The organism is Thioalkalivibrio sp. ALE10 (assembly GCF_000381385.1).
GTDB lineage: Bacteria > Pseudomonadota > Gammaproteobacteria > Ectothiorhodospirales > Ectothiorhodospiraceae > Thioalkalivibrio.
This window is the reverse complement of the sequence record NZ_KB906456.1, coordinates 113404-158312: the sequence shown is the minus strand read 5'-3', so window position 1 is coordinate 158312 and position 44909 is coordinate 113404. Positions and strand designations below refer to the sequence as shown.

The window sequence follows — 44909 nt, the reverse complement described above, 5'->3', positions numbered from 1 at the left end:
CGGCGATGCGCTGCAGCGTGCGCGCGAGCTGTCGGTGCAGGCGGCGAACGACACCAATTCGGCCTCGGACCGTCAGGCGATCAACGACGAGGTCCAGCAGCTGATGGACGAGGTCAGCCGTGTGGCGAACTCGGCCGAGTTCAATGGAGGCGCGGTTCTGGACGGCACGGTGGAGGATCTGTTCTTCCAGGTGGGTGCGAACCAGGGGCAGACCATTGCCGTGGACGGCGTGGATGCCCGGACCTCGGAGCTGGGGACCACCGAAGTGGAGGGAGCCAACGGGCTTTCACAGGAAGAGATTGGGCAGATCGACACGGATGTGGCATTCAATAACATTCAGATCGAAGGGGATGAGTTCTCTGATATCGATGTGGATCTGAGTGAGGCGGACAACCTTGAGGATGTGGTGCGGCTGGTGAACGCCGAGATTGCCAGCGAAGCGGCGGAAGGTGATACCAATGCGGCAGCGGTCGCGGATGCCAACCTGCAGGCCGCGTTGCGGGTCGATAACGCGGGCAACACGACGGTGGCTATCACTTCGCAGCTGGGCACGGAGGGCCTGCAGGTGACCGGGGGACAAGTGACCCTGGAGGGTGGAAGCACGGTTGACCTCTTTACGGCAGATGCTGGAACTGGTACGGCGATCGGGTCCGATGATGTGACGTTGAACGACATCGATGTGACCACGCGCGAGACGGCGACCCAGGCCATGGGTGCGCTGGATGGAGCGCTGACTGAGGTGAACTCGCTGCGTGCGGAGCTGGGTGCGGTGCAGACGCGTTTCGAGAGCACGATCTCGAACCTGGAGATCGGTTCGGAGAACCTGTCGGATGCGCGTTCGCGGATCCGGGATGCGGACTTTGCCGCGGAGACGGCGGACCTGACCCGGGCGCAGGTGCTGCAGCAGGCGGGGACCTCGGTTCTGTCGCAGGCGAATGCGGTCCCGCAGAACGTGCTGGGTCTGCTGCAGTAAGGCTTCGGCTTCCTCCGGGCCCGTGCTGCGGGCCATCCCGGGGCCCGTCCCGAGTGATCGGGGCGGGCCTTTTTGCGTTTTGGGGTGATCTCGGGGGCCGGTGGTCCGGGCGGGTGCGTTTTCGCGCGCGAGCGCGCTCCCACGGGGTGGCGGGGTTCGGGATATGGGATCCGGCTGTGTGATGGATTGCGGGGATTTTTCGGCGGCGGCAGGTAATTGCCGCCGGGATCGGCCAGAATCCGGGTAAAGGGATTTGCGGCGCGACATGGTGCGGCGCAGCGGGGCGGAAAAAATTTCCTCCGGGGCTAAAGTTCCTTGCCGGTCGGCCGTTATCGGCTGCAGGAGCGGAAGTGTTTCCGCACGGTTGGCCCCCGTCATGGGGCTGTCATGGCAAGAGGAAAAGACCATGTCTCAAGTCATCAACACCAACATCCTGTCGCTGAATGCGCAGCGGAACCTGAATGCTTCGCAGAATGCGCTTTCGCAGTCGCTGGAGCGCCTGTCATCGGGCCTTCGCATCAACAGTGCGAAGGACGACGCGGCGGGTCTGGCGATCTCCGAGCGTTTCACCAGCCAGATCAATGGCCTGAACCAGGCGGTGCGCAATTCGAACGACGGCATCTCGTTCGCGCAGACCGCGGAGGGCGCGCTGAACACCATTGGCGACGCGCTGCAACGTGCACGCGAGCTGTCGGTACAGGCCGCTAACGACACCAACTCGCCCTCCGACCGTCAGGCGCTGAACGACGAGGTGCAGCAGTTGATGGATGAGGTCAGCCGCGTGGCGAACTCGGCCGAGTTCAATGGCGGCCGGATCCTGGATGGCACGGTGGAGGACCTGTTCTTCCAGGTAGGGGCCAACCAGGGCCAGAGCATCGCGGTGAGCGGTGTGGATGCCCGGACCTCCGAGCTGGGGACCACCGAGGTGGTGGGAGCCAACGGGCTTTCACAGGAAGAGATTGGGCAGATCGACACGGATGTGGCATTCGCTGACATTCGGATTGAAGGAGATGATTTCAGCGATATCGATGTGGATCTGAGTGAGGCGGACAACCTTGAGGATGTGGTGCGGCTGGTGAACGCCGAGATTGCCAGCGAAGCGGCGGAAGGTGATACCAATGCGGCAGCGGTCGCGGATGCCAACCTGCAGGCCGCGTTGCGGGTCGATAACGCGGGCAACACGACGGTGGCCATTACCTCGCAGCTGGGGACGGAAGGCCTGGAGGTGTCCGGGGGGCAGGTGACACTGGAAGATTCCACTGAGATTGCGCTCTTTTCCGCCGCACCAGGAAATGGTCAGCAGACCTCCAATGAGGTCACCCTGAACGACATCGACGTGACGACGCGCGAGACCGCGACGCAGGCGATGGGCGCGCTGGATGGTGCGCTGACCGAGGTGAACTCGCTGCGTGCGGAGCTGGGTGCGGTGCAGACGCGCTTCGAGAGCACCATTTCCAACCTGGAAATCAGCGCGGAAAACCTGTCGGATGCGCGTTCGCGGATCCGGGATGCGGACTTTGCCGCGGAGACGGCGGAATTGACTCGGGCGCAGGTGCTGCAGCAGGCGGGGATCGCCGTGCTGTCGCAGGCCAATGCGGTGCCGCAGAACGTGCTGGGGCTTCTGCAGTAAACTCTCACTGACCACGACGCTGGAAGGATCCGGGCATGGGGCCGGATCCTTCCACGGAGGGCTGCCATATGACGGATATGATCAACAACAGCATGCCGGGCGCCGGGGGCTACACGCCGAATACCCGCTCCGGGGAATCCGGGGGCTGGCGTGCTGACGGGCGCGGTTCGGAAGCTCCGGGGGGTGGCGCTGTCGAGCGGAAGGGAGCTGCCGCCCCGGCGAGCGAGAGCGGGCCGGAACGGCAGGGGTCTTCCGGTAGCGAGAGGCGGGAGGTCGCTGAACCGGTGGAGGCCTCCGACCTCGAGCCGGTGGTCGAATCGATCAACGCCTATCTGCAGAACAGTCAGCGAACCCTGGAGTTCAGTGTGGATGATTCCACCGGGCGCACTGTCATCACGGTGATGGATGGCGAAAGCGACGAGATCATCCGCCAGATCCCGCCGGAGCAGATGCTGGTCCTGGCGGAGCATTTCGAGAACGAACGGGCGCTTGGCGGCACGGGATTTGTCGACAAGGCCTGAGCGGTGCGGGCCGGGCGGCATCGTTCTTGCTGCGTCGAAGGCGTTATTGCGCTGGCCCGGTCCTTGTGAGGGCCTTGCAGGAGCGCGCTTGCGCGCGAATGTGGATGTGGGGGCCACATGGCGCCATTTTCGCGGCCAAGGCCGCTCCTACAGTGATTCTTCACCCTTGAGGATGATCCCGCGGGGGCAGGCTTGGGTCCATAATGATTCATCCGCTCAAGTTTTCGGCAGAAGGGCCGTTAACCTGATCAGAAACGACGGAATACCCGTGCAGCGGGCAGGAAGGTAACGATCATGGCCATCAGTTCTCTCGGTGTCGGTTCCGGGCTGGATCTCAATCAGATCGTGGGCGATCTGGTGAACTCGCAGCGTGCGCCGCGCGAGGCCCGGCTGAACGAGCGCGAGGAACGCATCGAGGCGGAGATCTCGGCCTACGGTTCGCTCAGCAGCAGCATGGATGGCATCGGTTCGGCGCTGTCGAACCTGGCGGATTTCGAGCCCGAACAGTCGGTCTCGGTGAGCAACGAGGGTGTAGCCTCGGCGGTGCTCACCGGGGATGCGCCCAACGGTGACTTTGAAATGGACGTGCAGCGGCTGGCGAGAGCCGAGACCGTGGCCTCGCAGTCCGGTGATTTCGATGACGGAGATGACAAAGTCGGTGCCGGCACCTTCAGCTTCTCGGTGGGTGACGAAGATCCGGTCTCGCTGGATATCGGGGACAAAGACACGCTCAACGATCTGCGCGATGCGATTAATGACGCGGATGCCGGGGTGCGTGCATCCATCGTCAATGATGGCAATGGTGCGCGGCTGACCATGACCTCCGAAAACACGGGCGCGGAAAACACCATCAACGCCGAGGTGGTGGCGGAGGAAGAGAATGGTGAGCCAAGCGGTCTGGAACGTCTGGCCGATTTGGGAACGACCGTAGAGGCGCAGGATGCGTTGGTGACGATCAACGGTATGGATGTCACCAGCTCTTCCAACACCCTGGAGGACGCCATCGAGGGCATGGCCATCGACCTTGAGGGGGTCGGGGAGACCTTGGTGTCGGTGAGCGAGGACCGGGACGGGCTGCGGAACGGGCTGGAGTCATTCGTCGAGGCCTATAACACCATGGTGTCCGAAACCAACGAGATGACCGCCTATGACCCCGAGGAAGATGAGGCCGCGGTGCTCACCGGTGACAGCACGGTGCGCTCGGCCCGCAGCCGCATGAGCAATGCGCTGATGGAGCGTTCTCAGGTCGAGGGCATCAACAATCAGAGCCTCGCCGATCTGGGGATTACCAGTCAGCGCGACGGGACGCTGGCGTTCGACACCCAGCGTTTCGATGAGGTGAGGCGTAGCGAAGGATTCGAGGACGTGAAGGCTGCAGTGCGCGATATCGCCGGCGGCATGGAAGAGACCCTGCAGGGGATTACCGGGCCCGAAGGCCTGTTCCAGGTCCGCCAGGACGGGTTGCAGAACGAGCAGTCGCGGGTGGATGACCAGCGTGAACGGCTGGATGACCGGATCGAACGGCTGGAGGCCCGACTGGTGCGCCAGTTCTCCAGCATGGATACGGCCGTGGCCCAGATGCAGCAGACAGGGGATTACCTGCAGCAGCAGCTGGCCGGTATGGGACAGTAACAGAACGATCCATCGATGATTGGCAGGCGGTGCCGCAAAGGCGCCGTCCGGTTTCCGAACGGAGGCGAGCATGTACGGCATGAATACGAGAAAGAACGTCGATTCCTACCGCCAGGCGGGCATGCTGTCCGAGGTGCAGGTCGCGGATCCGCACCGTCTGGTGCAGATGCTGTTCGAGGGGGCGCTGGAGCGCATCGCGGTGGCCAAGGGCGCGATGAAGGCCGGCAATATCGCCTACAAGGGCGAGCGCATCGGCAAGGCGATTGACATCATCGACTCCCTGCGCTCGATGCTGGATGACAAGCACAATCCGGAGCTGGCCGAGCGTCTGGCCGCGCTGTATTCCTACATGATGCGCCGCCTGACCGAGGCCAACCTGCACAACGATCCGGAACGGCTGGACGAGGTGTCGAAGCTGCTGCGCGAGATCAAGGCAGGCTGGGACGAGATCCCGCCGGAATACCGCAACGCGTCCGCATCTCGCGCCAGCTGACCGTCTTGGACCCTCGTTCGCTGGCGAGTGCGCTGGATGATGTCCTGGGCCGCCTGCAGGCGGCCCGGGATGCCGAGGACTGGGAATCCCTGCCCGCGCTCGACGAGGAAGCGCGGGCGCTGATCCAGCGTGCCACGGTGAGCAGCGGAGACCGCCCTCCGGCGGGCGCCGAGACCGACGTGCGCGCGGCGCTGGAGCGGTTGTCCGAGTTCTATGCGGCCACGGTGCCGGGGCTGGCCGAACGGCGCTCCGAGACCGCGCGCGAGATCAAGGGCCTGCGTCAGGGCCAGCGGGCGGTGGGGGCGTATCAGAACACCCGCCGGGGCTGACCCGGCGCACCTCGTAGACGTTATCCAGTGAATGCAGGCGGTCGAACAGGCCGCTCAGCTCGCCCAGATCCGTGACCTCCGCCTCCAGCTCCATGCGCACGCTGCGATCTGCCGGATCGGTCTGCGTGTTGACCCGCAGCAGATTGATCCCGCTCTGCGAGAACACCCCGCCGACCTCGGCGAACAGGCCGGCGCGGTCCTGCGCTTCCAGCTCCAGCGACACGATTTCGGTTTCGGGTTCATCGCCCCAGCTGACCGGTATCAGGCGTGCGCGCTTGTCCTCCGGCAGGTGGAGGATGTTGGGGCAGTCGTCGCGGTGCACGGAGACCCCGGCGCCGCGGGTGATGAAGCCGATGATCGGGTCCCCGGGCTGCGGGTCGCAGCACTGCGCGCGGGTGGTGAGCAGGCCGCCGACCCCGCGGATGCGGATGTCCTCGGCATTGTGATCCGCGGCGTCGCCATCGCGGCGGCCCTCGCGGCGACGGGGGCTCGGCGCGGCGGGCGCCTCCTCGCGGGTCTTGTCGCGTTCTCGGCGCTCGCGGATCATCTGCGCCAGGCGTCCGGCGATCTGCCCGGTGGTGATGTCGCCGGCGCCCAGCGCGATCATCAGCTCGTCGAACCCGGGGTATTTCATCTGCCGCGCCAGCTCGTCGCGGTCGAGATCGGGGATGCGTTCGTGCAGTCCGAGCCGCTGGCATTCGCGGTCGAACAGCTGCTTGCCGGTGGCCAGGTGCTCGTCCTGATGCTGCTGGCGGAACCAGGTGCGCACCTTGGCCCGCGCCCGCGAGGTGTTGAGATAGCCGAGGTTGGGGTTGAGCCAGTCGCGGCTGGGGCCGCCCTCGCGGGCGGTAAGTACCTCGACGCGTTCGCCGGAGCGCAGGCGGTAGGTGAGCGGGACGATGCGCCCGTCGACCTTGGCGCCGCGGCAGCGGTGGCCCACCTCGGTGTGCACGGCGTAGGCGAAATCCAGCGGCGTGGCGCCCTGGGCGAGGTCCAGCACGTCGCCCTGCGGGGTCAGTACGAACACGCGCTGGTGCAGCGGCTCGCTCTGGATCTCGTCGAGCAGGTTCTGGTCGGAGCCGTCGTTCTCCAGTAGCTGGCGCAGCGAGGTGATGGCCTGGTTCAGGGCGCGATCCTCGCGTCCGCCTTCCTTGTAGCGCCAGTGGGCGGCGACCCCGAGTTCGGCGAACTCGTCCATCTCGCGGGTGCGGATCTGCACTTCCACGACTTTGCCCTCCGGTCCCACCACCGCGGTGTGCAGGGACTGGTAGCCGTTGTCCTTGGGGTTGGCGATGTAGTCGTCGAACTCGCCGGGCAGGTGGCGCCAGTGGTTGTGCACCACGCCCAGCACGGTGTAGCAGGTCGCCAGCCGGTCCACGATCACGCGCGTGGCGCGCAGGTCGTACAGCTCGGACAGCGAGGTGTTTTTGCGCTGCATCTTCTTCCAGATGCTGTAGATGTGCTTGGGCCGGCCGAACACCCGGGCCTCGATCCCCGCATCGGCCAGGTGCTTTTCCAGCATCCGGGTGAAGCGGGCGACGTATTCCTCGCGCTCGGTGCGGTTCTCCTCCAGCCCGCGCGCGATATCGCGGTAGGTCTCCGGTTCGAGGATGCGCAGCGAGAGATCTTCCATCTCCCACTTGAGCTGGCCCACGCCCAGCCGGTTGGCCAGCGGGGCGATCACGTCCAGGGTCTCCTGTGCCAGCGCGCGGGCACTGGCGTCGGGTTCCTTGACCACCAGGCGCAGGTGCTGCACGCGGAACGCCAGCTTGATCAGCACCGCGCGCACGTCGTCGACCATGGCCATCAGCATGCGTCGCAGGCGCTCGGCCTGTTCGGGCCGGCCGGCCGGGGTCTCGAAGCGGCGGCGGACCAGTGCGGAGACGTTCTCGGTGAGCTGCGCGACGCGTTCGCCGTAGTCCCGGCGCAGGGCCTTCGCGTCGGCGTGCCCGGCGAGAAAGACCGGGACCAGCAGGGTGGCGATCAGGGTCTGACGGTCGACGTTGAGGTGGCGCAGGATCTCGGCGACATCCAGCGCATGCGCCTCCAGACCGGCGGCGTCCACCGACTCCAGCGCGCGGTCCAGTGCGGAGGCCAGGGCGCCATCCGGGGCGTCGCCGCCGGCCAGGCGGCGCAAAAGCTGGTCGCGATCCAGGCCGAGGAGTTCGGTGTTGGTCAGCAGGGAATGGCGCATCGCGAGGACCGTGTGGGGCGCGGGGATGGGACGCGCCCATTGTACCCGAGTTGCGGAGGGCGACGGGGATGTTCAGGATCATGGGCATGGCCAATGTGATCCGGTTCCTGATCCTGCTCGCGACGGGTTACGCCGTGCTGGTGGCGACCGTCTATCTGACCCAGGACCGCCTGATTTACATGCCCTCGCGCGACGTGACCTCCACGCCCGCGGATGCCGGGCTGGACTTCGAGGAGGTGTGGCTGGAGCCGGAGGCGGACGTGCGCCTGCATGGCTGGTATCTGCCGGGTCCGGAGGAGGATGCCCCGGTGTTGCTGTTTTTCCATGGCAATGCGGGCAACATCGGGCATCGCCTGCATTCGCTGCAGCGGTTCCACGAGGTGGGGCTCGCAGTGCTGATCATCGATTATCGCGGCTACGGCCGTTCCTCGGGCCGGCCGGATGCGCCGGGGCTGCACGCCGACGCCGAGGCCGCCTGGGACTATCTGCGCGAGGAACGCGGCTACGCGACGGAGGACATCGTGGTGTTCGGCCGCTCGCTGGGGGCGGCGGTGGCGGCGCGCCTGGCGGCGGAGCGCGAACCCGGTGCGGTGATCCTGGAGTCCGCGTTCACTTCGGCGGCGGATCTGGGGGCGGAGATCTACCCGTTCCTGCCGGTACGCTGGCTGATCCGCCATCCGTATCCGGTCCTCGAACATGTCCGGCGCCTGGAAGCCCCGCTGCTGCTGGTGCATGCGCGCGAGGACGAGATCGTGCCCTTCGAGCATGCGCGCCGCCTGCAGGCGGCGGCCCCGGGCACCCCGCCGATCCTGGGCCTGTGCGGCGGCCACAACGACGGCTTCCTGCGGTCCGGGTCGCTTTACACCCGCGGGTTGCAGGATTTCCTCGCCGCGGCCGGCCTGCTGCGTGGCGGAACGCCCTGAGGTCGCGCCGGGTCCATCACGATTCACCACTACTTGCTGCACGGGAGAAAGCCATGAAAGCACTGCTGATCGATGCCGAAAAACAGTCCATCGAACCGATCGAGATCGGCGGACGGGAAGACCTGCCCGGACTGATCGGATACGAAACCCTCGAGGCGGATACGATCGGCCCCGAAGGCGACACCCTGTTCTTCGACGAGGAATGTTTCCTGCGCGGAACCGCCGGTCGCTTCCAGATTGACAGCATCATTCCGGTGTCCGGCCGGGGCGTGGTGGTCGGTTCCTCCGATGGCGGCACGACTCTGCAGGATGTCGTCTCCGACGTGGACAGCCTCAGCGCGCGTCTGAAGTACCTGTAGACCGTTCCCGGGTCTCCACCTGCACCTCGCCGTGCAGGGTGCGGTGTACCGGACAGCGATCGGCGATCTGCAGCATGCGTTCGCGCTGTTTCGCATCCAGGTCGCCCTCGATGGTGATCTCGCGGGTGATGCGGTCGACCGGGCCGTTCTCGCCCTTGAGTTTCTCGTGCTGCAGATGCACCCGGACGCGTTCCAGCGGCAGCTGCTTGTGCGCGGCGTACATGCGCAGGGTCATGCTGGTGCAGGCCCCCAGCGACGCCAGCAGTAGCTCGTAGGGGTTCGGGCCGGTGCCATCGCCGCCGACGTCCGGCGGTTCGTCGGCCAGGAAGTGATGCGGGCCGATGCGGACGTCCTGCTGGTACTGGCCGTCGCCGGTCTCCTCGACCGTCACTGCGGTCCCGTCGCCGGGCGCGTCCGCGTCCGCCGAATCCCCTCGTTCTTCGCCGATATAGCGTGTGCCCCAGGCGGCGACCAGTCCGGCCACGTATTCGGCGTCGGCCGGATTGAGCAGGGTGTGGTCGGCATCGTCCAGTGACACGAAGCTCTTTGGATGGCGCGCCGTCTCGAAGATGCGCCGCGCCGCGTCCACCGACACCACCGTGTCGCCCGGAGCGTGCAGGATCATCAGCGGCCGGTCGAGGTCGCGGATGCGTTCGGCCTGGGTCTGGCTGCGCAGGTCCTCGACGAACTCCCGCCGGATACGGAACGGGCGGCCGGCGAGGTTCACCGTCGCCTCGCCTTCGGTCTCGATGGTCTCTAGCGCCTCGCCGAAGTGGTCCAGCACGCTGTCGGCCTCGAACGGGGCGGCGATGGTGGCGACCGCGCGGCATTCTGGAATCCGACCGGCGACGCCCAGTACCGCCGCGCCGCCCAGGCTGTGGCCAACCAGCAGGGCGGGGGCGGCATCCCGGCCACGCAGATAGTCGGCCGCAGCCAGCAGGTCCTCCAGATTGGAGGAGAAGCCGCTGTTGGCGAAATCGCCCTCGCTGTCGCCGAGTCCCGTGAAGTCGAAACGCAGCGTCGCGATGCCGGTTTCAGCCAGCCCGCGGGCGATACGGTTGGCGGCGCGGTTGTCCTTGCCGCAGGTAAAGCAGTGGGCGAACAGTGCCCAGGCCCGGACGGGGCCGGTGGGGCGATCGATGCGCCCGGCCAGCATCTGGCCCCGGTGGCCAGGAAATTCGACGCGTTCTCGGCGCATGCAGCGGACTCCTGTGTTCGTGCCGGGATTCGGCCGGATGTCGGCCGGATCCCGGAAAACAAAAAACCCGCCGGAAGGCGCTCCCGGCGGGTGGCCCGGCCCGCTCCGGAAGACGGAGCGGGCAGTGGAGCAGGCCGGTCCTACGCCTTGCCGGCTGCTTCGGCTTCGGCCAGCCGGATCAGCTTCAGCTCGTGGAACAGCCCCATCAGCAGGCTGACCGACATGACCAGAAGCACGATCATGAACGGCAGACCCGTACTGACCGCGCCGGCCTGGAGGGCCGACAGGGCGGCGGCTCCGCCGACGGCCAGCAGCACGGCGGCGATCAGGCCCTCGACGGTGGCCCAGAACAGGCGCTGCGACTGCGGGGCGTCGGTCTTGCCGCCGGAGGTGATGCTGTCGATGACCAGCGAACCGGAGTCCGAGGAGGTCACGAAGAACACCAGCACCAGCACCACGGCCAGGAACGAGGTGAGCGCGGCCAGCGGCAGGTTCTGCAGCATCTGGAACAGCGCCAGCGAGGAGTCGGTGATGCCCTCGTCGGCCAGCGCGCCGATGCCGTCGCGCACCTGATCGATGCCGGTGCCGCCGAACACGCTCATCCAGATGACGGTGACCAGCGTGGGTACGATCAGCACGGCGGTGACGAACTGGCGCACCGTACGCCCGCGCGAGACGCGCGCGATGAACATGCCGACGAACGGCGACCAGGAGATCCACCACGCCCAGAAGAAGATGGTCCAGCTGTGGTAGAAGGTCTCGTCCTCGCGCCCGACCGGGTTGCTCAGCGGGATGATGTACTGGGCATAGGCCGAGAGCGTGGTGCCGGTGTTGGCGAGGAAGGCGATGAAGCCGCCGAAGATCATCACGAACAGCATGAGCAGCCCGGCGACGATCAGGTTGAGGTTGCTCAGCACCTTCACCCCGCCGTCGATGCCGCGCATGACCGAGAGCAGGGCGATCACGGTGATGCCGATGATCACCGCCAGCTGCGTGCCCAGTCCGCCGTCGATGCCGTCGAACAGGAAGTCCAGGCCGGAGGCCGCCTGCTGCGCCCCCAGACCCAGCGAGGTGGCGAGACCGAACAGCGTGGCGAGCACCGCCAGGGTGTCGATCACGTGGCCGAACGGGCCCCAGACGCGCTCGCCCAGGATCGGGTAGAACGCCGAACGGATGGTCAGCGGCAGCCCCTTGTTGTAGGCGAAGAAGGCCAGCGCGAGGCCGACGATGGCATAGACCGCCCAGGGATGCAGACCCCAGTGATACATGGTGGCGCCCAGCGCGGCTTGCTTGGAGGCCTCGGTGCCGCCTTCGATCCCCAGCGGGGTGCCGAACCATTCGGTGAAGTAACCCACCGGTTCCGCCACGGCCCAGAACATCAGGCCGATGCCCATGCCCGCGGCGAACAGCATGGAGAACCAGGACAGCACGCCGAAATCGGGTTTGGCGTCCTGGCCGCCGATACGGATGCGGCCGATCGGGAGGAGGATCAGGGCGAGGGCGAAGAGGACGAACAGGTTGCCGGCCGAGAGGAACAGCCAGTCGAAGGTTTCCTGGATCCAGGTCTGGGTGGCGCCGAGGCTGTCATTCGCCTGTTCCGGGAAGACCAGGGCGCCGATCACGAACAGCAGGATCAGTGCGGCACTGACCACGAAAACCGGGTTGTGGAGATCCAGTCCGAGAGGGTTGATGTTCTGCTCACCGATCTCGTGATCGGTGTCGTAGGCCTTTTCCAGCTCTTCTTTTTGTTTTTGCAGGTCGTCGTTGTCGCTCACCCCGATACCTCCCTTGTTTGGTGATAGTGAGATGATTGCACGTCCGGGGCGGAAGCCTCAATGCGTGCGCTGTTTTCAGTCCGCCCGGCCATGACCGAAGGTGCGTGCCACGTAGTCGATGTCCTTGTCGCCGCGCCCGGAAAGGTTCACCAGTACGGTGCTGCCCGGGTGCTCGCGCGCGTGCTCCACCGCCCAGGCGACTGCATGGGCGCTCTCCAGGGCGGGGATGATGCCTTCGGTCCGCGACAGGCGGTAAAAGGCATCCAGAGTCTCGTCATCGCCGATTGCGTGATAGGCGGCCCGCCCGGTGGTCTTCAGATACGAGTGTTCGGGGCCGACGCCGGGGTAGTCCAGTCCCGAGGCGATCGAATGTACCGGGGCCGGGTTGCCCTCGTCGTCGGTCAGCAGCATGCACTTGAAGCCGTGCAGCATCCCCGGTTTGCCGAAGGTCATGGTGGCGGAATGCTGTCCCGGTTCGCTGCCGCGACCCAGCGGCTCCACACCGTTGAGCTGCACCTCGGGATCCTCGATGAAACCGGCGAACATGCCCATCGCGTTGGAGCCGCCGCCGACGCAGGCGACCACCTGCTCCGGCAGCTGGCCGTCGGTCAGCTCCTGGTACTGTTCGCGCGCCTCGATCCCCACCACCGACTGGAAGTTGCGCACCATCATCGGGAACGGGTGCGGGCCGACCACCGAGCCGATCGCGAACAGGGCCTCGTCGGCCTGCGAGAGATACGACTGGAACGCGGAGTCCACCGCTTCCTTGAGGCTGCGCCCGCCGAAAGATACCGGGACGACCTCCGCCCCCATCAGCTTCATGCGGGTGACGTTGGGCGCTTCCTTTTCGATGTCGATCTCGCCCATGTGGATCTCGCATTCCATGCCGAAGCAGGCCGCCGCAGTGGCCAGGGCCACGCCGTGCTGGCCGGCGCCGGTCTCCGCGATCAGCTTCTTCTTGCCCATGTGGCGCGCGAGAAGGGCCTCGCCCATGCAGTGATTGAGCTTGTGTGCCCCGGAGTGGTTGAGGTCCTCGCGCTTGAGGTAGATATGCGCGCCGGCCTCGCGGCTGAGGTTGCGCGCGTAGTAGACCGGGGTGGGGCGGCCCTGGTAATGCCGGCGGATGTAGCGAAGTTCCTGCAGGAAGTCCGCCGACAGCGCCAGCTGACGCCAGGCGCGCTCGATCTCGGCGAAATGGGATTCGAGTTCCGGTGGCAGGAAGGCGCCGCCAAAATCACCGAAATAGCCTTCGGCATTCGGAAAGTCCTTGAGGTACGACATGGCAGTCTCGTGGCCGGGGGCGGCGCGGGCCGCCGTGGATCTCCGTGAGAGGGCCTATCATCGTGGTTGCCGCTCGTGCGGACAAGCGGGCGGGGAGGGCGCCCGGCCGGGCCGGGCGCCGGGGCCGGTTTACTGCAGCACGCTTTCGAGGATGCGTTCGTTGTCCTCGGTGGCTTCGGCCATGATGTCGGCGATGCTGCCGCCGAACACCCGCGCCACCAGACTGGTGTTCATGCGCGATACGATGACGGTACCGTCAGCGCGTTCGTAGACCGAGACGCGGCAGGGCATCATGGAGGTCACCAGATAGTTGTCTTCCTCGCTCAGGAGGTTCCCGGCGTGATCCGGCTGGCACAGTTCGAGGACCGTCACCGGGGCGACGTCGTATCCATGTTCGCCCACGGTGCCGCTCAGGTCGTGCTTGGTCGGGACCGCCCAGCCTTCGGCTTCGGCCGCGGTCTCGATGCGCTCGATGGTTTCCGCGTAGCCATACTGGCTTTCGTCCTCGACGATCATCAGTCCGGGCGCGGCGTTGTAGGCATAGGCAAAGGCCAGGATGATACCGGCGATCAGGCCGATGATGGCCCCCAACAGGAAACGGTTCTGCATTGCTCTCTCTCCTCGCTGTTTTTGTTGTCAGCATTCCCACGATACGCCCGTCGGGCCTGAAATGACCATGGCGAGCTCCCTGAAAGAGCATGGCGGTCCGCTGTTGCTGGGCGCGCTGGTGGTGGGCGGCATCGTGGCAGGCAGCCTGCTGGGCGATCCGGAACGGGTGCTGACGGCCGGGCAGCAGCTGACGGCGGACCCGTGGCGTCTGGCCGCACTGGTGGTACTGATGGCGGTGCTTTTCACCTTCGCCCTGCCGGGCAGCCTGGTGGTGTGGCTCATCGCGCCGTTCGTGTCGCCGTGGATCGCCGTGCCGCTGCTGGTCACGGGCAGTACGCTGGGGGCGCTGGGCGGATACTGGCTGGCGGGGCGGCTGGGAGCGGACCGGGGGCCGCTGAAGCGTCATCCGTGGCTGGTGGAGGCATTGCGACGCCACGGAGACTTCCTGCATCTGATGGCGATGCGGACCTTTCCGGGCTTCCCGCACTCGGTGATCAACTACGCGGCGGGCATGCTGCGGCTGTCACGCGTGGCGTTCGTGCTGGCGACCATCCTCGGGCTGAGCGTGAAGTGGGGGGTGTACGCCAGCGTGCTGTATGGCGCGGCCGAGGCCATCGAGCGTGGTGACGCGCTGGATCTGCGCACGCTTGTGCCGCTGGCCGTGCTTGCGGTGCTGCTGCTGGCCGGCGGATGGCTGCGCCAGCGGGTCCGCCGTTCGGTGGAGGGCCCGGCGGAGCGCTGACCGGGTTTCGCGCGGCCGGGTTCTCGCGCAGGATACGCGGCAACGGAAACGGGAGAGCCGGGATGATATTCGGACGATCGCATGCGTTCTTCGCCACCGTGAATCCGGTGGTGTTCACCGCGTCATCCATCGTGGTGCTGACCTTCGTGCTGTTCGGGGTCATCTTCACCGAGACGGCATCGCTGACCTTTGCCGCGATCCACGGGTTCATCACCGAGTATCTGGGCTGGATCTACATCCTGGCGGTGACCATCTTCCTTGCCTTTCTGGTCTGGCTGGCGCTCAGTCCGTACGGGCGGATTCGCCTCGGGAATACCGAGGACCGCCCGGAGTTCAGCTTCATGGCCTGGTTCTCGCTGCTGTTCGGGGCGGGCATGGGCATCGGCCTGATCTTCTGGAGCGTGGCCGAGCCGATGCTGCACTACCAGAACCCGCCGTTCGGCGAGGGCGAGACCCAGGAAGCGGCCGGCGAAGCGATGGCCTTCACCTTCTTCCACTGGGGGCTGCATGCCTGGGCGGTGTACGTGGTGCTGGGCCTGTCGGTGGCGTATTTCTCGTTCCGCAAGGGCCTGCCGCTGACCATTCGGTCGATCTTCTATCCAATGCTGGGGGATCGGATCTACGGGCCGATCGGGCACGTAATCGACATCCTCGCGGTGTTCGGCACGCTGTTCGGGCTGGCGACCTCGCTGGGCTTCGGGGCGATGCAGCTGAACACCGGTCTCAACGTGCTGTTCGGCATGCCGGTGTCCGGCTGGTTCCAGGTGGGGATCATCGGGGCGATCACCTTCGTCGCGGTGATGGCCGTGATCTCCGGGCTGGACCGCGGGCTGAAATGGATGAGCCTGGCCAACCTGTGGCTGGCCACGGCGTTGCTGCTGTTCGTGCTGCTCGCCGGGCCGACGCTGTTCATCATCCGTTTCTTCCTCGACTCCATCGGCGAGTATCTCAACCACATCGTGCAGCTGAGTCTGACCGCCGGCGCGATGCAGGAGGCCGAGTGGCAGAAGAGCTGGACCATCTTCTACTGGGCCTGGTGGATCGCCTGGTCACCGTTCGTCGGGATCTTCATCGCGCGGGTCTCGCGCGGGCGCACCATCCGCGAGTTCATTGCCGGCGTGCTGCTGCTGCCGTCCCTTTTCGTGTTCGTGTGGCTGGCGGTGTTCGGCGGCACGGCGCTGCATTTCGAGCTGTTCGGGGACGGCGCGGGGATCGCGGCGGCGGTGGCCGAGGACACGACCATCGCGCTGTACGCCACGCTGGAGCAGCTGCCGCTGTTCCATCTGGCCTCGGGGCTGGCGACCATCCTGATCGCGACCTACTTCATCACCTCGTCGGGCTCCGGGACCCACGTGATCGACGCGCTGGTCTCGCGCGGGAGCACGCGCTCGCCCAAGCGTCAGCGGGTGATCTGGGGCATCACCGAGGGCGCGGTGGCGGCGACCCTGCTGATCGTGGGCGGCGAGATGGCCCTGGACGGGCTGCAGACCGGGGCGATCACCGCGGGACTGCCGGTGGCGATCATCCTGCTGTTCGCCTGCGTGAACCTGACCCGGGCACTGCAGGGCGAGACGGCCGCCCCGTACTGACGCGGCCTGATGCGTCGGCGGGTACGGGACAAGTCCCTGTTCCGGGTCTTGGTTTCGGCGGTTGGCTGCGCCACACTGCGCGCATGTCGACCGCCGCTCCCCCTTCCCGTGCCGGCTCTGCCGGGCGCCCGCTGTCGCGCCTGGCGGTGCTGGTGGTGGACGATTTCGCCAACATGCGGGCGACCCTGCGCGAGATGCTGCTGACCTCCGGCTTCGAGGACATCGATCTCGCGCGCGATGGCGTGGATGCGCTGGACAAGCTGGAACGGCGTCGCTACGACATCGTGCTGTGCGACTACAACCTGGGCGACGGGCCGGACGGCCAGCAGGTACTGGACCGGGCCCGTGAACAGGGCTGGGTCGGGCCGGCCACGGTGTTCGTGATGGTCACCGCCGAGAACAGCAACGAGATGGTCATGGGGGCGCTGGAGAGCGGTCCCGATGCCTACCTGTCCAAGCCCTTCAACCGCGAACTGCTGGTAGTACGCCTGCAGCGCGCCCTGCGGCGGCGGGACCCGCTGCGTGCGCTGGATCCGCTCTGGCGTCGTGGCGAGTTCGCACAGGCGCGGGCCGAGGCCGAACGCATGCTGGAAGCAGGAGAGGGGCGTGCCGCCGACCTGCAGCGCCTGCGCAGCGATCTGGCCCTGGCCGAGGGCGAGCCGGGCGTGGCGGCCGAGGCCGCCCGTGCGGTGACGGGCGAGACCACGCCGCCCTGGGCACAGGTGCGTCTGGGCGAGGTGGCCGAAGCCGAGGGGGACCTTGCGGCCGCCGAGGAGGCGTATCGGGCGGCCATCGCGGCAACGCCGTATTACATGCCGGCGCATGACCGGCTGGCGTTCGTGCTGGAACGCACCGGCCGCGAGCGCGAGGCGCTGGACGTGCTGGTCGCGGCGGCGGAACGCTCGCCCAAGTCGCTGGCGCGGCAGCGGGAGCTGGGGCGGCTGGCCCTGGCCCGGGGGGAATACGAGCGCGCCGCGCGGGCCTGGCGCCATGCGATGGCCCTGGCGACCCAGATGCAGATACCGCATCCGGGTGACATGGCGTATCAACTGGAGGCATTGATCGCGCGCGGGGCGACCCGCGAGGCGCGGACCAAACTGCAGAGCCTGGAGAGTGATTACCGCGGTCATCCGGAAGTGCACTGGTGGGTCGTGGTGACGCGTCTGCGCCTGCTGCTGGCCGGTGTGGCGGTGGATCGCGCGGGGTTGCTCGGCCAGCTGGATGCGGCCATGGCAGCCGGATCACCGCCGCCGGCGCTGCGCGAGGTGCTGCCGGACCTGCTGGAGCAGGCAGGTGAGGGCGAACGCGCGCGGAGCCTGCGGACATCGAACGGCGGCCCGGGGGAGACATGAAGAGCATCGATTTCGGTACCGTCATCGCCATTTCCATCCACGACATGAAGAACTCGCTGGGGATGGCGATGAATTCGCTGGAGGCGCTGCGGGACCCGGAGACCGGCGAGTGCAACTGCGACGAGCAGACCATCGCGCGGCTGCAGTACGAGGCCCATCGCGTGCACGACAGCCTGGTACAGATGCTCACGCTGTACCGCAACCAGCAGGGGCTCTACACCCCGCGTTTTCGCCCGCTGCTGGTGATCGAACTGCTGGAGGACTACTGGGCGTCCAGCAAGCCACTGATGGATCACAGCGGGGTGACGGCCGAAATCGAGTGCGACGAGGACCTGGAATGGGTGCTCGATCGGGAACTGGTGACGGCGGTGCTGGAGAACGTGGTGACCAACACGGTGCGCTACTGCAACGCTCGCATCCGTCTGTCGGCCGCGGTGCGCGACGGCGAGCTGTGGCTGCAGGTGGAAGACGACGGTCCCGGGTTCCCGGAGCCCATGCTGGGTTCGCGAACCACCGAGGATCAGGCGATGCTGGAGCGCGGCGCCGGGCGGACCGGACTGGGCCTGTATTTCTGCGCGATGATCGCCGAGCTGCACACGGCACCGGACGGGACGCCGGGCTCGGTCCGGCTGTCGAATGATTCGGATCTCGGCGGGGGGCGCTTTACCCTGAGACTGCCGGCGCTGCCGCCGTCCGAAACCCTGTAGCGGCGGCGGTTTCGGGCGCCTTTGCGGGGCGCCGGGTAACTTGTGGTCTTACTGTCAAATCGAGAGAATCAATGCAAGCAGGATGGATTCGTCATGCCGGTCCGGCGTTGGCCGGGGCACTGCTGGGACTGGTGCTGGTGGCCTGCGGCGGGGAGACCACGGCGCCGGTGACCCTGGATCAGCTGAGCAGCTCCGCAGCCGAGTTTGACGGCGAGATGGTGGAGGTGACCGGTCGCGTCCAGTCCTTCGATGATCCGCGGCATTACTGGATCGAGGATCATCCGCGCAACCGCGTGGCGATTTCGCCGGATGCGGCGGTCGCCGACCACGTGGGCGAGGAAGTGCGCCTGGTCGGCCGGTTTTCGTATGATCCCGAGAGTGGCCGTTCGCTCGAAGTGAATGCGGAGGCGACGGCCGCCGCCAACGCCAGCCACTGACAACGCCATCCACTGACCAACGAGCGGACGACGCACATGAGCGAATGGATCGACGTGGGGCCGGAAGGCTCGATTGAACCCGGAGACCACCGGCTGCTCAAGGCCGGGGATACTGAAGTGGCGGTGTTCAACGTGGATGGCCGCTACTTTGCCCTCGAGAACCTCTGCTCGCACGAAGAATTCCCCATCGCGGGTGGCACGATCGACGACGACTGCATCACCTGCCCGCTGCACGACGCGGAATTCGACCTGCACACCGGCGAGGCACTCACGCCGCCGGCCGAGGACCCCATCCCGACCTTCCCGGTGCGGGTGCAGGACGGGATGATCCAGGTCGGCAGTCAGCCGATCGGCGGCGACGCTTGAACCGGTCCGATCGCGCGCCCCGGGTGCGGCGATGACCGCCGATGGCGACTGGCAGGGCCTCGCGGGGCTGTCGGCGACCCAGCGCGAGGAGCTGGCGGCCGGCATTGTCCCGCGGGTGGTCGGTCATCTTGAAGCCTGCCTGAACACCACGCTGGAACAATAGGAGCAGGGGGCGACCTGGCGCGAGGAGCAGGGCGAAGCCCTGGAGTGGGCAGCGCAGCTGCGGGCCTATGCCACGCCCATCCTGCAGGAGTTCCGCGACGCCCTGGCGGGTGATCTGCGCAATCCCGAGTACCCGCCGCACTACGATTTTTCGGGCATCGCGTTTGCGGGCGGAGATTCCGGCCTGCACATCCTCGATGACTACCAGTCGAGCCGGCGTTCGTTGCGCCACCAGCTCGAGGGCTCGGTGCGCGAGAACAATCGGTATTCGTATTTCATGCTGGTCCAGGCGGCGCGCGAGGACCGGCGCTTCGAACATCCCAACTGGGCGCCGTGGTCGCCGCTGCACTGGGACGAGCGACTGATCGAGGCGGCGGAACGGTATTTCGGGCGCACCGCGCTGACTCTCGACCTGATGCAGGGCTATCTGCGCTGTCTGCGCGATTCCGGTGCGCCGATGATGGCGTTCGTGGTGGAAACGGTGGATGCCTGCGGCCTGGTGACCGAGGAGCCCGAAGCCGGCACCGCGGCTGGCGGCGCGCGCGAGCGGGAAAGCTCGGCAAGCTGGCAGGCCTATCCGCGGCCGCTGCGAGCCGTTCCGAAGTGCGGCCGCCGGACGCCGATCTCGGTCCGCTGTCCGCCCGGGGCGGGCCGGAGATGCCGTCAGCGGAGGATGCCCCCGAGGCCTGGGCCCGCTGGGCCGCGGAGCTGGCCCGGGCCACCGGCAGTGGCCCGCGGTCGTCCGTAGCGGGGGATGCGCCCGCAGGTTCCGGGCCGGATGGGGATGCCGGTGCGGGGGGCGCTTCCGGGAATGCCCCGGCCGCGGCGGAGCAGGCCCGCAGTCAGGAGGATCTGACGCCGTTCATTCTCGACCTGCTGCAGGGGATGTTCGACCACATCTTCCGCCAGGTCGGTTTCAATCCGCGCGTGCGGGCCGAAATCGCCGACATGCAGTTCGCGCTGGCGCGGGTCGTGATCCGTGATCTGTCGTTCTTCCGGGATCGCTCCCATCCGCTGCGGCTGTGGATCGGCAGCGTGATCAACACCGGGATCCGTGTGAGTCCGGAGGCGGACGATGCCGAAGGAGACGCTGGCGAAGAAGGCGTGAGCGCCTATCTGCAACGCATCCGCGAGTCGGTCGAGCGCCTGCGTCACGAGGCGGACAGCATGGACCGGGAGGGTGCGCGCGCCCTGCTGGAGGACTGGCTGGCCGCGATCGAGGAGGAAGACGCGCGCTGGCACCGGCGCCAGGAGTCCCGCACGGAGGCCTTCCAGGCCGAGGAACGCGCGGCGCGTGCACGGCGTTCGCTGACCGTCTGCGTACTGGAGTCCGGGGCCTCCCTGCCGCAAACGGCGGCGGACTCCGTGGAGGCGGCCTGGGAAGACCTGCTGGCGGCGGACGGCGGCGAGGACGAGGAGGTGAGCCGGGCGATCCGCGGCGTGGTGGAAGCGATCTGTCGCGGAGCGACGCCGGCAGAGATCCAGCCGCGGGTGGCAGAGCTCAAGGCGGCGGGCGAGCAGGCCGGTGTCGAGGCGCAAAGGCTGCGCCGGGTCGTCGAGCAGCTGGGCCGGGCGCATCTTGCGCGCATGCGGGCCACGGCGGACGCCGAGGCGTTCGACCCGCAAGAGCGGATCCGCCATCGGCGGCATCTGCGCTACGAGGACGACGATCCCGAACTGGTCACCGATCTGGACGACGCCTGGGTGTTCGAGGCCAGTCGCGCCCGGGTGGGAGACTGGTACGAGATGGTCGACCGCACCACCGGTGAGGCGCGGCGCATGGCGCTGGTATGGCGGGGGGAGGCCACGCGGCGGTTCCTGTTCGTGTCGCTTGACGGGGTGAGTGCGCGACGGCACAGCCTGCAGGGTGTGGCACAGGAGCTGCGCGAGGGCCGGATGCGGATCCTGCCGCAGGACAACCCGCTGGACGCAATGATTCGCTGAAGGGGTCGTAAAACCGGCCGTGCGGGGCGGCCCCGCACGGCAACCGGGTAACCGGCGGGTCAGTCGACCGGCGGCATGTATTCGTAGCGCCGGTGGTCTTCCTCTTCGGGCATGGGTACGCCGGCGGCTTCGAGGGCCTCGGTCAGGTCCTCGCAGTCGTCCAGGTCGTCGGCCCGGTTGCGCAGGGTGTACAGCGCATCCGAGGCTTCGGCGACGGGCATGCGGATAACGATTTCGCCGTTTTCGGCCTTGACCAGATTCATGATCATTCCTCCCGTTTGAGTCGCTGGTTCAGTCCTCGATCGAGGGCTGGCGCGGCGCATGTTCGTCGAATGCGTGCGGCGGCTGGCGGAACTCGTTGTCCAGCTCGTACACGCCCTGCTGCAGAACCGAAGACAGCGCGCGGGCGCCATTGCGGACCTCGCCGTTCAGTTCCGTCAGGTTTTCGGTGATGCTTTTGGCCGTTTTCTTGTCCAGCGTCAGCGTGACGATGCCGTTCTCGTTCTTGACGTCCATGGGCGGCTCCTTTTCGGATGGTCGCACGTTGGTGACTTGATCCAGCTCAATACTGTGACAGGATTGGGGGCGTAAAATTCTCGAGGGCGTATGCCGTTCCCGTGAAGCCCCTGATTCAAGCGTAGACCATGCGTGCGAGCCGGGGGGCTTGTCGAGGGGGAAGCTTCCATTCTTCAACCGGCCGCAGAGCCGGGGTTTTCACACAGGGGATTCCTTTACGTGTCTTGTCTTTCAGCCGGAGCCCGGTGTTGATGTCTTCCCGTGCCCCGGTGTTTCGACTCAGCGCGGCCGCACTGATCGCGCTCGGTTATCTCGTGGCGGGCTCCCTGTGGGTCGCGCTGTCCGACATGCTCTTCATGTGGAGCTTCGGGATCGAGGCGAGCCTGACCCGGGTCAGTCTGCTGAAGGGCCTGGGGTTCGTCTGGGTGAGTGGCGGACTGCTGTACCTGGCCATGCGGACATTCGGGGTCCGTCGGGGCGCGCGGACGCGTAACGGCGGCGGTCTGACACTGCTGCGCGGTCGCCAGCCCTGGGTCTGGGTCGCCCTCGCGGTGGCGGTCGCCGGTTCGGTCGGTGGTGTCGCCTTCGGCACGTTCCATATCGCTCAGGCCACCGCGGATCAGCAGGTGCGCGAAGAACTGCGGGCCACTGCCTTTCTCAAGGGCGGGCTGGTCGATCGGTGGATGGCGGAACGCGCCGGAGATGCCCGAATCCTGGCGGATGCGCGCGGTTTCACCGCGTTTGTCCGCTCGCTGCAGCGCCACGACTCCGAGGTCGCACGCACTACGCTGGAGAACCGCCTGCAGGCGATCCGGACGGCCTACGGTTATCGCTCCGTGGCGATCCTGGGGGCGGAGGAACACGCGGAACTGCTGGTTGCGGGGGATGAGTCCTTCCAGCGCGCCGCGGCCAGAGCGGCCCGCGTGGAAGCGATGCAGAGCGGAGTCGTCAGCCGGGCGCACGTGGACGCCGTGGACGACGCAGGGACGACCCTGCTGCACTGGGCCGCGCCTTTGCATCATCCCGGCGATCGCAACTCGGAACCGCTGGCGGTGGTGCTGTTTTCCGCCGATCTGGATCGCCTGGCTCCGCTGCTCGGGGCCGCCATCGACCTGGAAGACGGGGATGCGGCGACCTGGCTGGTCAGTCATCCGTCCGACCGCGCGCCGGTGGTGATGCGGCTGGACGGTGAGTCCGCCCGGCGCGTGGAACCCCCGGCGGAGTTTTCGCAGGTGGAGAGCCGCCTGCTGCGCGGCGGCTCCGGCGAGGCGGTGCGGATCGGATCGCTGGGCGAAGAGGATAATGGTCGTCTGGCGGCGGTGCGTGGCCTCGAGCTCGATGACTGGTCGGTGGTGGTCAAGCGGGACCGCGCGCCCCTGGTGGCCGGGGCGCATCGGCAGGCGGCATGGACCGGCGGCGCCCTGTTGCTGGTCTGGCTGCTGATGGCCGGCGCCGGGGCGCTGGTGGGGCGTCAGCAATGGCTGCAGCGCAACCTGCGGCTGATGCAGTCGCATTCGGAACAGGACCGCCTGCTGCGGGTGTTCTTCGATATGCCGTTCGTGGGCATGGCGGTGTCAGGGCCGGGTGGTCAGGGCTGGGAGCGCGTCAACGACTGCCTGGGCGACATGCTGGGTTACCGGCCGGAAGAACTGGCGAAGCTCGACTGGGACCGCCTTGCGCACCCCGAGGACCGTTCCCTGGGTGCCGATCTGGATCGCGAGATGCGTGAAGGCCGGCGCGACGGCTATGACGTGGAAAAGCGCCTGCTGCGGGCGGATGGCAGCGTGATGGTGGCGCACCTCTCCCTGAAGTGTACTCGCCACGCGGACGGCAGCCTGGACCGTGTCGTGGTCACGGTGGAGGACATCACCCGGCGCCGGGAGGAGGAGGAACGCCGGCGCCTGGCGTCGGTGGTGTTCGAGAATACCCGCGAGGGCGTCGTGATCACCGACAGTACGGCGCACATCCTGTCGGTGAACCGCGCGTTCACCGAGCTGATGGGCTACACCCAGGACGAAGTGATCGGGCGCACGCCGAAGATGTTCCAGTCCGGCCGGCATGACCGCACCTTCTACCAGAACATGTTCCGCCAGCTGGAGCTCTACGGACACTGGCAGGGGGAGATCTGGAACCGGCGCAAGAACGGCGAGGTGTTCCCCGAGCTGCAGAGCATCACGGCGGTGCACGACCCGCAGGGCCGGCTCACGCATTACGTGTCGGTGTTCGCCGATATCTCGCGGATCAAGGCCTCGGAGGAGGAGCTGGACTACCTGGCGCATCATGATCCGCTGACCGAGCTGCCCAACCGTCGCCTGCTGCTGGCACGTCTGGGCCATGGCATCTCGCTGATGCGGCGGCGCAACGGGGTGCTGGCGCTGCTGATCGTGGATCTCGACCGCTTCAAGGACGTCAATGACAGCCACGGCCACGCCGCCGGCGATGCCCTGCTGCGCAGCGCGGCCATCCGGCTGCAGCGCGAGCGCCGCGGCACCGATACCGTGGCGCGGCTGGCCGGGGACGAATTCGCGGTGGTGGTGGAGAATCTGGCCCACCCGGACGACGCCGGCATGATTGCCGAATCCATGATCCGCCACCTGGCCGAGCCCTGTGACCTGGGCAACGGAGTCGAGGTCGAGGTGGTGGCGACCGTCGGGATCGCGCTGTTCCCGGATCACGGGGCCGGTTCCGAGGCGCTGCTGCAGCAGGCGGGCACCGCGCTGTCGCGCGCCAAGGAAGAGGGGCGCGGGTCGTATCGTTACTACTCGGACGCCTATACCGAGGCGGCGCGCGAGCGCATCGATCTCAGCTCACGTCTGCGCCGCGCGATGGAGCATGACCACCTGGAGGTCCATTACCAGCCGCAGTACGAGATCGCGACGGGGCGCCTCATCGGGGCCGAGGCCCTGCTGCGCTGGAACGATCCGGTGCTGGGGCGTGTGTCGCCCGGTCGTTTCATCCCGGTCGCGGAGAAGACCGGCCTGATCGTGGAGCTGGGCGCCTGGGTCCTGCAGGAGGTGATCCGGCAGGGGCGCGCCTGGCTGGACGCGGGTTATCCTCCGATCCGGCTGGCGGTGAATGTGTCTGCGCTGCAGTTCCGGCGCATGGCGCTGGATGAACAGGTCGCCGCCACCCTGGACGAGCACGGACTGCCGCCGGAATGTCTGGAGCTGGAGATCACCGAGTCCGCGCTGATGGCGGATGCCGAGCGGGCCCGTCGCATTCTGGAATCGCTGCGGGGGCGGGGCGTGCATTTCGCCGTGGATGACTTCGGCACGGGCTATTCCTCGCTGTCGCAGCTGAAGAGCTTTGCGGTGGACACCCTCAAGATCGACAAGAGCTTCGTCGACGGCATCGCCGGAGTGGTGCACGAGGATGACGTGCATGACCAGTCGATCACCACCGCGATCGTGGCGATGGCGCACGGGCTGGGGCTGACCGTGGTGGCCGAGGGCGTGGAGACCGCCGAACAGCTGGAGGCGCTGTGTGCGCTGAGCTGCGATTTTTATCAGGGCTACTTTGCCAGCCGGCCGCTACCGGTGGCGGAATTCGAGCGCGACGTTCTGACCACCTCCGAACAGGGGGGGTGAGGCGCGCCGGGAATTGGTACACTTCGCGGCTTGTTGGGCCGGCCCGGCACCGGGCACAGGGGAGAGCAGAACCGATGGAAACCGATCCGGAGCGGAAACCGCATCCTGTCCTCAAGGACTATTACGGGGACGAAAGCAACAAGCGCGCATTCGTCGACGACCTGTTCGACCGCACCGCGCCCTACTACGACCGGATCCTGCGGTTCGGTTTTCTGGGTACGGGGCAGGCGTATCGCCGCTACTCGCTCAAGCAGTCCGGTCTGCAGCCGGACATGGAGGTCCTGGATGTGGCGACCGGGACCGGGCCGGTGGCCGAAGAGATCCGCAAGATCACCGGCGATGAGCGCATCACCTGCGTGGATCCGTCGCGCGGGATGATCGATGTGGCGCGGGGCAAGCTGAATTCGCGCTTCATCCAGGGGCTGGCCGAGGATCTGCCGGTCGCCAGCGAGCAGTTCGACCGCGTGTACATGGGCTACGGTCTGCGTCACGTGCGGGATCTGCGCGAGGCGTTTGCGGAGTACTTTCGCGCGCTCAAGCCCGGCGGTCGCTGCATGATCCTCGAGGTCTCGCGTCCGCGGACGAAGCGGCAGATGGTCATGGCCCGTTTCTACTTCCGCGATTTCATCCCGTTTCTCAGTCGTGTGCTGACACGTGATCCGGACGGGCATACCCTGATGCGGTATTTCTGGGAAACCATTGACCAGTGCGTGCCCCCGGAGGAGATCATGGAGACGCTGGAATCGGTGGGCTTCGAGGACGTCCACCGTGAAGTGCAGCTGGGGGTCTTCTCCGCCTACATGGCCACGCGTCCGGCCTGATACCGCGTGGCCCTGGCCCGACTGAAGCTGCGCGTCTCCCCCGGTGCCCGCGAGGATGCGGTGGTGGGCTGGATGGGCGACGCCCTCAAACTGCGAGTCCGGGCCGCGCCGGAAAAGGGGCGCGCCAACCGGGCCGTCGAACACCTGCTGGCGGCCGAACTGGGGCTGCCGGCGGATTCGGTGCGGGTGGTGAGCGGCCAGACCGGCCGCGACAAGACTGTGGAGGTCGACGGCCGGGGCGAGGCCGCACTGCGCGAACATTTCGCTGGCTGACAAGGATTACTGATGGAACGCCTGACGCTGACCCGTCCCGACGACTGGCACCTGCATCTGCGCGACGGGGACATCCTCGCCTCGGTGTTGCCGGACACCGTGCGGCGCTTTCGCCGGGCGATCGTGATGCCGAACCTCAAGCCCCCGGTGACCTCGGTGGATGCGGCAGCCGCGTACCGTGACCGCATCCTCGCGGCACTCCCGGACGAGGCCGACTTCGAGCCCCTGATGACGCTCTATCTGACCGAGGAGACCACGCCCGGGATGATCGATGCGGCGCGCCAATCCGGCTTTGTCCATGCGGTGAAGCTGTACCCGGCGGGGGCCACCACGCATTCCGCCAGCGGGGTCACCGACATCCGCCGCTGCTACCCGGTGTTCGAGGCGATGGAGCGGGCCGGGCTGCCGCTTTTGATCCACGGCGAGGTCACCGACCCGGACGTGGACATCTTTGACCGCGAGGCGGTGTTCATCGAACGGCACCTGCAGGGCCTGGTGCGCGACTTCCCCGGGCTGCGCATCGTGCTGGAACACGTGACGACCGAGGCGGCGGTCTCCTTCGTGGAATCCGCGCCGGACAACGTCGGCGCGACCATCACCCCGCAGCACCTGCTGTACAACCGCAACGCGCTGTTTGCCGGCGGCATGCGGCCGCATCATTTCTGCCTGCCGATCCTCAAACGCGAGCGTCACCGGGAAGCACTGGTGCGGGCGGCGACCAGCGGGCACCCGCGTTTCTTCCTCGGGACCGATTCCGCACCGCATCCGCGCCACGCCAAGGAATCGGCCTGCGGCTGCGCGGGCATCTATTCCGCGCATGCGGCCATCGAACTGTACGCCGAGGCCTTCGCGGCGGCCGGCGCGCTGGACCGCCTGGAGGGCTTCGCCAGCCATCACGGTGCGGACTTTTACGGCATGCCGCGCAACACCGGCACCATCACCCTGGAACGCGCGGAATGGACCGTGCCCGAGGCGGTCCTGTTCGGACACGATCCGGGTGTACCCCTGCGGGCGGGCGAGACCGTCGCCTGGCGGGTGGCGGAGTGAAGTCCGCACCGCCCCCGGTTTGAACCCCGGGGCGGTTGGCGCGGTCTCTCCGACCAGAACCTTTCAATGCGTTTTCGCAAGGAGTCAACGTGCGGGACAGTGTGACCGAACCTGAAGTGCAGCGCGGAACCCTCTGGTTCTGGCTGCTGATCAGCCTGGGGGTGGCTGCGGCCATCATCGGGCTTGGCGTGCAGCTGGAGCCGGCGGGTGCGGCCATCCTGCGCGCCCCGCTGGAGTCGCCCGCGGCCGGTGCCCTGGGCTTCGGCCTGATGATGATCTGGGCTGCCTATGCCTACGCCCTGTCGGCCGGCAAGGCCGCGGGCTCTCAGGAGATGGGGCTGGTGGTACTCAACCTGGGCCTGCCGCTGGGCCTGATTGCCCTGTGGACCTGGGAGATCAACGCCCTGTCGTTCTTCGTGGCCGTGGGCTGGGCGATCAGCCTGGGCGGCATGGGCATCCGGCTGTTCCGGCGTGAACCACTGGCCGGCGTGATGATGCTGCCGATCTTCGGGGTGAGCCTGACGGCCATCCTGCTGTCGCTGACGCTGTGGATGCTGCCGGTCGCCCAGCAGGGCGGTGCCGTCTGACGCCATGTTGCTGAACGAGGCGCAGATCGAGGCGCAGCTGGCCGATGCCGCGCGGCGCGGGGAGTTTGATGATCTGCCCGGGGCCGGGCGGCCGCTGGAGCTGGATGACGACCGCGACGTGCCGGAAGACATGCGCATGGCGTTTCGCATCATGAAGAACGCCGGCTACGTGCCGGAAGAGGTCCGGCTGCGCGGCGAGATCGCCTCGGTGGAGGCCCTGCTGCGCGAGGCCGAGGACCCCGAGGGCCGGGAACGCCATTCGCGCCGTCTGCGTGTGCTGCTGGACCGACTGGCGCGCGAGCGCGGGCGCACCGGTGGCGATGCCGGGCTGGCCACCGAGTCCGGGTATTTCCGGGCCCTGTGCGCAAGGCTCGATGGCGAGTGAGCCACCGCGCGGCCGGGGCAGCGCCAGCCGGCCGGCCGCCCGCTATGAACCCCTGCAGCGCGAACCCGTGGACGACGGCTGGGTCGGGGACGACGAACCCGCTCCGGCGCTGCGCACCGAAGTCACCCCGGAGACGCCGCGCAGCCTGCTGGTGCGCAACGACTCGCCGGATGTTCCGTTCACCCTGTCCATCAATCCCTATCGGGGCTGCGAACATGGCTGCGCCTACTGTTTCGCGCGGCCGGCGCATGCCTATGTGGGGCTGTCGCCCGGACTGGACTTCGAGAGCCGGCTGTACGTGAAGACCGGCGCGGCGGCCGTGCTGCGCCGCGAACTGGGTGCGCGCAACTACCGGCCGTCACCGGTCGCGCTGGGCATCAACACCGATGCCTACCAGCCGGTGGAGCGGGAATTGCGGGTCACCCGCGAGCTGCTGGAGGTGCTGGCGGAGAGCGCGCATCCGGTGTCCATCGTCACCAAGTCGGCGCTGGTGGAACGCGACCTCGATCTCCTGGGGCCGATGGGGCGCGCCGGGCTGGCGCAGGTGGCGGTGTCCCTGACCACCCTCGATCGCGGTCTGTCCCGGCGTCTGGAGCCGCGCGCGGCGGCCCCGCAGCGGCGCCTGGAGACCATCCGGCGGCTGACGGATGCGGGCGTGCCGGTGAGCGTGCTGGTGGCCCCGCTGATCCCGGTGCTGACCGATGGCGAGACCGAGGACCTGCTGGAGGCGGCGGCCGAGGCCGGTGCGGTGTCGGCCGACTACGTACTGCTGCGCCTGCCGCGCGAGGTGGCGGGGTTGTTCGAGGAGTGGCTGCGGGCCCACGAACCGCTGAAGGCGGAGCACGTACTGGCCCGCCTGCGCGAAGCGCATGGCGGGCGGGTCTACGATTCCAGCTTTGGGCAGCGCATGCGGGGCTCCGGGGCTTGGGCCGATCTGCTGGGACAGCGCTTTGCCCTCGCGCGGCGCCGCCACGGGCTGGACCGCTGGTCCGGGGATCTCGATTGCTCGCAGTTTCGCCCGCCGGCGCCAGCGCGACCGGCCGACGACCGGCAGCTGGACCTGTTCTGAGCCCGTTATTCGGTGCGGCGGAATGGTCGGGGTGGCGGGCGGCTTCTGCGGCGCGCGGCTTCGCGCTACAGTGACCCGGAGAGGGAGGGGCCCATGGGCGTACGCGTACATTCGAATTCCGGTGAGGGTGCCGGCTGGTGGGGTCCGGTGGAGCTGCCGCCCGGGACGACCGGGCACTGGGCGATCGGGCCGCTGGACCTGTGGCTGAAACGCTGCGCCGATGAGTGGGACCTGTGGCTGGCGCGCGAGCGGGATCCGGAGGAAAGCGGTTTCCGGCGCGAGATCCCCGCGCGCGAACCGGTGCCCGAGAAACCGGCGGAGCAGCGGCGGTTTGCCGGCACCCCGGGCGGGGCGACGGCCACGCTGGCCGTGGCCCTGGCCGACCGGCCGGTGGTCAGTCGTCCGGAGGCGCCGTTCCATGTGCCCGCGGGCGGCGAGGTCACCCTGTATGTGAGCACGCCCGCCTGGGTGCAGCTGCGGCTGGGAGAGACCCGGCTCCACGAGTTCCCCGCGTATCCCGCCTCCGATACCTGGTTCGGCCCGAACACGGTGGAGGGCGAGCTGTGCTATGCCAGCCGCACCCAGGCGCGCATGACCCTCGAAGACGTGCCCGAGCGCGCCCATCGCGTGCTGACGCCGCTGACGGTGCACAATGCCGCCCGCGACACACTGCTGCTGGAGCGCATCAAGCTGCCGGTGCCGCGCCTGCCGGTGTATGCGGACGCGCGCGGCCGCCTGTGGACTTCGGCGGTGCGGGTACAGCACGAGCCCGAACGGGACCTGGCCGAGGTCAAGCTGGGCGAGGGGCCTCCGGCCGAGTCGCCCCGCGCGCGGCGGGTGGCCGAACCGCGTGAATCGGGTGGCAGCCGCTTCAGCCTGCGCGCGTTCAGCGCACTGTTCCAGTAGGGGGGGCGAGATGGAAGAGGGTTCCTGGATCGCGCGCAGTGTGGAGCTGATGACCGCCGACGCGGTGCTCGCCTGGGTCCGCGCGGCGATCTATCTGGGGGTGGGGCTGCTGCTCGCGCGGGTGGTGTCGCGCACCCTGATCCGGGTCGCGGGACGCCATCTGGACGCCCAGCAGGCGATGCTGGTGCGGCGCATCGGGTTCTACCTGGTGCTGGTGCTGGCCGGGGTATCGGCCCTGCGCGAGCTGGGCTTCGACCTGACCGTGCTGCTGGGGGCCGCGGGCATCCTGACGGTGGCCATCGGCTTTGCCTCGCAGACCTCCGCCTCCAACCTGATCTCGGGCCTGTTCCTGATCGGCGAGCGCCCGTTCGCGGTGGGCGACGTGGTCCGGGTGGGCGACGTGACCGGCGAGGTGCTGTCCATCGACATGCTGTCGGTCAAGCTGCGCACCTTCGAGAACCTGATGGTGCGGGTACCCAACGAGACCCTGGTGAAATCGCAGCTGACCAACCTCACGCGCTTTCCGATCCGGCGTCTGGACATGCAGATCGGCGTCGCCTACCACGCCGACATCGTGCGGGTGCGCGAGATCCTGACGGACGTGGCCGATCGCGAACCGCTGTGTCTGGAGGAGCCGCGCCCGCTGTTCATCTTCCTTGAATTCGGCGACTCGGCACTGAAACTGCAGTTCTCGGTCTGGGCGAAGCGGGAAAACTTCCTCGACCTGCGCAATCGCATGCACATCGCGGTCAAGAAGGCCTTCGACGACGCCGGCATCGAGATCCCGTTCCCGCAGCGCACCCTGGGTTCGCTGACCGGCGCCCCCTTCCCGGTGCGCGTGGTCTCCGGCGACGAGCCGGCGCCCGGGCCCGAGGTCCCGCCGGTGGACAATACCCCCGGTAATAGCTGACCGGCGGCCTACGGGCGCAGGTCGAGCCACACCGGGTCGTGGTCGGAGGCGCGCCAGGGGCCGTCGGCCGGATGGGCGCCGTCGAAGCCGAGGAACACGGGTTCGTCGGCGTTCACCGGCCAGGTGTCGGCGGCCACGACCCGCGCGGCCAGCGCCTCCGGGCCGAGCAGGTAATCCAGCTGCCCCGAGCGGCCGCGGAACACGTAGGTGTGGATGGTCTCCGGATCCGTGGCCACCAGGTCCTCCTTGCCGGCCGCGCGCAGGGCGGTCAGCGGGTCTTCGGCGGCGTAGCTGTTGAGGTCGCCGGCGATGATCACCGGCGGGTCGTCCGGTCTGGCCGCGCGCTGCCGGGCGATCCACTCCGCCAGGCGCTCGGCCTGCTCGGTGCGGCGCTGGTTCCAGCAGCCCTGACCGCGGTCGATGTCGCCGTGCTCCGGACAGCCGGTCTTGGCCTTGAAGTGTACGGCCACCACGCCGAAGGGCTCGCCGCCGTCGCGTGAACGGAACCAGCCCAGCAGCGGCGGACGGTGGTGGACCGCATCCCCGTCGGCCGCGGTGTCCAGCAGTTCCACCCGTTCGCGGTTGTAGAGCAGGCCGACCTGGATCGCATCGGTCCCGCTGTCGGGGTGAGTGGCCTTGCGCATGTGCGTGCGCTCGTCCAGGGCATCCACCCGCTCGCGCAGCTCGCGTCCGGCGGCGGGGCGGTTCTCCAGTTCCACGAATGCGAGGACGTCCATCGCCAGGCCCGCGAGCTGGGCGTCCAGCTTGGCGGTCTGGCGTTCGCGTTCGGCGGGATCCTGCGCGCCGCGCTCGCCCAGGGTGACGAAGTCGTTCTCCAGGTTCGCGGTGGCGATGCGCAGGGTGTCGTCGCCGGGCTCGGGTGGTGGGTCGGGGCGTTCCCCGCCCTCCCATTGCGGCGGTTGGACCGGATGCACGCGGTGGGTATCGAAGGCGTGGGTCAGGATGCCGGTGAGGCCGTCGACCCGGCTGCCGACGCGGCGGGTGCCGTGGTCGTCCAGATACGGCACCGGGTCGGGGCGGGCGCGGTAGCTGCCGTCGTCCAGCACGATGCGACGGTCGCTGTCCCCTTCGCCGTCGCCGGTGCCGGCATCGGGATCGCCGAAGGCCCCGGTCTGACCCGGGTGGCGCAGCCGCCCGCCGGCGGCAAGGTCGAGGCTGCCGTAGCGCGCCAGTTCGCGATTGGCGGTGACGGTCAGGGTCTGGTCGAAACGCACGCGCACGTCCTCCAGGGCCTCCAGCCGATCGGCGTCTTCCGGCAGGCGCAGGGTCACGGCCTGCGGGGGTTCGCCGCGCCGGCAGCGCTCCAGTGCCTGCACCCGGGACAGCTGCGGGCGGCCGTGGTGGCGGCCGAAACGGGCATGGACCTGGACCCGGTCGCCGGGTGCCAGGTCGGCGTCCGCGTGGTCCGGGGCGTACACGAACAGCCCGGTGGGCGGGTCGGTCGCATCGTCCTGCAGATAGAACCCGCCCAGCGCGTCCTCGCCGTGGAACACGCCGCTGACCGTGCCCTCGGCGACCACGGTTTGATCCTCGTCCACCGCGCCGGCGCGCAGCTCGTCGAGGGCCATGCGTTCGTCGGCCGGTGGGGCGGGGCAGTCGGCGGCGGCCGCCCCCGGCAGGACCGGGGCCAGCAGCAGGATGAGGGTGGCGGTGGCGGCGCGCGGGGTGTGGCGGGTCGGTGCATGCATGGTTTCTTCCCTGGCGGGCGTGTGACGGCGCCCGGCGATTTCGTGGTGTGATTTCCGTATACTGCGGCGCCTTCCCCGCCCGCGGACAGGAGCGAACGGCGATGGCGATCTGGATCGCGACCCTGCTGGGAATCGTACAGGGTATTTTCATGTTCGTGCCGGTGAGTTCAACCGCGCACCTGGTACTGACCCAGCACTGGCTCATTGGTCAGGGGCACGAGCTGCCGCCGCCGGAGAGTCCGGAGATGATCCTGTTCGATCTGGTGGTGCACGTGGGCACACTGGTGTCGATCGTCTATGTGTTCCGCCGCAGCCTGTGGCAGCTCTCCGGCGGGATCCTGCGCGAGAGCTGGCAGTGGGCCTCGCGCCATGGCGACGCGCGCCGCGAGATGCTGTTCTTCCGCCTGGCGATGCTGTGCGTGCTCTCGGTGGCCGCGACCGCCGCGGTGGGCTTTACCCTCAAGGCGGCCTTCGAGCAGGTGTTCGCCAACCCGGTGCTGATCGCCGGGACCCTGACCCTGACCGGCGTGCTGCTGTGGTGGACCGACCGCCTGAGCCGGCGCCCGCTGGGGCTGCGCAAGCTGAACCCGCGCATCGCGACGGTGATCGGCGTGGCCCAGGGCTTTGCCCTGGTGCCCGGGCTCAGCCGCAGTGGCATGACCATCGTGTTCGGCCTGTTCAGCGGGCTCAAGCGGCGCTGGGCGGCGGAATACAGCTTCTTCCTCGCGATCCCGACCATCCTCGCGGCCACCGCCGTGCAGTCGCTGGACGTGTTCAACCACGACGGCCTGGGCGATCTGCCCTGGTCCGCGCTGATCACCGGTTTCGTGGTCTCCGCGGTGGTCGGCGTGGTGTCGCTGAAGATGGTGCTGTTCTTCCTCTATCGCTCCAGCCTGAAGGTGTTCTCCATCTACGTGTGGATCCTGGCGTTGCTGGTGCTGTTCGGCTTCCTCGACACCGGTGTGATGTACGGCCACTGAACCATCGCGTCACTCCGGCCCGCGCAGCACCGTGAGCGGGGCCTGATCCAGCACCCGCCGGGTGCCCAGCCAGCCGGCCAGTGCGATGCCGAGGGTGCCGCCGCCAATCCCGTAGACGAACGTCATCGGGTTGATGCGGTAGTCGAAGTCGAACACCTGCCAGGCCAGCAGAGCCCCGATCGCGGTGGCGATGATCGCCGCCAGCAGCCCGGCGAGAAAGCCCAGGGTTCCGAACTCGGCCAGCAGCGCGTTGCGGATGTCGCGGCGGCGTGCGCCCAGGGTGCGCAGCAGTGCGGCCTCGCGCCGGCGGACGTCGCGGGTTGCCTGGACCGCGGCGAACAGCACCGTCAGCCCGGCCACCAGGGTGAACAGGAACACGTACTCCACTGCGCGCGTGGCCTGTTCGATGATGTCGCGCACGCGCTCCAGGATCGCGCTGACATCGATGGCGGTGACCGCCGGGAAATCGCGCAGCCAGCGGCTCTGGGCGTCGTGCATGTCCTCCGGCAGGCGGAACGCGGTGATATAGGTGCGCGGCTGCTCGTCCAGCAGGGCGGGAGCGCCGGTGACGAAGAAGTTCACCCGGAAGCTGTCCCAGTTCACCTCGCGCACGTTCGTGATGGTCCCGCGCACCGCGCGCCCGCCGATGCGGAAGGTCAGGCTGTCGCCCAGTTCCAGCCCCAGGCGCTCCATCAGCCCGGCCTCCACCGAGAGCCCGTCGGAATCCGGCTGGTCAAGGGTCCAGTGACCTTCCACCACCGGGTTGTGCTCCGGTGGCTGCTCCGCGTAGGACAGGTTGAACTCGCGGTCCAGCAGGCGCCGGGTGCGCTCGTCGTCGAAGTCCTCGGGCCCCACCGGCAGGTCGTTGATGGCGACCAGTCGGCCGCGGATCATCGGGTCCATCTGCGGGCGTTCCAGACCGGCCTCTTCCATGCGGTCGGCCAGCCGGTCCTGTTCCCCCGGCTGGATGTTCACGTAGAAATGGTTGGGCGCATCCTCGGGGATGCTGGCATCCCAGGCCTCCAGCAGGTCGACGCGCACGATCGCCAGCAGCAGCAGCGCGAGGATGCCCACGCTGAAGGCCACCAGCTGCACCGCACTGAGCCCGCCGCGCCGCGCCAGATTAGCCAGGCCGAAACGCAGCGCGATGCCGCCGCGGTCACGCAGCGGGCGTACCGCCAGCACCAGGGCCGCCCCCAGCAGGCCGAGGATCAGCAGGGCCCCGGCCGTGCCCAGCAGGACCCACAGGGCGAGCTGCGCATCGGCCGCCTGCCACCAAAGCAGGGCGCCGAAGGCCGCCACTGCCAGCCCGCCCGACAGCCACACCGAGGCCGACGGCAGGCCGATGTCGCGGCGCAGCACCCGCAGCGGCGGGATCTGTCCGATGCGCAGCATCGCCGGCAGGGCGAAGCCGGCGGCGGTGATCAGGCCGACGCCCAGCCCGGCCACCACCGGTCGCAGGCCGGGTGCGGGCAGATCGGCGTCCAGCCAGTCCCCGAGCAGGGCAGCGAGCACGAACTGCGCGGCGAAGCCGATGGCCAGCCCGATCAGCGAGGCGATCAGGGCGACCAGCAGCACACGCCCGAAATACACCGCCAGCACCCGCCGCGCACTGGCACCCAGGGCGCGCATGATCGCCGCCGAGTCGGCGCGGCGCTGGGCAAAGTGGTGCGCCGCCACCGCGATCGCGGCCCCGGCCAGCAGCACGGCCATCAGCGACGCCAGGCCGAGGAAGCGCTCGGCGCGCTCGATCGCCGCGCGCAGCTCCGGATCGGCATCCTCCAGGCCCTGGATGCGCTGCCCGGCCTCCAGACGTGGTTCCAGCCACTGCTCGAACCCGGCCACCGCGCTGTCCGCCCCGCGCAGGTGGAACTGGTAGCGCACGCGGCTGCCGGGGCCGATCAGTTCGGTCGATTCCAGGTCCTCGTAGGCGAGCAGCAGGCGCGGTGCGAGATCGGTGAGCGCACTGCCGCGGTCGGGTTCCAGGGTCAGGACCGCGGTGATCTCGAGATCCCTGCGGCCGACGGTGACCGTGTCTCCCGGCTCCAGACCGAGGTCGTTCAGCAGGCTGCTTTCGAGCCAGGCCTCGCCGGGCTCCGGGCCCTCGGTCACGGTCCGCTCCCGGCCCTCGGCGTCGCGGATGCGGGCCTCGCCCACCAGCGGCCAGTCGGGATCCACCGCGCGCAGGGAGCTCAGTCGCGAGCGGTCTTCCGCGCCGAACAGCACCGAGGGCAGGGCGGCCGTGCGTACCTGTTCCAGCCCACGTTCCCGGGCTTCTTCCACCCACTCGTCGGGGATCGGGTCGCGCGCGACCACCGACAGGTCCCCGCCCAGCAGGGAGGCCGCCTCGTCGGCCATGCCGCGATCGACGCGGTCGGTGAAGAAGCCCACCGCGGCCACCGCAGCCACTGCCACCACCAGGGCGGCGGCCAGCACCCGCAGTTCGGCCGAACGCCACTCCTGGCGGGTGCCTCGCAGCCATCCCCGCAGCTGGCGCAGCGGATGATGCAGTCCGGCCGCCGGACTCATGCCAGAACCCCGTCCTGGATGCGGATAATGCGGTCGCAGCGCTGCGCCAGTTCGGGGTCGTGGGTGACCAGCAGCAGGGCAGCGGGGACGTGGCCGGGTTCGGGATCGTCGGTGAGGGCGAACAGGTGTTCGATGATGCGTTCGCCGGTGCGCCCGTCGAGGTTGCCGGTGGGCTCGTCGGCGAACAGGATGGCCGGCCGGTCGACGATCGCCCGCGCGATCGCCACGCGCTGCTGTTCGCCGCCGGAGAGCTGGTGCGGATAGTGGCGCGCACGCTCGGTCAGCCCCACGCGCTCCAGCGCCTCGTGGGCGCGGCGGGTCAGCTCCGCGGCCGGCTGCTGCGCGTGTTCCGGGTTAAGCTCCAGCGGCAGGAGGACGTTTTCCAGTGCGGTCAGGGCCGGCAGCAGCTGGAACGACTGGAACACGAAACCGACCCGTCCGGCGCGCAGGGCCGCGCGGCCGTCCTCGTCCAGTTCGCTGATCGTCTTGCCCAGCAGGCGAACTTCTCCGCCACTGGGGGCGTCAAGACCCGCGAGGAGACCCAGAAGGGTCGACTTGCCCGAGCCGGAGGCGCCGAGGATGGCGACCGTCTCGCCCGGGTTGACCGCCAGGGACACGCCGCGAAGGATGTCCAGCGTGCCGCTGGGACCCTCCACCCGCTGGCGCAGGTCCGTGGCTTCCAGTACTGCTTGCGAGGATGCATCCATGTCGCGTTTCCCGTTGCTGGTCTTTGGGTATCTTGCCCTGCTGTTGAGTCTTCCGCTCGCCGCGAATTCCCCGCCGGCGGAGAATTCTGCCCACAAGGCCCCGGAGGACGACACCCATCGCCTGCTGGTGTTCGGCGATTCGCTCAGCGCGGCGTGGGGCATGAGCGAGGACGAAAGCTGGGTGGCCCTGCTGGAAGATCGCCTGGAAGCGCGGGATGGTCACTGGCGGGTGCACAACGCCTCGATCAGCGGCGAGACCACGGCCGGTGGCCGTCAGCGCCTGCTCGGGGAGCTGGAGCGCGCCGAACCGGATGTCGTCATCCTGGAACTGGGCGGCAATGATGGCCTGCGCGGGCTGGCGCCCGCCGCCATGCGCGAGAACCTCGAGGCCATGCTGGATGCGATCGACGCCGCGGGCGCGAAGACCCTGCTGCTGGGCATCCGCATCCCGCCCAACTACGGTCCCCAGTATACGGACCGCTTCGAGGCGGTGTTCCGGGATCTGGCGGAAGAACGCGAGCTGGCCTTCGAACCGTTCTTTCTGGACGGCGTGGCCGACGACGAGGTGATGATGCATGACGACGGGATCCATCCGTCGGCCGAGGCGCAGCCGCAGCTGCTGGAGAATGTCTGGCCGGAACTGGAGCCGCTGCTGGAGCGGGTCGAAGCCCGGGAAACGCTGAATGGCAACCGGGACTGAGCACCGGTTCAGTCTTCGGGGCGCAGTTCCTCGCGGCAGCGCTGCAGCACCTCGGCGGGGATCAGCGCGCGCAGCACCGGATGCAGATCGGGTTCCACCTCGCTCAGCAACGGCAGGGTCCGCACCCGGGAATGGCGCGACAGCGGATCACCGTACTGATTGGTCTGGATGCTGCGGTCCACACCGGCGTCCATCAGCGCGATGCCCGGCTGACCGCCCGGCCCCTCGTCGAGGATTTCGACCAGTTCAACCACATGTCCGTCCACCTCGCCACGCACCCCTACCAGCGGGCACAGCAGATCGATCAGACGGCCGGTTTGCTCCGAGTTCAGCTTCTCCATGACCGTACATTAGTTCGCCGGCGCGCGGGGCGCCACCCCGTGCCGCCCCGTTAAGTTTGAATCGCACCCGATGCGAGCGGAATGGCAGGAGCCTGCTTGCAGGCGAACCGGGCGGCGTTTTCGACATGCGCTCTGCCACGCGTATAATCCGGCTTCCCGCCCGCGTCTCCGTAGCTCAGCTGGACAGAGCAACCCCCTCCTAAGGGGTAGGTCGCAGGTTCGAATCCTGCCGGGGACGCCATCTTCCGGTTTACCCGTCGGTTCCCAGTTCGGCCAGGAACCGCCGCAGCTTCTCCTCCTCGGACAGATCCCCGTAGAGCACGGAGACTTCGCCATGGGTGTCGGTCTTCAGCAGTGATGGCGTGGCGAACACCGACTGGGTGATGCCCTGTTCGGGCTGTTCTAGAAGATCGATCTCCTGAGGTTGCATGTCGGAGCGGCCGATTTGCTCCAGCATTCGGGCGAGGTTGGCCCGCGCGCGCTGCGAGCGGGGTGCCGATCCGGTTACGAAGAGGGTCAGCACGGGCATGGAGGCTTCGCCATGGTCCTGATTCTCGTTCAATGCTGTTTTCCTCCGTCGGCATGCTGACCTTCTTTGAAGGGTTCCGGATCGTGATCCGGGTCCCGGCGGCGGCGGATTTCTTCGTGATAATCGTGTTCCAGACGATCCGTCTCGCCGCTTGTCCGATCCAGGTGGTCGCGTTCGGCCTCCAGGCGCTGTTGTTCTTTCTCCGCCTGCAGGATGCGCTGTTCCAGGTCCAGGCGCCGACGTTCGCGTTCCAGCTGTCGCTGGCGCTCCCGCTCCTGATCCTCGCGTTCCTTCATCGCGCGCGCCGTCCCCATCAGCACCTCCGAGCCGGATGCGTAAACATCCGCGAGGTCCAGTCCGCTGTCGGACAGGATTAGTTCGCGCTGCTGATTGGAGTGAGCCGAACCGCGCGATTTCACGATGGACAGCGACCGGTTACGTTCGCCCCCGCGTTCGTTGTAACCGACGACAATCCAGGTATCGGCCAACGTGGAGACATGGCCCAGGGTGGCTTCTCCCTCCGGGTCCTCTACACCGCTCAGTGCGGTCAGGACGGTGGTGATGCCGCGTCGCCGGGCCAGATCGGTCAGCTGCTCGGTCGCCAGATGGGCGCCTTCGGTGGCACTGGCTTTCAGCAAGGCGGAGACCGGATCGATGATCAGACAGTCGGGAGCGAATCCGTCGATGAGGCGTCGCAATGCGAGGAATTGTTCGGTGACGCTGGAGGCGTAGGCGGAAAAATCCTGAAAATGGACGACCCCGCGGGCGATCGGGGTGGCCAGGTCGATCCCCACCGATGTCAGGTTGCGCACGTAGGCCGATTCCAGCTCATCGAAACTGATGTACAGCACGCGTTCGCCTTCCCTTGCCCGGATCTCTGCGAAGGTTCCGGCCAGGGTGCTCTTGGCGGTCCCGGGGCGACCGGAGATCAGCAGGCTGGAACCGCGATGGATGCCGCCACCCAGGAGGCTGTCCAGACGCGGGATGCCGGTGGTCAGCCGTTCGCTGCCGGCCGCTGGCTGACCGATCGGAGGGGCCTCGTGGTAGGGGAGCTGAATGCCCTCGCCATCGATCAGCATTGGCATTTCGTCGGCGACATGGTCGCTTCCTCGATACTTGGTAATGCGCAATGAGCGGTTGAGCTTCTGCTGGACCACGCGCGCCGACAGCAGCAGGCTCGACGACAACAGGAACTCGATGCCCTCCAGCCAGGCCGGTGCGGGGCCGTCACCCCGTGCCTTGCCGGTGATCAGCACCGCCTGACCGTGGGTCTCGCAGTGATCGTTGATTCGGCGGATCTGCTCGATGGCGGCATGCGGGTTTGGCTGGAGCTGCAGGAGCTGGTCGATGCCGTCGAAAATCACCCAGCCTGCATCGCCGTCGGCCGCGGGCGTGACGGCACTCAGCAAGCCTCCCATGTCGAATTCGCCGGCCGCCTCGGCCCCCGGATGCGGGCGTGCGTCGATCAGCTGCCAGCGTTCGGAGTCCAGCAGCCCGGCGCCCCAGTCGAACGAGGCGGCGTCGCGCCGCACCTGCTCGGGCGATTCCTCGAAGGTCACGAAAACGCCGCGTTCACCCTGTTCCACCGCTCGGGCCAGGATCTGCAGACACAGCACGGTCTTGCCGGCGGCGGGTTGGCCGAGGACAAGCGTCGCCTGGCCTTTGGGCAGGCCGCCGCGAGTGGCACGGTCGAGCCCGGCGATGCCGGTTTCGACCTTTTGCAGTGTGTTTTGGGGTCGTTCCATGCGGACTCCGGTTGTTCAGGTCGATGGCGGGTGAGTGCTGCCCAGCGGCAGGCGCCCTCGCTGCTCCAGCAACCAGCGGAAGTCCTCCGCTTCCAGCGGCATGCTGTAGTAATAGCCCTGTCCGAAGGGGCAGCCCATTTCCAGCAGGGCCTCCGCAACCTGCGCGGACTCGATGCCTTCGGCAATGACTTCCGCATCCATCGCCCGGGCCAGTGTCACCACCGTCTCCACGATGTGGCGATGGAAAGGTTCGTCCAGCAGATGGAACACGAAGCCTTGGTCGATCTTGATCTCGTCGAAGGGATATTCCTTGATGTAAAGCAGCGAGGAATAGCCGGTGCCGAAATCGTCCAGGGACAGGCGCACGCCCATTTCATGCAGGACGCGTATCTGTTGCAACAGGGCGGGAGACTGCCCGATGAACACCCCTTCCGTAACCTCCAGTGCCAGTTCCTCGGGGGCGACCCCCGATACTTCTAGGATGCTTTGCACGCGTCGTGCAAAGTTGCCGACCTCGAACTGCGTCAGCGACACGTTGACCGCCACACGGACCGGTTCCAGGCCCGCATCGCGCCATTCGCGCAGATGCTGGCAGGCCCGCGCGAGCGCCCAGTCGCCCACTGCGGTGATCTGCTGACTCTGTTCGGCCAGGCTGATGAACAGGTCCGGCGGGAGCAGGCCGCGCTCGGGGTGATTCCAGCGCAGCAGCGCCTCGCAGGACACCAGCTGGCCACTGGCCAGGTCCACCTTGGGCTGGAAGTGGAGTTCGAGCTGGTCCTCCTTGAGGGCCTCGCGCAGGTCGCGCGTGAGGTCGATGCGCTCCTGGGTTTCCTCGAGCAGTTCAGGGGTGAACGCCGACCATAGTTGGGAAACCTCGGCATGGTTGCGGAACTGGGCGAGCTCCGCCTCGTGCAGCAGATCCTCCGCCGTGCGACGCCGGGTACCCATACGAGTAAAGCCGATGCGAATCGCGACCTCGAACTCCGCGCCGTGCATCGCGAAGGGCGCGGTCAATGCGTCGTGCAGCTCGCCCAGCTCGAGTTCCGGCGGCTCGCGGGGTTCGGGGAGGAACACAACGAATTCGTCGCCGCCGATCCGGCCGGCCAGGCCGTGGTCGCCCCCCTGTCCTTTCAGACGCTGCCCGAATTCCTTCAGCAGCCAGTCGCCGGCCTCGTAGCCGTAAGACTCGTTGATGTCGCGCATTGCCGCGATGTCCGTGATCACCAGGATACCGGCCGGATGCCAGTGCTCCCCATCGATCCGTTCCTGCAGCGCCCGTTCGAAGCCAGAACGTGACAGCAGTCCGGTCAGGGCGTCCTCGAAGGCGAGCCGGCGAAGTTGCTCCTCGGCCTTCTTCAGGGAGGTGATGTCCTGCTTGATCGCCACGTAGTTGATGACCCGACCCTGTTCGTCCTTGAGCGGCGAAATGACATCCTGTTCCCAGAACAGGGTTCCGTCCTTGCGCCGGTTCTGGATCTCTCCGGTCCAGGTCTCCCCGGCGGTGATGGTGCCCCAAAGATCCCGATAGACCTCGTCCGGCGTGTTGCCGCTCTGGATCCGGGCCGGTGTCTGGCCCAACAGCTCATCTCTGGAATAGCCGGAGACCCGTTCGAAGGCCGGGTTCACGTATTCGATTTGGCCTTCCAGGTCGGTGACGGCGACCGCCGCCGGGCTCTGCTCGATAATGTGGCGGAACCGGTGGAGCTGGCGCTCACGTTCGCGGTGGCGGGTCAGATCCTGGAAGGCCCCCTGGGCCCCCACGATGCGGCCTTCAGCATCAAAAAGCGGTTCGCCCAGTGCACGTACCCATTTGCGCTGTCCTTCGGTGTCAATGATGGCCAGCTCTTCGTCGTAGGGGAGCCCCCGTTCGATGCAGTCGTTGAACAGGGTGCGGATCCGGTCGCGCGACTCGGGCGCGTAGAAGTTGATCCCCTCCTCGATCGGCGGGGCGTAACCCGCTGGCATGCCATGGATCTCGGCGACCACCGGTGACCAGGCGATTCGCCCGTCATCGAGATATACTGACCAGCCGCCGACGCGGGCGATCTGGCCGGCCATCTCGATCAGGTGGGCCTGGCGTTGCAGTTCGTTCTCGGCCGTACGCAGGTCGGTGACGTCGGTAATGACCGCTCCCGCCCGCTGTTTCCGGTCGAGACCAGGGCCAAGCGGATAGTAGTTCACCCGGAGTCGACGGCGCTGGCCATCGGTCGTGGTGCGCTCGGTCTCGTACCTCACAGTCTCCCCGCCCAGGCAGCGATCCAGATAGGGTTTGACCGTTTGCTCGAAATAATCCGCGCCCAGTATTTCGGGCAGTGAACGCCCCACGAGCTCCCCGTCAGTCAGCCCGTAATGTTCGCGGTAGGCGCGGTTGGCCCATATGTAGCGGTAATCGGCATCGGCGATGCCGCACAAATCCTCGCTCTTTCCCACAAGATCGTGGAGGTGCTGGAGGAGTTCCTTTTGGACCAGCAATCGCGCGGATGTCTCTTCCGAAGAATGAAGCATTCGGCGAAGCGTAGCTGCGAGGTTGGGCTTGTCTGCCTGGTCCTCGATTGGGACGAGGGCATGCTCGATGGTCTGCCGGACGTCCTCCAGCTTGCGTCTAGTGGTTCCCTCGCCCGCTTTGCGGCGACGGAGAACCAGACGGAATACGAGTATTGTTAGGACGCCGGATAGTGAACCGGCAATCAGCGCCGTGACCAGCCAAGCATCGAGGCTGGCAAGACCGTCCGGGATCAAGATGGCCGCTCCGGTGCGGCGCCGTCGCTGAAACGTGCGTCTATGGAGGTGGTAAAGCCACGGGGCATCGCTGCGTGGGTGACGTCAGCCGGGTGACCCGGCTCCTGCAGGAGCTGGTAACGGTTGCGTGTCAATTTGCTACAAACACTGTATGATACCTGTATCACAACAATACAGGACCCGATGCGTGACCGTCGAGTCACTTCCACGTTGGCGGTGGAGGCATTCAGGGTTGGTAGCCCACAGATCCATCCTGCTGCTCTGTGATTGTTTCACCGCCGGCCGGTTTCTCTCGTGCCTGCGGGGACCCTGAGCGGGTCTGCGTCCAGAATGACACTGGACGCAAGATTTCTGACTACACTCCAGAGGAATGACCTTCGTGCGGGGTTCGCGCGAGGGCCGTGCAACCACGTCAAGGAGCGGTTCATGAACAACAGCTTTGCCCCCATCCAGACTCGTCCGCTGTCCGCGGATACCGCCGTGCTGCGTTGCGACGGTGTCCTGGCGCCGCGGGTGACACCGGATTCGCCGGCGGATCGCGCCATGACCGATCTGCGCAAGGTGCCGGCGGTGACGACCATGGCGGACATGCGGGCCGACGAGGCGCTGCAGCGGATGATCCATGCCGGGGTCCGTCTGTTGCTGGTGGTCGATGCGCAGGACTCGGTGAAGGGTGTGGTGACGGCCCGCGACATCATGGGCGAGGGCCCGGTGCGGGCGGCCCAGGAAGAGGGGATCCCCCGCGAGGCGGTGGAAGTGAAGCACGTAATGAGCAGGGTCAGCGAGCTGGAAGCGATGGATCTGGACAAGGTCGAACATTCGCGAGTGGGCGACGTGGTCCGGACCCTGAAGAAATCGGGTCGTCAGCATGCCCTGGTGGTGCTGCGCCGGGATGATGGCAGCGAGGCCGTGTGCGGGCTGTTTTCGGCCACCCAGATCGGGCGCCAGCTGGGGGTGGATGTGTCTCCCGAAGGGCCGGCCCAGTCGTTCGCCGAGCTGGAGCGGTCGCTGGCGTCCTGAGCCGTCGGGGGAGGGGCGGAGGCCTCTCAGGGGCCTTCGCCGCGCCCGTTGCCGCCGTCTGCGTAGGGGTAGCCCGGCGCCTCGAGGTCCTCCTGAAAGGTTTCGAGGCGTTCCACGGCGATGTCGGTGCGGTGGAACTGGGCGATGTGGAAGACTGCGTCGCCTTCGTTCACCAGGGGCAGGCGCAACTGGCCGATCACGATCCCCGATACCGGGGCGCGGATCTCGGTCTCGCGTTCGCCGAACGGGTCGGAGACGATCGCCAGAAGGGTCTGGTCGCGGGTTACGCGGTCCCCTTCGCGCACGAAGATCCGCAGGATGCCGCTTTCCGGTGCGCGTACCCAGCTGGCGGAACGCGCCATCACTGGCTCCTTGCGCCGCCGCTGGCGGGGCGGCGCCGGCAGCATGCCCAGATAGCGCATGACCTCGATGATCCCGTGAACCCCGCCGCGGATCGAGAGCTCGTCGAAGCGCAGGGCCTCGCCGGCCTCGTACAGCAGGATGGGGACCTGCCGCTCCGCGGCGGCCTCGCGCAGGGAGCCGTCGCGCAGGGCCGAGTTGAGGATGACCGGTGCGCCGAAGGCCTGCGCCAT

The 44909-nt window shown here is 67.7% G+C and carries 41 protein-coding genes, 1 tRNA gene and 1 pseudogene (1 of these 43 running past the window's edge); 28 read left to right on the top strand and 15 right to left on the bottom strand.

The features are described from left to right. The 6 genes from F788_RS0111855 to F788_RS0111830 all read left to right on the top strand — a co-directional run. On the top strand, nucleotides 1-973 hold a 973-nt coding region (locus tag F788_RS0111855; protein ID WP_019590296.1), incomplete at its 5' end, for a flagellin. Nucleotides 974-1379: 406 nt separating this feature from the next. Then, nucleotides 1380-2603, top strand: coding sequence for a flagellin (locus F788_RS0111850; RefSeq protein WP_019590295.1), 1224 nt, complete (start codon nucleotides 1380-1382; stop codon nucleotides 2601-2603). A gap of 68 nt (nucleotides 2604-2671) precedes the next feature. After that, complete coding sequence (locus tag F788_RS13790; protein ID WP_081622836.1) at nucleotides 2672-3124, top strand: flagellar protein FlaG; 453 nt, start codon at nucleotides 2672-2674, stop codon at nucleotides 3122-3124. A 294-nt stretch (nucleotides 3125-3418) separates the two neighbouring features. Further along, nucleotides 3419-4756, top strand: a complete 1338-nt coding sequence (gene fliD / locus F788_RS0111840) for a flagellar filament capping protein FliD (RefSeq protein ID WP_019590293.1) — start codon at nucleotides 3419-3421, stop codon at nucleotides 4754-4756. 70 nt (nucleotides 4757-4826) lie between these two features. Next, nucleotides 4827-5249 carry a flagellar export chaperone FliS gene (fliS, locus tag F788_RS0111835; RefSeq protein WP_019021942.1) on the top strand — a complete coding sequence of 141 codons (423 nt, stop codon included), beginning with the start codon at nucleotides 4827-4829 and terminating at the stop codon, nucleotides 5247-5249. Nucleotides 5250-5254: 5 nt separating this feature from the next. Next, nucleotides 5255-5578 (top strand): flagellar protein FliT, encoded by a 324-nt coding sequence (locus tag F788_RS0111830; protein WP_019590292.1) that lies wholly within the window; start codon nucleotides 5255-5257, stop codon nucleotides 5576-5578. Here F788_RS0111830 and F788_RS0111825 read toward each other — a convergent pair. After that, nucleotides 5517-7772 carry a bifunctional (p)ppGpp synthetase/guanosine-3',5'-bis(diphosphate) 3'-pyrophosphohydrolase gene (locus F788_RS0111825; protein WP_019590291.1) on the bottom strand — a complete coding sequence of 752 codons (2256 nt, stop codon included), beginning with the start codon at nucleotides 7770-7772 and terminating at the stop codon, nucleotides 5517-5519. The two genes, F788_RS0111830 and F788_RS0111825, sit on opposite strands and share 62 nt — an antisense overlap. Nucleotides 7773-7858: 86 nt before the next feature. Here F788_RS0111825 and F788_RS0111820 point away from each other — a divergent pair, with 86 nt between their 5' ends. Both F788_RS0111820 and F788_RS0111815 read left to right on the top strand, forming a co-directional pair. Then, nucleotides 7859-8695 (top strand): alpha/beta hydrolase, encoded by an 837-nt coding sequence (locus tag F788_RS0111820; RefSeq protein WP_019021945.1) that lies wholly within the window; start codon nucleotides 7859-7861, stop codon nucleotides 8693-8695. Nucleotides 8696-8748: 53 nt separating this feature from the next. Then, nucleotides 8749-9054, top strand: a complete 306-nt coding sequence (locus tag F788_RS0111815) for a hypothetical protein (RefSeq protein WP_019590289.1) — start codon at nucleotides 8749-8751, stop codon at nucleotides 9052-9054. Here F788_RS0111815 and F788_RS0111810 read toward each other — a convergent pair. The 4 genes from F788_RS0111810 to F788_RS0111795 all read right to left on the bottom strand — a co-directional run bounded on the left by F788_RS0111810 (nucleotide 9029) and on the right by F788_RS0111795 (nucleotide 13917). Beyond that, nucleotides 9029-10252: a bifunctional alpha/beta hydrolase/OsmC family protein gene (locus F788_RS0111810; RefSeq protein WP_019590288.1), complete on the bottom strand. Its 1224-nt coding sequence runs from the start codon at nucleotides 10250-10252 to the stop codon at nucleotides 9029-9031. The genes F788_RS0111815 and F788_RS0111810 overlap by 26 nt on opposite strands. Before the next feature lie 140 nt (nucleotides 10253-10392). Further along, nucleotides 10393-12027, bottom strand: a complete 1635-nt coding sequence (locus F788_RS0111805) for a BCCT family transporter (RefSeq protein WP_019021947.1) — start codon at nucleotides 12025-12027, stop codon at nucleotides 10393-10395. A gap of 75 nt (nucleotides 12028-12102) precedes the next feature. Then, nucleotides 12103-13308, bottom strand: a complete 1206-nt coding sequence (gene trpB / locus F788_RS0111800; protein ID WP_019590287.1) for a tryptophan synthase subunit beta — start codon at nucleotides 13306-13308, stop codon at nucleotides 12103-12105. A gap of 129 nt (nucleotides 13309-13437) precedes the next feature. Beyond that, nucleotides 13438-13917 (bottom strand): DUF302 domain-containing protein, encoded by a 480-nt coding sequence (locus F788_RS0111795; RefSeq protein ID WP_019590286.1) that lies wholly within the window; start codon nucleotides 13915-13917, stop codon nucleotides 13438-13440. A gap of 61 nt (nucleotides 13918-13978) precedes the next feature. Here F788_RS0111795 and F788_RS0111790 point away from each other — a divergent pair, with 61 nt between their 5' ends. The 7 genes and pseudogenes from F788_RS0111790 (at nucleotide 13979) to F788_RS13440 (ending at nucleotide 21216) form a co-directional block, all read left to right on the top strand. Then, nucleotides 13979-14659: a VTT domain-containing protein gene (locus F788_RS0111790; RefSeq protein ID WP_019592913.1), complete on the top strand. Its 681-nt coding sequence runs from the start codon at nucleotides 13979-13981 to the stop codon at nucleotides 14657-14659. 62 nt (nucleotides 14660-14721) lie between these two features. Then, on the top strand, nucleotides 14722-16248 hold the full coding sequence (locus tag F788_RS0111785; protein ID WP_019590284.1) for a BCCT family transporter: 1527 nt from the start codon (nucleotides 14722-14724) through the stop codon (nucleotides 16246-16248). An 83-nt stretch (nucleotides 16249-16331) separates the two neighbouring features. Further along, on the top strand, nucleotides 16332-17600 hold the full coding sequence (locus F788_RS0111780; protein ID WP_019590283.1) for a tetratricopeptide repeat-containing response regulator: 1269 nt from the start codon (nucleotides 16332-16334) through the stop codon (nucleotides 17598-17600). After that, nucleotides 17597-18307, top strand: coding sequence for a sensor histidine kinase KdpD (locus F788_RS0111775; protein WP_019590282.1), 711 nt, complete (start codon nucleotides 17597-17599; stop codon nucleotides 18305-18307). Before F788_RS0111780 ends, F788_RS0111775 begins: the two co-directional genes overlap by 4 nt. A gap of 107 nt (nucleotides 18308-18414) precedes the next feature. Further along, entirely contained in the window at nucleotides 18415-18744 is a 330-nt protein-coding gene (locus F788_RS0111770) for a hypothetical protein (protein WP_019021954.1), read from the top strand. A 36-nt stretch (nucleotides 18745-18780) separates the two neighbouring features. Next, on the top strand, nucleotides 18781-19110 hold the full coding sequence (locus F788_RS0111765; RefSeq protein WP_019590281.1) for a non-heme iron oxygenase ferredoxin subunit: 330 nt from the start codon (nucleotides 18781-18783) through the stop codon (nucleotides 19108-19110). Between the two features lie 31 nt (nucleotides 19111-19141). Further along, nucleotides 19142-21216, top strand: a pseudogene (locus tag F788_RS13440) (DUF1631 family protein). A 59-nt stretch (nucleotides 21217-21275) separates the two neighbouring features. On the opposite strand, the gene F788_RS0111755 reads toward F788_RS13440, so the two are convergent. Together F788_RS0111755 and F788_RS0111750 are read right to left on the bottom strand one after the other, a co-directional pair. After that, entirely contained in the window at nucleotides 21276-21479 is a 204-nt protein-coding gene (locus F788_RS0111755) for a hypothetical protein (protein ID WP_018946123.1), read from the bottom strand. A gap of 28 nt (nucleotides 21480-21507) precedes the next feature. Next, nucleotides 21508-21732 (bottom strand): hypothetical protein, encoded by a 225-nt coding sequence (locus F788_RS0111750; protein ID WP_018870767.1) that lies wholly within the window; start codon nucleotides 21730-21732, stop codon nucleotides 21508-21510. 251 nt (nucleotides 21733-21983) lie between these two features. Here F788_RS0111750 and F788_RS0111745 point away from each other — a divergent pair, with 251 nt between their 5' ends. From F788_RS0111745 to F788_RS0111705, 9 genes are all read left to right on the top strand, one after another. Next, nucleotides 21984-25319: a bifunctional diguanylate cyclase/phosphodiesterase gene (locus F788_RS0111745; RefSeq protein WP_019590277.1), complete on the top strand. Its 3336-nt coding sequence runs from the start codon at nucleotides 21984-21986 to the stop codon at nucleotides 25317-25319. Between the two features lie 74 nt (nucleotides 25320-25393). Beyond that, nucleotides 25394-26140 carry a class I SAM-dependent methyltransferase gene (locus tag F788_RS0111740; protein WP_018870769.1) on the top strand — a complete coding sequence of 249 codons (747 nt, stop codon included), beginning with the start codon at nucleotides 25394-25396 and terminating at the stop codon, nucleotides 26138-26140. Between the two features lie 6 nt (nucleotides 26141-26146). Further along, complete coding sequence (locus F788_RS0111735; RefSeq protein ID WP_019590276.1) at nucleotides 26147-26413, top strand: DUF167 domain-containing protein; 267 nt, start codon at nucleotides 26147-26149, stop codon at nucleotides 26411-26413. A 12-nt stretch (nucleotides 26414-26425) separates the two neighbouring features. Beyond that, nucleotides 26426-27460 carry a dihydroorotase gene (gene pyrC, locus F788_RS0111730; protein ID WP_018870771.1) on the top strand — a complete coding sequence of 345 codons (1035 nt, stop codon included), beginning with the start codon at nucleotides 26426-26428 and terminating at the stop codon, nucleotides 27458-27460. 101 nt (nucleotides 27461-27561) lie between these two features. Then, nucleotides 27562-28047, top strand: coding sequence for a hypothetical protein (locus F788_RS0111725; protein WP_026279570.1), 486 nt, complete (start codon nucleotides 27562-27564; stop codon nucleotides 28045-28047). A gap of 4 nt (nucleotides 28048-28051) precedes the next feature. After that, a complete protein-coding gene (locus F788_RS0111720; RefSeq protein WP_018870773.1) occupies nucleotides 28052-28432 on the top strand; it encodes a DUF1992 domain-containing protein in 381 nt (126 codons plus the stop codon). After that, nucleotides 28422-29501, top strand: a complete 1080-nt coding sequence (locus F788_RS0111715; RefSeq protein ID WP_019590275.1) for a PA0069 family radical SAM protein — start codon at nucleotides 28422-28424, stop codon at nucleotides 29499-29501. The genes F788_RS0111720 and F788_RS0111715 overlap by 11 nt, the downstream gene beginning before the upstream one ends. A gap of 93 nt (nucleotides 29502-29594) precedes the next feature. Next, entirely contained in the window at nucleotides 29595-30407 is an 813-nt protein-coding gene (locus F788_RS0111710; protein WP_019590274.1) for a hypothetical protein, read from the top strand. 10 nt (nucleotides 30408-30417) lie between these two features. Further along, complete coding sequence (locus F788_RS0111705) at nucleotides 30418-31317, top strand: mechanosensitive ion channel family protein (protein WP_019590273.1); 900 nt, start codon at nucleotides 30418-30420, stop codon at nucleotides 31315-31317. An 8-nt stretch (nucleotides 31318-31325) separates the two neighbouring features. Here the strand turns inward: F788_RS0111705 and F788_RS0111700 are convergent, their stop codons facing one another. Then, the gene (locus F788_RS0111700; RefSeq protein ID WP_019590272.1) at nucleotides 31326-33026 is read right to left on the bottom strand and encodes an ExeM/NucH family extracellular endonuclease; all 1701 of its coding nucleotides are present in this window, start codon (nucleotides 33024-33026) and stop codon (nucleotides 31326-31328) included. Between the two features lie 101 nt (nucleotides 33027-33127). Here F788_RS0111700 and F788_RS0111695 point away from each other — a divergent pair, with 101 nt between their 5' ends. Then, nucleotides 33128-34006 carry an undecaprenyl-diphosphate phosphatase gene (locus tag F788_RS0111695; protein ID WP_019590271.1) on the top strand — a complete coding sequence of 293 codons (879 nt, stop codon included), beginning with the start codon at nucleotides 33128-33130 and terminating at the stop codon, nucleotides 34004-34006. A 9-nt stretch (nucleotides 34007-34015) separates the two neighbouring features. Here F788_RS0111695 and F788_RS0111690 read toward each other — a convergent pair whose 3' ends face one another. Next, nucleotides 34016-36535 (bottom strand): ABC transporter permease, encoded by a 2520-nt coding sequence (locus tag F788_RS0111690; protein WP_019590270.1) that lies wholly within the window; start codon nucleotides 36533-36535, stop codon nucleotides 34016-34018. After that, nucleotides 36532-37242, bottom strand: coding sequence for an ABC transporter ATP-binding protein (locus F788_RS0111685; protein ID WP_019590269.1), 711 nt, complete (start codon nucleotides 37240-37242; stop codon nucleotides 36532-36534). Before F788_RS0111685 ends, F788_RS0111690 begins: the two co-directional genes overlap by 4 nt. Between F788_RS0111685 and F788_RS0111680 the strand changes: the two genes are divergently transcribed. After that, nucleotides 37241-37942, top strand: coding sequence for an arylesterase (locus F788_RS0111680; RefSeq protein ID WP_019590268.1), 702 nt, complete (start codon nucleotides 37241-37243; stop codon nucleotides 37940-37942). The genes F788_RS0111685 and F788_RS0111680 overlap by 2 nt on opposite strands. Before the next feature lie 8 nt (nucleotides 37943-37950). Here F788_RS0111680 and F788_RS0111675 read toward each other — a convergent pair whose 3' ends face one another. Then, nucleotides 37951-38283, bottom strand: a complete 333-nt coding sequence (locus tag F788_RS0111675) for a hypothetical protein (RefSeq protein WP_019590267.1) — start codon at nucleotides 38281-38283, stop codon at nucleotides 37951-37953. Nucleotides 38284-38447: 164 nt separating this feature from the next. On the opposite strand from F788_RS0111675, the gene F788_RS0111670 reads away from it, so the two are divergent. Next, a tRNA-Arg gene (locus F788_RS0111670) sits at nucleotides 38448-38524 on the top strand. Between the two features lie 9 nt (nucleotides 38525-38533). Here F788_RS0111670 and F788_RS0111665 read toward each other — a convergent pair. From F788_RS0111665 to F788_RS0111655, 3 genes are read right to left on the bottom strand one after another with little or no spacing between them, the layout of a single operon-like run. Beyond that, complete coding sequence (locus tag F788_RS0111665; protein WP_019590266.1) at nucleotides 38534-38845, bottom strand: circadian clock KaiB family protein; 312 nt, start codon at nucleotides 38843-38845, stop codon at nucleotides 38534-38536. Then, the gene (locus F788_RS0111660) at nucleotides 38842-40557 is read right to left on the bottom strand and encodes an ATPase domain-containing protein (protein WP_019590265.1); all 1716 of its coding nucleotides are present in this window, start codon (nucleotides 40555-40557) and stop codon (nucleotides 38842-38844) included. Before F788_RS0111660 ends, F788_RS0111665 begins: the two co-directional genes overlap by 4 nt. Nucleotides 40558-40572: 15 nt before the next feature. After that, on the bottom strand, nucleotides 40573-42987 hold the full coding sequence (locus F788_RS0111655) for an EAL domain-containing protein (protein WP_019590264.1): 2415 nt from the start codon (nucleotides 42985-42987) through the stop codon (nucleotides 40573-40575). A 735-nt stretch (nucleotides 42988-43722) separates the two neighbouring features. Here F788_RS0111655 and F788_RS0111650 point away from each other — a divergent pair. Beyond that, nucleotides 43723-44316, top strand: coding sequence for a CBS domain-containing protein (locus F788_RS0111650; RefSeq protein WP_018869305.1), 594 nt, complete (start codon nucleotides 43723-43725; stop codon nucleotides 44314-44316). Between the two features lie 26 nt (nucleotides 44317-44342). Here F788_RS0111650 and F788_RS0111645 read toward each other — a convergent pair whose 3' ends face one another. Continuing rightward, nucleotides 44343-44909, bottom strand: the 3' portion of a protein-coding gene (locus F788_RS0111645) for a succinylglutamate desuccinylase/aspartoacylase family protein (protein ID WP_018869306.1). 516 nt of this gene lie beyond the right edge of the window; only the last 567 of its 1083 coding nucleotides appear in the window; its start codon lies beyond the right edge, outside the window — the gene reads right to left on this strand; the stop codon is at nucleotides 44343-44345.

Bases quoted from the DNA above. Each gene is read 5' to 3' on its own strand.
- F788_RS0111850 (WP_019590295.1), top strand. From the start codon at position 1,380: ATGTCTCAAGTCATCAACACCAACATCCTGTCGCTGAATGCGCAGCGG.
- F788_RS13790 (WP_081622836.1), top strand. From the start codon at position 2,672: ATGACGGATATGATCAACAACAGCATGCCGGGCGCCGGGGGCTACACG.
- fliD (WP_019590293.1), top strand. From the start codon at position 3,419: ATGGCCATCAGTTCTCTCGGTGTCGGTTCCGGGCTGGATCTCAATCAG.
- fliS (WP_019021942.1), top strand. From the start codon at position 4,827: ATGTACGGCATGAATACGAGAAAGAACGTCGATTCCTACCGCCAGGCG.
- F788_RS0111825 (WP_019590291.1), bottom strand. From the start codon at position 7,772: ATGCGCCATTCCCTGCTGACCAACACCGAACTCCTCGGCCTGGATCGC.
- F788_RS0111820 (WP_019021945.1), top strand. From the start codon at position 7,859: ATGGCCAATGTGATCCGGTTCCTGATCCTGCTCGCGACGGGTTACGCC.
- F788_RS0111815 (WP_019590289.1), top strand. From the start codon at position 8,749: ATGAAAGCACTGCTGATCGATGCCGAAAAACAGTCCATCGAACCGATC.
- F788_RS0111810 (WP_019590288.1), bottom strand. From the start codon at position 10,252: ATGCGCCGAGAACGCGTCGAATTTCCTGGCCACCGGGGCCAGATGCTG.
- trpB (WP_019590287.1), bottom strand. From the start codon at position 13,308: ATGTCGTACCTCAAGGACTTTCCGAATGCCGAAGGCTATTTCGGTGAT.
- F788_RS0111795 (WP_019590286.1), bottom strand. From the start codon at position 13,917: ATGCAGAACCGTTTCCTGTTGGGGGCCATCATCGGCCTGATCGCCGGT.
- F788_RS0111790 (WP_019592913.1), top strand. From the start codon at position 13,979: ATGACCATGGCGAGCTCCCTGAAAGAGCATGGCGGTCCGCTGTTGCTG.
- F788_RS0111785 (WP_019590284.1), top strand. From the start codon at position 14,722: ATGATATTCGGACGATCGCATGCGTTCTTCGCCACCGTGAATCCGGTG.
- F788_RS0111780 (WP_019590283.1), top strand. From the start codon at position 16,332: ATGTCGACCGCCGCTCCCCCTTCCCGTGCCGGCTCTGCCGGGCGCCCG.
- F788_RS0111775 (WP_019590282.1), top strand. From the start codon at position 17,597: ATGAAGAGCATCGATTTCGGTACCGTCATCGCCATTTCCATCCACGAC.
- F788_RS0111765 (WP_019590281.1), top strand. From the start codon at position 18,781: ATGAGCGAATGGATCGACGTGGGGCCGGAAGGCTCGATTGAACCCGGA.
- F788_RS0111755 (WP_018946123.1), bottom strand. From the start codon at position 21,479: ATGAATCTGGTCAAGGCCGAAAACGGCGAAATCGTTATCCGCATGCCC.
- F788_RS0111750 (WP_018870767.1), bottom strand. From the start codon at position 21,732: ATGGACGTCAAGAACGAGAACGGCATCGTCACGCTGACGCTGGACAAG.
- F788_RS0111745 (WP_019590277.1), top strand. From the start codon at position 21,984: ATGTCTTCCCGTGCCCCGGTGTTTCGACTCAGCGCGGCCGCACTGATC.
- F788_RS0111740 (WP_018870769.1), top strand. From the start codon at position 25,394: ATGGAAACCGATCCGGAGCGGAAACCGCATCCTGTCCTCAAGGACTAT.
- pyrC (WP_018870771.1), top strand. From the start codon at position 26,426: ATGGAACGCCTGACGCTGACCCGTCCCGACGACTGGCACCTGCATCTG.
- F788_RS0111720 (WP_018870773.1), top strand. From the start codon at position 28,052: ATGTTGCTGAACGAGGCGCAGATCGAGGCGCAGCTGGCCGATGCCGCG.
- F788_RS0111715 (WP_019590275.1), top strand. From the start codon at position 28,422: ATGGCGAGTGAGCCACCGCGCGGCCGGGGCAGCGCCAGCCGGCCGGCC.
- F788_RS0111710 (WP_019590274.1), top strand. From the start codon at position 29,595: ATGGGCGTACGCGTACATTCGAATTCCGGTGAGGGTGCCGGCTGGTGG.
- F788_RS0111705 (WP_019590273.1), top strand. From the start codon at position 30,418: ATGGAAGAGGGTTCCTGGATCGCGCGCAGTGTGGAGCTGATGACCGCC.
- F788_RS0111700 (WP_019590272.1), bottom strand. From the start codon at position 33,026: ATGCATGCACCGACCCGCCACACCCCGCGCGCCGCCACCGCCACCCTC.
- F788_RS0111695 (WP_019590271.1), top strand. From the start codon at position 33,128: ATGGCGATCTGGATCGCGACCCTGCTGGGAATCGTACAGGGTATTTTC.
- F788_RS0111690 (WP_019590270.1), bottom strand. From the start codon at position 36,535: ATGAGTCCGGCGGCCGGACTGCATCATCCGCTGCGCCAGCTGCGGGGA.
- F788_RS0111680 (WP_019590268.1), top strand. From the start codon at position 37,241: ATGTCGCGTTTCCCGTTGCTGGTCTTTGGGTATCTTGCCCTGCTGTTG.
- F788_RS0111685 (WP_019590269.1), bottom strand. From the start codon at position 37,242: ATGGATGCATCCTCGCAAGCAGTACTGGAAGCCACGGACCTGCGCCAG.
- F788_RS0111675 (WP_019590267.1), bottom strand. From the start codon at position 38,283: ATGGAGAAGCTGAACTCGGAGCAAACCGGCCGTCTGATCGATCTGCTG.
- F788_RS0111660 (WP_019590265.1), bottom strand. From the start codon at position 40,557: ATGGAACGACCCCAAAACACACTGCAAAAGGTCGAAACCGGCATCGCC.
- F788_RS0111650 (WP_018869305.1), top strand. From the start codon at position 43,723: ATGAACAACAGCTTTGCCCCCATCCAGACTCGTCCGCTGTCCGCGGAT.